This is a genomic window from Mesonia sp. K4-1, assembly GCF_008017825.1.
Taxonomy (GTDB): domain Bacteria; phylum Bacteroidota; class Bacteroidia; order Flavobacteriales; family Flavobacteriaceae; genus Mesonia.
The window spans coordinates 403,700-457,735 of record NZ_VRLS01000086.1; the positions used below are offsets into that span (position 1 = coordinate 403,700).

50 protein-coding genes and 1 pseudogene are annotated in these 54,036 nt (G+C 33.3%); 30 read left to right on the top strand and 21 right to left on the bottom strand.

All coding sequences use genetic code 11. The features are described 5' to 3' along the window. Nucleotides 1-139: 139 nt before the first annotated feature. Entirely contained in the window at nucleotides 140-1,150 is a 1,011-nt protein-coding gene (locus FT986_RS14120; RefSeq protein ID WP_147865604.1) for a 3-oxoacyl-ACP synthase III family protein, read from the top strand. A gap of 392 nt (nucleotides 1,151-1,542) precedes the next feature. Here the strand turns inward: FT986_RS14120 and FT986_RS14125 are convergent, their stop codons facing one another. Further along, nucleotides 1,543-1,980, bottom strand: coding sequence for a hypothetical protein (locus FT986_RS14125; RefSeq protein ID WP_147865605.1), 438 nt, complete (start codon nucleotides 1,978-1,980; stop codon nucleotides 1,543-1,545). Nucleotides 1,981-2,071: 91 nt separating this feature from the next. Between FT986_RS14125 and FT986_RS14130 the strand changes: the two genes are divergently transcribed. After that, the gene (locus tag FT986_RS14130; RefSeq protein ID WP_147865606.1) at nucleotides 2,072-2,437 is read left to right on the top strand and encodes a CoA-binding protein; all 366 of its coding nucleotides are present in this window, start codon (nucleotides 2,072-2,074) and stop codon (nucleotides 2,435-2,437) included. Here FT986_RS14130 and FT986_RS14135 read toward each other — a convergent pair. The 7 genes from FT986_RS14135 to FT986_RS14165 all read right to left on the bottom strand — a co-directional run bounded on the left by FT986_RS14135 (nucleotide 2,414) and on the right by FT986_RS14165 (nucleotide 13,893). Beyond that, the gene (locus FT986_RS14135) at nucleotides 2,414-3,871 is read right to left on the bottom strand and encodes a sodium:solute symporter (protein WP_147865607.1); all 1,458 of its coding nucleotides are present in this window, start codon (nucleotides 3,869-3,871) and stop codon (nucleotides 2,414-2,416) included. The genes FT986_RS14130 and FT986_RS14135 overlap by 24 nt on opposite strands. 100 nt (nucleotides 3,872-3,971) lie before the next feature. After that, nucleotides 3,972-4,166 carry a hypothetical protein gene (locus FT986_RS14140; protein WP_147865608.1) on the bottom strand — a complete coding sequence of 65 codons (195 nt, stop codon included), beginning with the start codon at nucleotides 4,164-4,166 and terminating at the stop codon, nucleotides 3,972-3,974. Nucleotides 4,167-4,177: 11 nt separating this feature from the next. After that, nucleotides 4,178-8,551: a GEVED domain-containing protein gene (locus FT986_RS14145; protein ID WP_147865609.1), complete on the bottom strand. Its 4,374-nt coding sequence runs from the start codon at nucleotides 8,549-8,551 to the stop codon at nucleotides 4,178-4,180. 444 nt (nucleotides 8,552-8,995) lie between these two features. After that, nucleotides 8,996-9,811 (bottom strand): M23 family metallopeptidase, encoded by an 816-nt coding sequence (locus FT986_RS14150; protein WP_147865610.1) that lies wholly within the window; start codon nucleotides 9,809-9,811, stop codon nucleotides 8,996-8,998. A gap of 556 nt (nucleotides 9,812-10,367) precedes the next feature. Beyond that, nucleotides 10,368-11,069, bottom strand: a complete 702-nt coding sequence (locus tag FT986_RS14155; protein ID WP_147865611.1) for a Crp/Fnr family transcriptional regulator — start codon at nucleotides 11,067-11,069, stop codon at nucleotides 10,368-10,370. Nucleotides 11,070-11,345: 276 nt separating this feature from the next. Next, nucleotides 11,346-12,848 carry an aldehyde dehydrogenase family protein gene (locus FT986_RS14160; RefSeq protein WP_147865612.1) on the bottom strand — a complete coding sequence of 501 codons (1,503 nt, stop codon included), beginning with the start codon at nucleotides 12,846-12,848 and terminating at the stop codon, nucleotides 11,346-11,348. A 211-nt stretch (nucleotides 12,849-13,059) separates the two neighbouring features. Next, on the bottom strand, nucleotides 13,060-13,893 hold the full coding sequence (locus FT986_RS14165; RefSeq protein WP_147865613.1) for an AraC family transcriptional regulator: 834 nt from the start codon (nucleotides 13,891-13,893) through the stop codon (nucleotides 13,060-13,062). A gap of 263 nt (nucleotides 13,894-14,156) precedes the next feature. Here FT986_RS14165 and FT986_RS14170 point away from each other — a divergent pair, with 263 nt between their 5' ends. The 10 genes from FT986_RS14170 (at nucleotide 14,157) to FT986_RS14210 (ending at nucleotide 23,401) form a co-directional block, all read left to right on the top strand. After that, the gene (locus tag FT986_RS14170) at nucleotides 14,157-16,583 is read left to right on the top strand and encodes a heavy metal translocating P-type ATPase metal-binding domain-containing protein (protein WP_147865614.1); all 2,427 of its coding nucleotides are present in this window, start codon (nucleotides 14,157-14,159) and stop codon (nucleotides 16,581-16,583) included. Between the two features lie 123 nt (nucleotides 16,584-16,706). Next, entirely contained in the window at nucleotides 16,707-16,913 is a 207-nt protein-coding gene (gene ccoS / locus FT986_RS14175) for a cbb3-type cytochrome oxidase assembly protein CcoS (protein WP_111541089.1), read from the top strand. Nucleotides 16,914-16,916: 3 nt separating this feature from the next. Continuing rightward, the gene (ccoN, locus tag FT986_RS14180; protein WP_147865615.1) at nucleotides 16,917-19,121 is read left to right on the top strand and encodes a cytochrome-c oxidase, cbb3-type subunit I; all 2,205 of its coding nucleotides are present in this window, start codon (nucleotides 16,917-16,919) and stop codon (nucleotides 19,119-19,121) included. Between the two features lie 2 nt (nucleotides 19,122-19,123). Beyond that, nucleotides 19,124-19,318 (top strand): CcoQ/FixQ family Cbb3-type cytochrome c oxidase assembly chaperone, encoded by a 195-nt coding sequence (locus FT986_RS14185; protein WP_147865616.1) that lies wholly within the window; start codon nucleotides 19,124-19,126, stop codon nucleotides 19,316-19,318. Continuing rightward, nucleotides 19,315-20,286 (top strand): cbb3-type cytochrome c oxidase N-terminal domain-containing protein, encoded by a 972-nt coding sequence (locus FT986_RS14190; RefSeq protein WP_147865617.1) that lies wholly within the window; start codon nucleotides 19,315-19,317, stop codon nucleotides 20,284-20,286. The genes FT986_RS14185 and FT986_RS14190 overlap by 4 nt, the downstream gene beginning before the upstream one ends. A 36-nt stretch (nucleotides 20,287-20,322) precedes the next feature. After that, on the top strand, nucleotides 20,323-20,625 hold the full coding sequence (locus FT986_RS14195; protein WP_255505984.1) for a hypothetical protein: 303 nt from the start codon (nucleotides 20,323-20,325) through the stop codon (nucleotides 20,623-20,625). Nucleotides 20,626-20,641: 16 nt separating this feature from the next. Further along, nucleotides 20,642-22,063, top strand: coding sequence for a cytochrome c oxidase accessory protein CcoG (gene ccoG / locus FT986_RS14200; RefSeq protein WP_147865618.1), 1,422 nt, complete (start codon nucleotides 20,642-20,644; stop codon nucleotides 22,061-22,063). 36 nt (nucleotides 22,064-22,099) lie between these two features. Further along, nucleotides 22,100-22,240, top strand: coding sequence for a hypothetical protein (locus FT986_RS16010; protein ID WP_187248642.1), 141 nt, complete (start codon nucleotides 22,100-22,102; stop codon nucleotides 22,238-22,240). 4 nt (nucleotides 22,241-22,244) lie between these two features. Beyond that, entirely contained in the window at nucleotides 22,245-22,691 is a 447-nt protein-coding gene (locus FT986_RS14205) for a FixH family protein (protein WP_147865619.1), read from the top strand. A gap of 2 nt (nucleotides 22,692-22,693) precedes the next feature. After that, the gene (locus tag FT986_RS14210; protein ID WP_147865620.1) at nucleotides 22,694-23,401 is read left to right on the top strand and encodes a sulfite exporter TauE/SafE family protein; all 708 of its coding nucleotides are present in this window, start codon (nucleotides 22,694-22,696) and stop codon (nucleotides 23,399-23,401) included. Between the two features lie 52 nt (nucleotides 23,402-23,453). Here FT986_RS14210 and uvrA read toward each other — a convergent pair whose 3' ends face one another. From uvrA to FT986_RS14230, 4 genes are all read right to left on the bottom strand, one after another. Beyond that, nucleotides 23,454-25,994, bottom strand: coding sequence for an excinuclease ABC subunit UvrA (uvrA, locus tag FT986_RS14215; RefSeq protein ID WP_147865656.1), 2,541 nt, complete (start codon nucleotides 25,992-25,994; stop codon nucleotides 23,454-23,456). Between the two features lie 135 nt (nucleotides 25,995-26,129). Beyond that, the gene (locus FT986_RS14220; protein WP_147865621.1) at nucleotides 26,130-26,795 is read right to left on the bottom strand and encodes a response regulator transcription factor; all 666 of its coding nucleotides are present in this window, start codon (nucleotides 26,793-26,795) and stop codon (nucleotides 26,130-26,132) included. 3 nt (nucleotides 26,796-26,798) lie between these two features. Next, on the bottom strand, nucleotides 26,799-28,469 hold the full coding sequence (locus FT986_RS14225) for a tetratricopeptide repeat protein (RefSeq protein ID WP_147865622.1): 1,671 nt from the start codon (nucleotides 28,467-28,469) through the stop codon (nucleotides 26,799-26,801). 181 nt (nucleotides 28,470-28,650) lie between these two features. Beyond that, entirely contained in the window at nucleotides 28,651-28,872 is a 222-nt protein-coding gene (locus FT986_RS14230; RefSeq protein ID WP_147865623.1) for a hypothetical protein, read from the bottom strand. A 326-nt stretch (nucleotides 28,873-29,198) separates the two neighbouring features. On the opposite strand from FT986_RS14230, the gene FT986_RS14235 reads away from it, so the two are divergent. Continuing rightward, nucleotides 29,199-30,059 (top strand): phosphatase PAP2 family protein, encoded by an 861-nt coding sequence (locus FT986_RS14235; protein ID WP_147865624.1) that lies wholly within the window; start codon nucleotides 29,199-29,201, stop codon nucleotides 30,057-30,059. Between the two features lie 31 nt (nucleotides 30,060-30,090). Here FT986_RS14235 and FT986_RS14240 read toward each other — a convergent pair whose 3' ends face one another. The 7 genes from FT986_RS14240 to FT986_RS16020 all read right to left on the bottom strand — a co-directional run bounded on the left by FT986_RS14240 (nucleotide 30,091) and on the right by FT986_RS16020 (nucleotide 35,749). Then, entirely contained in the window at nucleotides 30,091-30,639 is a 549-nt protein-coding gene (locus FT986_RS14240) for a hypothetical protein (protein WP_147865625.1), read from the bottom strand. Nucleotides 30,640-30,670: 31 nt separating this feature from the next. Then, nucleotides 30,671-31,150, bottom strand: a complete 480-nt coding sequence (locus FT986_RS14245; RefSeq protein ID WP_255505985.1) for a DUF421 domain-containing protein — start codon at nucleotides 31,148-31,150, stop codon at nucleotides 30,671-30,673. Nucleotides 31,151-31,270: 120 nt separating this feature from the next. Beyond that, on the bottom strand, nucleotides 31,271-31,705 hold the full coding sequence (locus tag FT986_RS14250) for a DUF2938 domain-containing protein (protein WP_147865627.1): 435 nt from the start codon (nucleotides 31,703-31,705) through the stop codon (nucleotides 31,271-31,273). A 22-nt stretch (nucleotides 31,706-31,727) separates the two neighbouring features. Beyond that, a complete protein-coding gene (locus tag FT986_RS14255; RefSeq protein WP_255505986.1) occupies nucleotides 31,728-32,804 on the bottom strand; it encodes an AI-2E family transporter in 1,077 nt (358 codons plus the stop codon). An 86-nt stretch (nucleotides 32,805-32,890) separates the two neighbouring features. Continuing rightward, nucleotides 32,891-35,035 carry a catalase gene (locus tag FT986_RS14260; protein ID WP_147865628.1) on the bottom strand — a complete coding sequence of 715 codons (2,145 nt, stop codon included), beginning with the start codon at nucleotides 35,033-35,035 and terminating at the stop codon, nucleotides 32,891-32,893. Between the two features lie 200 nt (nucleotides 35,036-35,235). Next, nucleotides 35,236-35,388, bottom strand: a complete 153-nt coding sequence (locus FT986_RS16015) for a hypothetical protein (protein WP_187248643.1) — start codon at nucleotides 35,386-35,388, stop codon at nucleotides 35,236-35,238. A 211-nt stretch (nucleotides 35,389-35,599) separates the two neighbouring features. Continuing rightward, nucleotides 35,600-35,749 carry a hypothetical protein gene (locus FT986_RS16020; RefSeq protein ID WP_187248644.1) on the bottom strand — a complete coding sequence of 50 codons (150 nt, stop codon included), beginning with the start codon at nucleotides 35,747-35,749 and terminating at the stop codon, nucleotides 35,600-35,602. Between the two features lie 223 nt (nucleotides 35,750-35,972). On the opposite strand from FT986_RS16020, the gene FT986_RS14265 reads away from it, so the two are divergent. The 3 genes from FT986_RS14265 to FT986_RS14275 all read left to right on the top strand — a co-directional run bounded on the left by FT986_RS14265 (nucleotide 35,973) and on the right by FT986_RS14275 (nucleotide 38,038). Further along, nucleotides 35,973-36,524, top strand: a complete 552-nt coding sequence (locus FT986_RS14265) for a DUF421 domain-containing protein (RefSeq protein WP_147865629.1) — start codon at nucleotides 35,973-35,975, stop codon at nucleotides 36,522-36,524. Nucleotides 36,525-36,526: 2 nt separating this feature from the next. Further along, entirely contained in the window at nucleotides 36,527-36,802 is a 276-nt protein-coding gene (locus FT986_RS14270) for a SemiSWEET transporter (RefSeq protein WP_255505987.1), read from the top strand. A 213-nt stretch (nucleotides 36,803-37,015) separates the two neighbouring features. Next, nucleotides 37,016-38,038, top strand: coding sequence for an AraC family transcriptional regulator (locus FT986_RS14275; protein WP_147865631.1), 1,023 nt, complete (start codon nucleotides 37,016-37,018; stop codon nucleotides 38,036-38,038). Here the strand turns inward: FT986_RS14275 and FT986_RS14280 are convergent. Beyond that, complete coding sequence (locus FT986_RS14280; RefSeq protein WP_147865632.1) at nucleotides 38,035-38,892, bottom strand: glycosyltransferase family 2 protein; 858 nt, start codon at nucleotides 38,890-38,892, stop codon at nucleotides 38,035-38,037. The genes FT986_RS14275 and FT986_RS14280 overlap by 4 nt on opposite strands. Before the next feature lie 319 nt (nucleotides 38,893-39,211). Here FT986_RS14280 and FT986_RS16025 point away from each other — a divergent pair, with 319 nt between their 5' ends. The 6 genes from FT986_RS16025 to FT986_RS14305 all read left to right on the top strand — a co-directional run bounded on the left by FT986_RS16025 (nucleotide 39,212) and on the right by FT986_RS14305 (nucleotide 42,739). Then, nucleotides 39,212-39,355 (top strand): hypothetical protein, encoded by a 144-nt coding sequence (locus FT986_RS16025; RefSeq protein ID WP_187248645.1) that lies wholly within the window; start codon nucleotides 39,212-39,214, stop codon nucleotides 39,353-39,355. A 4-nt stretch (nucleotides 39,356-39,359) separates the two neighbouring features. Beyond that, on the top strand, nucleotides 39,360-40,208 hold the full coding sequence (locus tag FT986_RS14285; RefSeq protein WP_147865658.1) for an SDR family oxidoreductase: 849 nt from the start codon (nucleotides 39,360-39,362) through the stop codon (nucleotides 40,206-40,208). 10 nt (nucleotides 40,209-40,218) lie between these two features. Beyond that, a complete protein-coding gene (locus tag FT986_RS14290; RefSeq protein WP_147865633.1) occupies nucleotides 40,219-40,683 on the top strand; it encodes an MgtC/SapB family protein in 465 nt (154 codons plus the stop codon). 211 nt (nucleotides 40,684-40,894) lie between these two features. Further along, nucleotides 40,895-41,545 carry a guanitoxin biosynthesis heme-dependent pre-guanitoxin N-hydroxylase GntA gene (gene gntA / locus FT986_RS14295; protein WP_147865634.1) on the top strand — a complete coding sequence of 217 codons (651 nt, stop codon included), beginning with the start codon at nucleotides 40,895-40,897 and terminating at the stop codon, nucleotides 41,543-41,545. An 11-nt stretch (nucleotides 41,546-41,556) separates the two neighbouring features. Continuing rightward, nucleotides 41,557-42,168: an FMN-binding negative transcriptional regulator gene (locus FT986_RS14300; RefSeq protein ID WP_147865635.1), complete on the top strand. Its 612-nt coding sequence runs from the start codon at nucleotides 41,557-41,559 to the stop codon at nucleotides 42,166-42,168. Then, nucleotides 42,158-42,739 carry a DUF1989 domain-containing protein gene (locus tag FT986_RS14305; protein ID WP_147865636.1) on the top strand — a complete coding sequence of 194 codons (582 nt, stop codon included), beginning with the start codon at nucleotides 42,158-42,160 and terminating at the stop codon, nucleotides 42,737-42,739. The genes FT986_RS14300 and FT986_RS14305 overlap by 11 nt, the downstream gene beginning before the upstream one ends. A gap of 21 nt (nucleotides 42,740-42,760) precedes the next feature. On the opposite strand, the gene cysQ is transcribed toward FT986_RS14305, so the two are convergent. Then, nucleotides 42,761-43,522: a 3'(2'),5'-bisphosphate nucleotidase CysQ gene (gene cysQ, locus FT986_RS14310; protein ID WP_222706207.1), complete on the bottom strand. Its 762-nt coding sequence runs from the start codon at nucleotides 43,520-43,522 to the stop codon at nucleotides 42,761-42,763. A 417-nt stretch (nucleotides 43,523-43,939) separates the two neighbouring features. Between cysQ and FT986_RS14315 the strand changes: the two genes are divergently transcribed. The 8 genes and pseudogenes from FT986_RS14315 to FT986_RS14345 all read left to right on the top strand — a co-directional run. Then, nucleotides 43,940-45,397, top strand: coding sequence for a Y4yA family PLP-dependent enzyme (locus FT986_RS14315; protein WP_147865637.1), 1,458 nt, complete (start codon nucleotides 43,940-43,942; stop codon nucleotides 45,395-45,397). A 1-nt stretch (nucleotide 45,398) separates the two neighbouring features. After that, nucleotides 45,399-46,409 carry an AraC family transcriptional regulator gene (locus tag FT986_RS14320; protein ID WP_147865638.1) on the top strand — a complete coding sequence of 337 codons (1,011 nt, stop codon included), beginning with the start codon at nucleotides 45,399-45,401 and terminating at the stop codon, nucleotides 46,407-46,409. A 52-nt stretch (nucleotides 46,410-46,461) separates the two neighbouring features. Continuing rightward, complete coding sequence (locus FT986_RS16030; protein WP_187248646.1) at nucleotides 46,462-46,620, top strand: hypothetical protein; 159 nt, start codon at nucleotides 46,462-46,464, stop codon at nucleotides 46,618-46,620. Between the two features lie 131 nt (nucleotides 46,621-46,751). Further along, on the top strand, nucleotides 46,752-47,189 hold the full coding sequence (locus FT986_RS14325; RefSeq protein WP_147865639.1) for a DUF2383 domain-containing protein: 438 nt from the start codon (nucleotides 46,752-46,754) through the stop codon (nucleotides 47,187-47,189). 472 nt (nucleotides 47,190-47,661) lie between these two features. Next, nucleotides 47,662-47,994, top strand: a complete 333-nt coding sequence (locus FT986_RS14330; RefSeq protein WP_255505988.1) for a hypothetical protein — start codon at nucleotides 47,662-47,664, stop codon at nucleotides 47,992-47,994. Between the two features lie 91 nt (nucleotides 47,995-48,085). After that, nucleotides 48,086-52,531, top strand: a complete 4,446-nt coding sequence (locus FT986_RS14335) for a CusA/CzcA family heavy metal efflux RND transporter (RefSeq protein ID WP_147865640.1) — start codon at nucleotides 48,086-48,088, stop codon at nucleotides 52,529-52,531. A gap of 6 nt (nucleotides 52,532-52,537) precedes the next feature. Then, on the top strand, nucleotides 52,538-53,764 hold the full coding sequence (locus FT986_RS14340; RefSeq protein WP_111541118.1) for an efflux RND transporter periplasmic adaptor subunit: 1,227 nt from the start codon (nucleotides 52,538-52,540) through the stop codon (nucleotides 53,762-53,764). Nucleotides 53,765-53,770: 6 nt separating this feature from the next. Continuing rightward, nucleotides 53,771-54,036, top strand: a pseudogene (locus tag FT986_RS14345) (hypothetical protein); the annotation flags it as partial.

Genomic DNA, 54,036 nt, shown 5'->3' on the forward strand with positions numbered 1-54,036 from the left:
TCTTTTAAAGGTTGAGAATATTGGTCTTATGCGTGCATACAATTAGTAAAGTCAATTTTTCTATACAATACTAATAATATGTATATTGCTTGCGCAGATAAAATTCTCAATACTATTTGCTCAACTTTAATAAAAAAATATGTTATATCAATCTAAAATAGCGGGACTGGGGAGTTATGTTCCAGAAAATGTAGTGACCAATGATGATTTATCTAAAGTGATGGACACTAACGATGAATGGATACAAGAGCGAACTGGTATAAAAGAAAGAAGACACATTAAAAAGGGTGATGGTAACTCTACGGCGACTATGGGTGTGAAAGCAGCCAAAATCGCTTTGGAAAGAGCCAATATAGATAAAAATGATATCGATTTAATTGTTTTTGCAACACTTAGTCCAGATTATTATTTCCCTGGTTGTGGAGTGCAAGTGCAAGAAATGTTAGGAATCCATACTTGCCCAGCCTTAGATGTAAGAAATCAATGTAGTGGTTTTATTTATGGATTATCGGTAGCCGATCAATTTATAAAAACGGGAATGTATAAAAATGTCCTCCTTATCGGAAGTGAAAATCATAGCGGAGGTTTAGATATGAGCACCCGCGGAAGATCTGTCTCTGTCATTTTTGGCGATGGAGCTGGAGCAGCAGTACTTACCAGAAGTAACCATAACGGACAAGGGATTCTTTCTACTCACTTACACTCCGAGGGAAAGCATGCCTTAGAACTTTCTTTAAAGGGGCCGAGTACTATGCATTGGGTTCCAGAAATTATTGAAGAAAACCCTCAAGAAGACATTCCGTATTACCCATATATGAACGGACAATTCGTATTTAAAAATGCGATTGCTCGTTTTTCGGAGGTAATTCATGAAGGTTTACAAGAAAACGGATTGGAAGTAAAAGATATAGATATGCTTATTCCGCACCAAGCGAATTTAAGAATAGCTCAATTTATTCAGAAGAAATTTCAATTAAAAGACGAACAGGTTTATAACAATATTCAAAAATACGGTAACACTACGGCAGCATCTATACCTATTGCTTTAACTGAAGCTTGGGAAAAAGGAAAAATTAAAGAGGGCGATCACGTGGTATTAGCAGCTTTTGGTAGTGGCTTTACGTGGGGTAGTGCAGTAATAAGTTGGTAAAAAAAGAAAACCCTTGGGGATCAGCCAAGGGTTTTTATAATGATTTCCGTTAGTTCAATTTTTTAAAGGCTAATTCAAATAAATTACCAACATCTTTCTATCTATAAGACGATTGTTGTTTAAAAAAGTTGCATCAAAATTTACTTTTAACATTTTGATAACGAGTACTTAAACTTAAATTAATCCCGCTATTCTCATAGCGGGACCAATTTTGATTAATCAATACTTCACTAACCATAACTACTGTACTGATTAACCGTTCAACTAAATAAAACAAATGTCTCTACCTTAATGACGACATAAGTTGAGATGCGTTGCACAGCTAAATATTTTTAACTTTTTATTAACGAAGTTGAAAGTGTAATAATTTTTAGTAGATTGAAATTGAGGTGTTAAGAGTTATCTTTAAGAAGGTTTATTTTCTCTTTTCTTTCTGCTACTAAAGAACTTCCCTTGTAAATTTTTACATGAAAACTATCAAATTCAGTTTTATTCAAGATTTCTGTATTTGAAATTTCTTTAGCTAATTGTAATTTATTTTCTATAAAGTCTTCTTCAATAAGTATGTCATCAGCATAATATAAGTCTAAATTTATATTCTGACTTGTCTGAAGTTCACTATCTATATAACCGCTTTTAAAAGACCAAGATAATTTTGTTTGTTGAGTGTCCTTAAACTGATCTTTAAAATCCTTTTCATTGGTTTTAAAAGAAATGTTTTTTGCAGTATGTTTATCACTCACGCAAGAGTTTAATAATAGTATAGCAAATAAATAGAATATTGATTTTTTTAAAATGTTAGAGTTCGTTAAATGGGATTGTAAATTCATGATTTTAAAGTAGATTTAGTGTTATAAAATTTATATGAAAGTATATTTTTCTTTCTGACGATTTAAAATTAAAACCGTTACACATTAATTTATGGAAAATAAGAAAACATTGGTGATAGGAGCTTCTTTAAAAGGAAATAGATACTCTAATATTGCTATAAATAGATTAAAATCCTATCATATAAATACAGTAGCAATAGGTCTGAGAAATGGCGAAGTAAATGGTGTTAAAATAGAGACAGAGCAGAAACTATTTAATGATGTACATACAGTTACTTTGTACCTTAATCCTAAACGACAAGAACCGTATTATGATTACATTGTTAAACTTCAACCTGAGCGTGTAATCTTTAATCCAGGGACAGAAAACCCTGAATTTTATAAACTACTAAGAGAAGCAAATATAGATGTTGAAATTGCTTGTACGTTGGTTTTACTTTCTACGAATCAATATTAAGCCAATAAAAGTTAATGCGCCATTCACAATAAGTAATTCATAATTAAAGTGGTAACCACCAATATATTCTGGAGGAATACTACCAATAATATAAGTTATAATTACAGAAATAATAGAAACTAACCAGACCCACCTATCTTTAATCTTTATTTTAGTGAAAATCCCGAAAGTAAACAAACCTAATAAAGGTCCGTAAGTGTAAGAAGCGGCTTTTAGAAGTAAATCGATTACACTGCTATCTAAAAGATATTTAAAAGCAACAATTACTAAAATTAAAAGAACACTAACTCCTAAGTGTACTTTCTTTCTTAAACCTTTTTGAGCAATGGCCTTTTTCTTTTTAATATCTAAAAAATCTACACAAAAACTGGTGGTAAGCGAAGTTAGAGCACTATCTGCGCTAGAATAAGCTGCTGCAATCAAGCCTAAAATAAAAATAATACCCAATCCTATTCCCATATTTCCGTTAAGGGCAATTTCAGGGAAAAGTAAATCTGTTTTTTCTTTTCCGTCAAGCATTGGGATAGCAATACCATTTTGTTCAGCATAAATGAAGAGTAAAGCTCCCAAAAAGAGGAACAGAATATTAACAGGTACAAAGACAAGACTGTAAGAAAGCATATTTTTTTGAGCGTCTCCTAAACTCTTACACGTTAGGTTTTTTTGCATCATATCTTGGTCTAAACCAGTCATACAAATGGTAATAAACATTCCGCCAAAGAAAGATTTCCAAAAGTAATTCTTGGCTAGAAAATCATTAGTAAAAAAAGTTTTGGTATAGGGTTGTAACGATTCCGCGGAAAAATAATCGGCAAAAGTCCAATTTAATTCGTTGCTAATGAAATAGATAGCTATAGCCACAGAACTTAACATAAATAAAGTTTGTAGAGTATCTGTCCACACAATAGTTTTAATCCCGCCTCGAGCGGTATAAATCCAAATTAAAGCGATAGAAATGACTACGGTAAGAATAAAAGGAACTCCCCAGCTTTCAAAAACAAAATACTGTAAAACCGTCGCTACTAAAAATAGTCTAAAAGCGGCTCCTAAAACTCTAGAGATAAAGAAGAAAAACGCTCCTGTCTTATAACTTACATTTCCAAAACGCTCCTTTAAATATTCATAAATAGAAGTAACATTAAGTCGATAATATAATGGTAGTAGGACAAAGGTAATGACCAAATATCCCACTAGGTATCCTAATACTACTTGCATATAGCTAAACTGTGAATCTTTTACCCAGCCTGGGACAGAGATAAAGGTAACACCCGAAAGCGATGCACCTACCATGCCAAATGCTACTACATACCATTGAGATTTTCCTTGGGCTTTAAAGAAAGCATCATTAGAATCATCTTTACCAGTGAAGTAGGAGATAAGCATTAATACGCCAAAATAAGCGGCTATAAGAATGAGGATAGTAATGGGTTGCATATATACAATAATTAAGAATATGCAAACTTAGGATTTATAATAGTTTTAAATAAATAAACCCACTTAATATTAAGTGGGTTTAGATTCATTTATAAATATATTAAAATTTGTCTATTTTTTTTATTCCATAGATAGCTCCTAAAATTAAGCCTAGACCTATAAAGCCACTAATTGGAGCTGCAGGAGCACTTTCATCATCTATGCTATCTAAAAATGACGGTAGAGATTGAGCATAAGTGCTAAAGCAAAAACTTAAAAATATAAGGAATAGAATAATATAAAGTCTATTTTTCATATTGGGAGGTTTTATTCTTTAATAATTTTTTTTGTGATTACATTATTCTCATTTTTTAAAGTAAGGATGTAAATCCCACTATTTAAATGTTGAATGTTATTTATCCTAAATTCGTTATTTTTAAACTCGACTTCTTTACTATAAACTTCTTTTCCTAAAATAGAAGTGATTTTTAAATATGCTTTTTTACCCTTTAAAAGTGTAGAGTTTATGAGTATTTCATTGTTAAAAGGGTTAGGGTATATAGTGAAAAAGCTTTCTTTTGTTTCTACATTGAGACTATTTTTTTTAAATACTATAGAAAAACGATTAGGATCTATACTCGCAGAAATACTTTGGTCTACTACAAATGAAACCATATTACTGCCATTGTTTAATTCTTCTTTTTGTTGTAAATAGTTATCTACTAGATAAGGGGTTACATCTTCAAAATTAGGCACAACGATTTTGAACTGATATTGGCCCGATCTGTAATTATTGTTGAAAAATTGAATTGATTCACCAACTATTGGTAGAGCTCTTTTCTCAATACTTAAGTATTGATTGTTATTAATGATAGCAATGTTTTCATCTAAATTACCTAATTTACCTGCATCTTCACCTGTGACGTTATTGGTAAATTGATTATTATAAAACACCATAAAACTATCCGTCAAATAGCTTTGTGTGCTATTAGACTGAGCAAAAAGCTGAACCGTTAATTGTAAATCATTTTGAGAAGAAGGTTTAAATACCTCCGTTAAACTTTGATTCACTTTATCTGCTTGAGAGAAAACAACTTCAGGATTATTCCCTGTGGTTCTTAGAAAAAATGCTTGGTTAGGTTGTACGTATTGATTTGCTTCAGATCCATCAGAATTTGTTCCTGAAGGTAAATCCACTGTAACATATGCGCCTCTACTATTTTTATTAGGATCCCATATGTAGTATTGGTTGGTGTTAATATTAGTGGAACTAGCTAAAACCTTATTTATATCAATTGTAGCTTGATAAGGATTTCCTATAAAGTTAAAATTATCGTTTGTGGGGTTGAGTTGAGCAGTAGGTACTACAAAATTAATAGCCGGACTTGTTATGGTTCCTTTCATTCTCAAACGAGTAGTGTCTGGCGATGTACTATTATCGGTTACATCAATACCTCGGCTTCCACGAACCATTAATCGATAAGCAGTCCCTGCACTTAACGTGTTAGAGTTAGAATTGCTTACTGGATTCCAATTTGAATTTACATTATCAAAAGTAAATAGGGAAGAAGCACCAGAAACTGTAGCATCAAAACCATTAGCTCCACTAGGTGAGCCTGTAATATGCGTTCCATATCCAGGATTAGGGTTAAAATTCGTTGATGTATCTCTGTTATTTACTCCTTCTTGCCAATTTTCTTTAATGCTTGTAGTCGTATTTACAGAACTACTGATAAAACGATAAGCTCTTTTTGGCGGAATAATACGCTCTATAGTAGCTTCACCATTAACAACTGCAGATGCACTTAACGGACCTAATGTCCCAATTTGTGTAGGTGATTTACTTGCAAAAACTAAATCTCCGTCAATTTCTACTTCATCACCATCAATTTTTAAATAATGTTGCATTGTAAATGTACTTCCTGCGGAAATATATAAGTTATGGGTAGAAACATCTGCAGAAGTTGTAAAATTATCGTAAAACAATACATCTTGATCATTTAAGTTATCTATTGCATTGTTGTTTACCCATGCTCCATTTGAAAATACTAAGTAATCTAATTCTCCAGGGTTAGCATTAGCATAAGAATCATTAATAAATTCTCCTGTAAAAATGTTTTGGTAATCTCTGTCCTTATCAGCGACATCAGTTTTTGTATCATCGATTAGCGTGCCATCTGCTGTATTCTCTGTTCCACCTTCATACAGTTGCCATCTTCTTCCTGCACCAAAATACATGGCAGAAGTCCCTTGCATAAAGTTAGTGTTTGCATTTAAAGCACCAAATTCCGCAACAAAAGAGGAAAGATCATTTCCTCTAGAAATTATTAAAAATCCGTTCGCTGGAACTGTAGTGGGTATATAATCTTTTAAGTCCCAAACTACTCCTGCTGTTAGCATTACAAGTTTGGTGGTAGTCAAGTCTATTGCATTAGATGAATTATTATAAATCTCGATATATTCATTACTTGATGAAGAAGCATCGGATACTTCTGTGATGAAAATAACTCCAGGAGTAGGAACAGAAGGAGCATCTGTAATATCAAAAGTGTTGCTGGTGATACTTGTAAATAATCCGTCGGAAGCAGTTAGAGTTACACCTGATGCTATTGCATTATGGTTAAGTGTAGAAAAAGTAGCCACACCGTTTATAGGAGCTTCAGTAACTGGAGATCCACTTAAACTTCCAGAAGAGTTAATCGTGATATCTAAGTTATAATCGTAATCAATATTTCCGTTGGTATCAACACCTGATACGCTCACAGCAGGACTCATATTTTGATTTACGATAGCTGTAGTAGGTTGCTGCGTAAATTGAAGTTGTGTCGCATCAATATCAATAGTAAAACTATTTCCGGTAACGGAACCTAAGGATAATGGATCTATAATATTAGAACCGTTTGTGTTAGCTTTAAAACCGTGCCCTGAAGAGGGGATCTCTAATTGAATAATACTGCCATCTACAATATTTGTTGTGTTTAGATAAATACCTAATAGAAATTCTAGAGAGGCACCATCAGCGATACTTATAGGTGTACTAAAATCTAATGTAATTAAATGATCACTAATCGTAACCGTTGGAGAATAAGTGTTTAAGTTTTCATCGATTAGGGTAATTCCTTGTAAAAGGTCTGTCCAATCGGCGGTATTATGAGGTCCTGGGACAAAACTCATTTGAGTTACATTAGTTGCTAAGCCATCACCACTCGCTTGATCTTCAATTATAAATCCAAAAATATCTTCAGCTGTACTGCTAGTGGTTGTATTTGCGGCGGTTACAATACTAGATGTTACTTGGGAGGAAGGTTCGTAAATTTCTGTGGTGATATCTAATGAACTATCAGAAACTGCAATGGTATAATCTTCAAACTCCCCATCATCTATATTAGAACATGGATTTGTAGGATAATTATCAAACCTACAACCAATTCTCATTCTTACATTTCCTGTAATTGCACTTGTTGGAATATTTATAGCTAACGGACTTAAATTGGTAGAGCCGTTAGAAACGTCATTGGCGTTTCCTAAGTCATATTCCTCTCCTGCATCTAAAAAATCTCCATTATTATTCCAATCTATCCAAGCTTTGGAGTAAACTGTATAGTTTCCCGCAGTATTTAGGTTTACTGTCAAATCTTCGCTAGTTCCTTTGATTACAGTAGCTGTTTGTGAAGTAAAATCATGATAACCACTAGGATCTGCTCCCGAACTATTGTTTAAATCACTAAAATCAACTAAAGTTATTGATGTGTTAAAAGTTGTATCACCATTTACTGTACAATAGGTTAGTGATGGTGCATATTGTTGGCTTCCGTCATTTTCATTTCCTGTAGTTATTATATAATCATTGCTTGCATTAGAACAGAAAGCAAATACTTGAGCATAATAATCATTACCCACCGTTAATCCTGTTATTGTAGTAGAGGTTGAATTACCGTTATACACTACTTTATTGCCTGACCCTTGATCTACAGCTAAACTAAAATCATTATTACCAGTATCAGAACTGTAATCTTGTCCATCTAAAGGTGTGAATGATGCGTTAGTTCCTTCATTTAATACTAAAATATAGCTGTCACCTCCCGTGGCAGCATTCCAATTTATATCTACGCTGGTTGAGGAGTTGGGGGTAAATGATATATTAGAAGCTTGAGCAGTAGGTGCCCCACTACAATTTACTGGTTGTGTTATTGCAACATCATCAACAATCAAGTGACCTGGTTGATCATCACTCAATATTCTTATATATAAAGAAGTTGAAGAATTGTTCAAAGTGTAACTGAATTGCTGGTATACTTGTCCAGAAAAGTTTTGAGGTGTAGTAATATCTGTAAAAGTAGTACCATCGGTAGATAGTTGAACTTGAAAAATCCCTCCACCATTGTTTAATTCGCGATACCAAAAAGATATTTCACCAATTCCTGTTGTTATTTCTGGAGTGGTAAGTGAAGATCCTGACTTATCATCATTAATTCTAGCTGCAAATCCTGAGTTGCCTCTAGAGTTTCCAGAACTTTCTTGAAATACATTAACTAATTGCCAATTTCCGCTAGATAAATTTACTGTTCCAGTGGTATAAGAATTTGAAAGACCTGAATTAAAGTTTTCATTAATCTGTCCCCAACTCGTAAATATTGAAAAAATATAAAAAGTTAGAAAAATGATTTTTTTTTGATTAAAGGGTAGTAGTTTGTTTTTCATAAGTATTAGTTTTTGAAGTGCTAAATTAGATTTTACCTATGAAGAGAAGTTTTTCTAAATTTTAGGTTTTTGTTACCATAACTTTGAGTAAGAATAGATTAGCGTTTTTAATCGGTAAATTAAGCATTAAATCGATTTTAATACTTATTAGAATTAAAGCATATTTAATTTGGGTAATGTTTTGTTAACGATAAAAGATGATGAGCAGAAATAGTTTTGAACATCGTTATTTATATGAGATAAGAAGAGACCTTTCCCCAGCATTTCATCAAAAATGTAATTAAAAAGGATGACCTTCTATAGGAGAATATCAATTTACTAATCACTAGGCAGTGAGGTTATCTTTTTTATTAAGTATAACGTGTTTAAAATTAGATATTTTGTGTGTAGGTTGATTTGTCTCAGAATTATATTACCATGTGGTTTTTAAAAGATGAATTTAATTTAGTAATCTCTAAGATAAGTAGAACCTTCTTTTAGGTAAACTGATTTTTTTCCGTCATCTATTCTAAACTTTACGGGAAGAGTTTTCCGATCTTTGATGTTTTGTGTGAAAATTTCTAAATGAAGATGTGGTCCTGTAGACCAACCTACATTTCCGCTATAAGCGATAAGCTCCCCTTTTTCAATTTTCTGCCCCACCTTAACTGCAGAACCTTTATATTTAATATGGGTGTATTCAGCAAAAGTACCATCCTCGTGATAAACAGTGACAAAATTGTTGTAGCGGTTACAATTAGATGTAAGACACGATCTATTATATTTATCTACTACTTTAATGATAATCCCTTTTCTTACTGCTAAAATTTTAGATCCTATAGGCATATCAAAATCTAATGCATTCTTATTCTGATGAGAAAATTTACCATTATAGCCTTGGTAAATTGAATACGATTTACTTGTCGGAAAAGGTAAATCGTATTCAAAAGATTTAGAGTTTTCTGATAGAAAATGATTGCCAATATTATAAGCTATATTATAATTGAAACCATAAGCCTCATTCTTTTCCTTGATGTTTAATTCTAAAACTTTAAACTTCTTCGCTTGAGCTGGAATAACAAAAATTCTTTGATTATCTTTTGAAGATTTTAAGTTTTTCAAACTAAAATTGAACTCTACAGAGACTGGACAATATTCGTTATTGTTTGCGTAAATAACATATCCGTTTTCAGTTTTTTCGTCATACACCTTAAGACCTTTTTGAGCAAAAGAAGTTAGGGTTATGAATAAGAAAACTAGAAATAAAAAGGAATTCTGCATGATGTAAAATTGATTTTATAAAATAAGATTTTAAATGAGTTTATGAACACTGACACTATGACACTTGCTTGTTTTTATGATTATCATGTTTTTGATAACCAAATATTTAATATAGATTACCTAAATAAAAAGTTTATTTTTTTAACTTAGTGTTTTTATAAACTAATTGACATTTAAAATACAATTATTTTAGTCGGAACTATTGATTTTAAAAATAAATTAAAGATTCTTTCTGAAAGTTGTATTCTGTCGACAGTTAAATAATATAACTTGTAAAATGGTATTTAAGTATATTTTTTTGTTATTAAAATCATGATTGTTTTAGGGAGAAATACATTTATTTAATACAGGTTTTTTTTAAAATATAGGAGTCGGTATAGTATGCCAAACGGTTTTAAAAAAAACAACAAGTTAGAGTGAAATTACGATGCGTTCCGATTCGAGAAGAGATAAAAAATCGTAATTAAAAAAAATCAATTTTTCAGAAATCAAACTAAAAATTATGATTGAAAAGAGTGAAAATTATTTATAAATAAAAAATCGAAAAGTTTAAATTTTATAAACCTTCAACGATTTGGAGAAGAGCTTTTTTATCGAGTATTTGGATTCGTTTTCCTGCTGTTACAACCAACCCTTCTTTTTTCAATTTAGTAAGCGTTCGAATTAATAATTCGGTTGCAGTTCCAACTACATCAGCAATATCAGCTCTAGAAAGTTGGAGGTATAAATACCCATCTTTATCTATTCCAAAATTTTCTTCTAAGTAAAGTAAAACTTCAGCAAGACGCTGTCTTACCGATTTCTGTGCCATATTAACAATAATGTCATCTGCAAACTTTAATTCTTGTGCCATATGCTTTAAAACGGCATTGGTGAAAACAGGATTGGTTTGTAATGGCTCTTCAATATGGGATTTAGGAATAAAACAGACTTCCATATCTTCAAGGGCTACGGCGCTTAGATTAGTGGCTTCTGAAGAAATAACTGAACGATGACCTAATACCTCTCCTTTCGTAGCAATTTTCACGATTTGATCACGTCCATTATCACTCATTTTAGAAAGTTTGGAGATACCATTTCTTACGCAAAACACGCCACCTAAGCGTTCTCCTTCTTTGAAAATGATCTCACCTTTTTTAATGGTTTTGGTTTTTTTGTTATCGGCCATTTGCTTTAATTCCTCTTTTTTTAAGGCTTTAAAGCTATTCATTTGTCTGATAATGCAATTCTCGCAACGCGAATGTTCGTGATCACTCATAGAATTGCAAAAATAGTTTAATTAAGCCTCATATTGAAAAATTGAAACCTTTATTTATTGATAATCATTTTTGATTCAGTGATTAATTAGCCTGAAAAACAAATAGTTTTTAGCAATTTATCTATCAAAATTAGAGAAATTGAGTCTTATGAGATGAGATTTACTGTATTTAGAGCTTCCTTTTTTTGTAAAGTTGGGTTTTTTACTTTCTATGAAAAACAATAAAACCCCAGAAAAATCTGGGGTTTTATATAAAAATCTATAGGTGTATATTAATTAAAAGAAGCCCATTGGTTTTTTATCGTAAGAGATTAACATGTTTTTTACAACACGATAATGATCTAAAGCCATTTTATGGTTTTCACGACCAAAACCAGATTCTTTAACTCCACCAAAAGGTGCATGAGCAGGATAGGTATTGTATTGGTTTACCCAGACTCTACCAGCTTGTATTGCTCGTGGTACTTGGTATAATTCGTGAGCGTCACGTGACCAAACCCCTGCGCCTAGACCGTAAGGTGTGTCGTTTGCAATAGCAATAGCTTCTTCCGTTGTTTTAAACGTTGTTAAAGCTACAACAGGTCCAAAAATTTCTTCTTGGAATACACGCATTTTATTGTTTCCTTTTAAAATAGTGGGTTGAACGTAGTAACCGTCGGCTAATTCACCTTCATAATTACCAGCATCACCTCCAGCTAACACCGCTGCACCTTCTTCAATACCAATTTTAATATAGTTTAATATTTTTTCGTATTGTGCTTTAGATACCTGAGAACCAATCATAGTTTCTGGATCCAATGGGTTTCCTGGTTTCACTAATTTTAAGCGTTCTTGCATTTTTTCTACAAAACGATCTGCAATATCTTCGTGTACTAAAATACGAGAAGGAGATGTACAAATTTCACCTTGATTTAAGGCAAACATTAATGCACCTTCTACAGCCTTGCTAAAAAATTCATCATCTTGATCTGCTACAGATGGGAAGAAAATATTAGGAGATTTTCCACCTAATTCCATAGTTACAGGAATAATATTTTCTGCTGCATTATGCAATACCGTACGTCCTGTTTCTGTAGAACCTGTAAATGATAATTTAGCAATACGTTTAGATGTTGCTAAGGCTGCACCAGCTTCTTTACCAAAACCAGTTACAATGTTTAGTACACCTGCAGGTAAAATATCACCAATTAGTTCCATTAAGGCCATAACACTCGTAGGTGTTTGTTCAGCGGGTTTTACCACTGCTGTACAACCTGCTGCTAAAGCTGGTGCAATTTTCCAGGCTAACATTAACATTGGAAAATTCCAAGGAATAATTTCACCAACAACACCAACTGGTTCGTGTAATACTATACTAACAGTATCTTTATCGTGTTCAGAAATACTACCTTCATCTGCACGAATAACTCCTGCAAAATAACGGAAGTGATCGATACAGTAAGGAATATCTGCCGCACGTGCTTCACGAATTGGCTTACCATTATCAATAGTTTCTAAGGTTGCTAAATACTCTAAGTTATCTTCCATAACCTGAGCAATTTTTAATAACGCATTGCTACGTTCTGTTGCAGATGAGTTGCTCCACGCTGGGAAAGCCTCGTGTGCTGCATCTAATGCAAGATCGATATCTTCTTGTGTAGATCTTGCTGCTTGGGTAAATACTTTTCCATCTACGGGAGATCTGTTTTCAAAATATTGACCTTTAATTGGGTCAACAAATTTTCCTCCAATAAAATTCCCGTATCTTTCTTTAAAATCGGGTTTTGTTACATTTGCCATATTACTGTGTTTTAATTTTTTTTAAATTCTGCTTGAAAAACCAAGCGTTTGTAATGATGGTACAAATGTATAATGGAAGAGGAGTTTCTTATTTATTGAAATGGTTCAAAAACTTATGAAAACAGTTCAAGTTGTGTTTTTTAATGTTAAGTAAATATTGATGTAAGTGTAAGTGTATGAAAATCAATTTATTGTAAATGTTTTGTGTTTTTTATATTTCCGTTGGACTAATTCCAAACTTGTTTTTGAAGGCTATGCTAAAATTAGATAGGTTATTATATCCTATATCTAAATAAATATCAGATGGTTTTAAATCGCCTCCTTGTAAAAGTTCTTTTGCCTTTTGCAGTCGTTTATCTTTTAACCATTTTCCTGGAGCTTCTTTATACTCGGCAGTAAAATGCCTTTTAAAAGTAGACAAACTCATATTACATAAAAAGGCAATTTCTTCTAATTTTAAATTAGAATGTATGTGATCTTCTACAATGTTTTTAAAAGGAGAAACTTCTTTAGATATTAATGCGTGTAAGTAATGCTCAAATTCATTACCATATTTATCTAGTAAATACAGTAATATTTCTTCAAATTTAAGCGATAGCATAGCATCACAATAGGCACTGTTTTCAAAGGTTTTAGACGATAATGAGCTTATAAAAGATGCAATATAATCGTCGTTTTCAATCACAAAATAAGGCACTTTTTCTTGATATGGCTTAACGTCTTTAGTGTATTTGCTTAAAAAATCGGTAAGTTTTTTTTCAGAAAAAAAGAAGAGTTTACAATAGTAAATCGCTTCGGTATCTAACAACTCTGTCCAAAGCCAGTTCCCTTTTTTTAATAGTAATGACTGTTCGCTATTAACTGCTTTAGAGGTGTTTGCAAAATGAACTTGCTTTTTTCCTACTTGGAGAAAGCTGAACATATTCATACTTAAATTTACCTTGCTTTTAACAACATCACTAGTCATTTTAAAGTCGTACACAAAAATGTCTTTGCTTTTTGATGGTGTATCAAAGTAAATTTCAGGAATATTCTCTATAGCCATTCAAGTTCTTTTTTAGTGTATGGAATAATCTATAAAACCAAGTCGGCAAGTTAACGCGTATTTTTCAGTAGTCAATGAAAGAGACTAAAAGATTCCAATGCTTTTTCGATTATATATATTCAAATATTGATGTAGAATTTTCCGTAGTGAGCTTATTTTAGTAATGGTATTATTCAAAAACCAAATCTAAAAAGTGAAACTGACAAAAGTCATCTTTTTAAGACTTCATTCTCTAGACCTTTGCTATAAGTTTAGAGGAAGTTATGGAAAACTGTTATCACTGTGGAGACCCTTGTGCCGATAAGATAATTGAGCATCAGAATAAATTTTTCTGCTGTAATGGTTGTAAAACTGTATTTGAAATTCTGCATGAAAATGACTTAACGTATTACTACGATTTGCAAGCAAATCCTGGTAAAACACCCCTAGAAATAGAGGGGAGGTTCGATTTTCTTGATAACCAAAACATTTTAGATCAATTATTAGAGTTTAACGAGCAAGATACTCAAATTGTCTCCTTTGTGGTTCCTCATATTCATTGTAGTTCGTGTATTTGGGTGTTAGAAAATTTAAATAAAATTCACCCAGCGATAAAAAATGCTCAAGTTAATTTTCCGCAGAAATTGGTTAGAATTACCTATAATAATTCAGAAATAACACTAAAAGAACTCGTCTTATTACTTTGTAAAATTGGTTATGAGCCAAGCATTTCACTTGAGGATTTTAATAAAAAAGAAAAGAAAATAGACCGTAGCCTTATCTATAAGTTGGGCGTGGCTGGTTTTGCCTTCGGAAATATCATGTTTTTATCTTTTCCGGAATATTTTGAAGTGAGTGAATTTTGGCTAGATCAATTTAAAATACTTTTTCGGTGGTTAATGTTTGCATTTTCTGTGCCTGTGGTTTTTTATTCAGGTAGAGATTATTTTATTTCAGCATATAAGGGGTTACGTTCTAAGATTTTAAATATAGACGTTCCCATTGCTATAGGTATTTCGGTACTGTTCTTACGGTCTACCCTAGAAATTGTAATGGATTGGGGGACTGGCTTTTTTGATAGTCTTGCGGGATTAGTTTTCTTCTTATTGTTAGGTAAATTTTTTCAACAAAAAACCTATGCGTTTCTTTCTTTTGAGAGAGATTATAAATCTTATTTTCCGATAGCTGTCACTCAATTAGTTGAAAACTATCAACACGATCAAAAAAAATCAGATAAAACTAATTTCAGTAAAACTGAAATTCAAACACCTGTATATGAACTTGAGCCGGGCAATCGCATTTTAATACGTAATAACGAACTTATCCCAACTGATGGAATTCTCATAAAGGGAGCTGCACTTATAGATTATAGTTTCGTCACGGGAGAGGCAGCACCTGTAGTTAAATATTCTGGAGATAAAATATATGCCGGCGGAAAGCAACAAGCAGGAATTATTGAAATTGAAGTGACCAAAAAAGTAGAGCAATCATACTTAACACAGTTATGGAATAATGAGGTGTTTAGTAAGAACAAAGCCCTCACTTTTGAAAATATTACCGATCAAATAAGCCGAAGATTTACACTCGTCATTTTAAGTATTGCGGTACTATCTACTATTTTTTGGCTTTTTAAGGATTTGAGTATTGCTTTTAATGTCTTTACAGCGGTTCTTATAGTTGCTTGTCCTTGTGCAATCGCACTTGCAGCACCTTTTACATTGGGTAATATGCTACGTATTTTTGGAAAACACAATTTGTACCTCAAAGAAAGTTTGGTTATCGAACAGATGGCAAAAGTTGATACAGTAGTTTTTGATAAAACAGGAACTCTTACTACGCATAGCAAAAACTTAATCAGTTATCAAGGTATATCGCTCACAGAGATTGAACAAAAAGTCCTAACCAGCACTTTACGAGCATCTAACCATCCATTAAGTCGAGCTTTGTATGAATTTCTTCAAGGAAATGAGATCTATATTTTAGATGATTTTGAAGAAAAGACTGGAAAAGGAATTTCGGGACTTTACGGAAACACAAGCGTTAAAGTTGGGAGTTATGCGTTTGTAGGAAACAAAAATCTAACTTCTGAAACCGAAACGACCCAAGTTCATATAAGTATAAATAAAGACTACAAAGGTTGTTACGTACTGCATAACAATTATCGGGAAGGAATGAAAAAACTCTTTGCAAAATTGAGTGAAACCGCAAATCTTGTGGTGCTTTCAGGCGATAATGATGGCGAGAGAGAATTTCTTAAAAGTCAATTACCACCATTCTCACAATTAAAATTTAACCAGAAACCAAACGATAAACTCCGTTACATTAAAAAATTACAAGAGCAAGGTAAAAAAGTAATGATGGTTGGTGATGGATTAAATGATGCTGGAGCACTGGCTCAAAGCGATGTTGGTATAGCAGTTTCCGAAGATATAAATGTTTTCTCCCCGGCATGTGATGGGATAATCGATGCTAAAAAATTACAAGGATTAACTCAGTTTATGTCGCTTTCGCGGAAATCTATACGGATTATTAAATACGCATTTGTTTTCTCTCTTTTTTATAATCTAATAGGATTAGGTTTTGCCATTACAGGTAATCTAGCTCCTGTAGTAGCAGCTATTTTAATGCCCCTTAGCTCGATAAGTATTGTAGTGTTTACCACTATAAGTACGTATTTACTAGAACGGAAAACAACCTTCAAAAACTCTTGATAATGAAAAGAAGTTAAGTCGTTTTTAATTAAAAAATGAATTCAAATAAATTTTCTTTAACTGACAAAAGTCATCTTTTAGGAAACATCATCACGGTAATTTTACACTATCAATAAAGTAAGCATGAGTATCATCTATGTATTAATTACCGTAAGCGTTATCGTAGCTATCATATTCTTTATCGCATTTATTTATTCCGTAAAGAAGGGGCAATACGATGATACTTATACGCCCTCCGTGAGAATGCTATTTGAAGATGAACTTGTTCATCCAAAAAACAATAAAAAGGAAACTAATAATAAAGATTTAATTAAAACCAGTAACCAATAAATTATGCAAACAGAACAATTTTACTACGATAATAAGATCGTAAAAAAGTTTGTGAATGCCACTATCTTCTGGGGTATTATCGGAATGTCAGTTGGACTTCTGCTCGCTTTTATGTTTTTATTTCCCAATGTAACCGATGGTATTTCTTGGTTAAGTTTTGGGCGTTTACGACCCTTACACACCAATGCGGTAATCTTCGCTTTTGTAGGGAACGCAATTTTTGCAGGGGTCTATTATTCTTCCCAGCGATTGCTTAAAGCAAGAATGTGGAAAGATTGGTTAAGTAATTTAAATTTTTGGGGTTGGCAAGCCATTATTGTAGGAGCTGCGATCACATTACCATTAGGTTACACCACTTCTAAAGAATATGCCGAACTAGAATGGCCATTTGATATTGCAATAGCATTAATTTGGGTTGCTTTTGGAGCTAACTTAATAGGAACTATCCTAAAAAGAAGGCAGCGTCATTTATATGTAGCCATTTGGTTTTACCTAGGAACTTTTGTAACCGTTGCAGTTTTACATATTGTAAATAGTATAGAACTTCCTATTTCGGCATTAAAGAGTTATTCTGTATATGCTGGGGTACAAGATGCTTTGGTACAATGGTGGTATGGACATAATGCAGTTGCATTTTTTCTAACCACTCCTTTCCTTGGATTGATGTATTATTTTGTTCCGAAAGCTGCCAATAGACCTGTTTATTCTTATAAGTTGTCTATTGTTCATTTTTGGTCCTTAATTTTTATCTATATATGGGCAGGACCACATCATTTACTGTATTCTTCATTACCCGATTGGGCGCAAAATCTAGGAGTAGCATTTTCTATTATGCTTTTAGCACCTTCTTGGGGAGGTATGATTAACGGACTTTTAACCTTGCGTGGTGCTTGGGATAAAGTGCGTACAGATCCTGTACTTAAATTTATGGTTGTGGCAATTACCTGTTACGGGATGGCTACGTTTGAAGGGCCTATGTTATCTCTAAAAAATGTAAATGCAATTGCTCACTTTAGTGACTGGGTTATTGCACACGTTCACGTAGGAGCATTAGGTTGGAATGGTTTCTTAACCTTCGGGATGATTTACTATTTGGTACCTAAACTTTTCAAAACCAAATTATGGTCAACTAAACTAGCCAATGCACATTTTTGGGTAGGAACTTTAGGAATCATTATGTATGCACTTCCTATGTACGTAGCTGGATTTGTACAAGCTTCTATGTGGAAGCAGTTTAACCCTGATGGAACTTTAACTTATGGAAACTTTTTAGAAACTTTAAATGAGATCATTCCTATGTATTGGATGCGTGCTATAGGAGGTACTTTATTTATCGTAGGTTCATTTATTATGTTGTACAACATTGTAATGACTGTTCGTCAAGGGAATGAAGTAGAAGATGAACTAGCTGAAGCTGCACCATTACAAAAAGTAACTAAAAAACGTACCTCAAAAGAAGGTTACCATACTTGGTTAGAAAGAAGACCTGTAAAATTAACCATTTTTGCTACAATCGCAATATTAATAGGAGGTATGGTTCAGATTATTCCTTCCTTAATGGTAGATGAATATGTACCTGTTATTTCTACGGTAAAACCTTATACGCCTTTAGAGTTAGAAGGTAGAGATATTTATATACGTGAAGGTTGTGTTTCTTGTCATTCTCAAATGATAAGACCTTTCCGAAGCGAAGTAGAGCGTTATGGGGAGTATTCAAAATCGGGAGAATATGTGTATGACCACCCATTTTTATGGGGTAGTAAAAGAACGGGTCCAGATTTAATGCGAGTAGGGCAAAAGTATAGCGATAACTGGCACTTAAATCACTTTTATGATCCGCAAAGTACAAGTTCTGGTTCTATTATGCCTTCATACAAATGGCTTATAAAAAGTAAGTTAGATAAATCTCAAACTGAAGATAAGATGGAAGCGATGGTTTCTCTTGGAGTGCCTTATACACCAGAAGAAATAGAGCGCGCTCAACAATGGATGGATGAGCAGGGAACACAAATAGAAAAAAACCTATATGCAGATCCAGATTTTGTTAAAACCTATGAAGCCGATAAAAAATATGCTCAAGAAAACGGAGAAACATTTATTGAAATGCGTAATCGGGAAGTGGTAGCACTTATTGCATACTTACAGAGGTTAGGTACAGATATAAAAATTAAAACTCAAGAAGAAATAACTGCTAACAAAAATCAATAGTTATGCTAAAATTTATAAAAGGTAACTTAGAAAACATAGATGGGGTAGCAATCTACCCTATCATATCTCTGCTCATTTTTTTCATCTTCTTTGTAGTGCTTTTTTGGTGGGTTTTTACCGCAAAAAAAGAACATATCACAGAAGTAAGCAACATTCCATTAGAATTAGATAAAAATCAAAAGGAATTAACCCTATGAAGACAACAGCAATTTTAAGAATAATAGGATTTTCAATTTTTGGTTATTTTTTCCTGAATTGGATTGGTACTACAGGAGAAACATCGGTTTTTGAAGAACAAGCGTGGTGGTGGGCTCTTTTAGGTTTTTTAATCATAGCCTATGCAGCAGCTGAAATTTGTGTAGGAGCCTTAGAAAGTGTTCTACGCCGAAGCTTGAAACCAGAAGCTCTAGTGGAATACGATGAGAAACGTGTGTTAGAGAAAAAGAATCAATTTAGATGGTTAAAAGAGACTTATAAAAATTTATTAGGAAGCCAACCCATAGAGCAGGAAGGAGAAATTATTCTTGACCATAATTATGATGGTATTCGTGAGTTGGATAATAAATTACCACCATGGTGGGTATATGGTTTTTACGCCTCTATCATTTTTGCGGTGGTATATATGGCGCGCTATCATATTTTTGATGGCATAAACCAAGATGAAGAATATCAAATAGCTGTAGCAGAAGCTAAATTAGAGATTGAAGAATACAAAAAAAATGCTAAAGATTTAGTCGACTTTAATACGGTTGAACTATTAACCGATGCTGGTGATATTAAAGCAGGTGAAACCATTTTTACAGGTAATTGTGTTGCTTGTCACAAAGTTGGTGGAGCAGGTGGTATAGGTCCAAATCTTACCGATGATCATTGGATCTTAGGAGGAGGAGTTAAAAATGTTTTTAAAACAATTTCAGAAGGAGGACGTGCAGGAAAAGGGATGGTTTCTTGGAAATCAGACTTAAAACCTTCAGAAATGGCACAAGTAGCTAGTTATGTAATTAGTTTACATGGTTCAAATCCTCCAGACGCTAAAGAAGCTGAAGGCGAAATATGGGTAGATGAAAATGCACCTGTAGAAGAAATTCAAGTTAAAATGATAGACAGCACCAACGTAGAAGTGATGATAGAAGATCAGCCTGTAACGGAAGATGTTATTCAATAATTTTAAAATTAATCCTGAACCCAAAACTGTTGAAAGATGATGACCGAGTTAGCTAAAAGCTTAAAGTTGAGCGATCAACCTGTGATCAAAAAAATACTTGACGAAAATGGCACAAAAGTTTTAGCCATAGGATTAAAGCGTGGTGTAGAATTAACAGAACATGTGGCTCCGTGTAAAGCAAAATTATTGGTCATAAAGGGTGAGATAGACTTTAATACAAATTCAGAAAGTCGTCGATATGCTTGCTATGAAAGTTATGATATTCCAATCAACCTTAAGCATAGTGTAGTGGCCTGGGATGACGCAATATTCTTATTGTTTTTAAATACTAAAAAATAAAGAATTACAAAAATTAATGGCAGAGCAGGGAAAAGATAATTTTAGAGATACCATTGGGACTCTCAATGAAGAGGGAAAACGAGCTTGGGTCTTTCCTAAAAAACCTGTAGGTAAGTGGTATGAATATAGAAAATATGTGAGCTATATTCTTTTACTCTTTTTATTTACTGCTCCTTTTATAAAAATAAACGGAAATCAATTTTTACTTTTTAATGTATTAGAACGACGTTTTAACGTTTTTGGATTTCCTTTTTGGCCGCAAGACTTCTATATTTTCGTTATGGTCATGTTGGTAGGAGTACTGTTTGTTATTCTTTTTACAGTAGCATTCGGTCGGCTATTTTGCGGTTGGATATGTCCCCAAACTATTTTTATGGAAATGGTCTTTCGTCGCATAGAGTATTGGATAGATGGAGATCGAGGCAAACAAATGCGATTGGCTAAAATGCCGTGGAACAAAGAAAAAATTTTAAAGCGTACTTTAAAATGGTCTGTATTTCTAATAATTTCATTTTTAATTGCCAATATCTTTTTAGCCTACCTTATCGGAAGCGATCGGTTAGTGCGTTATATTACTGATGGACCTTCCCAGCATGGGAGCACTTTAATCTCCCTTATTATTTTTACGGGTGTATTCTATTTTGTGTTTGCATGGTTTCGTGAGCAGGTATGTATAATTGTTTGTCCTTATGGTAGGTTGCAGGGGGTTTTACTCGATAAAAAATCTATTGTGGTAGCTTATGACCATAAACGCGGAGAAAAAGAAAAAGGCCGAGCAAAATTTAAAAAGAAAGAAAATCGAGCTGCAACAGGAAAAGGCGATTGTATTGATTGTTCTCAATGTGTACAAGTATGCCCTACAGGTATAGATATACGTAACGGTACACAGTTAGAGTGTGTAAACTGTACAGCTTGTATTGATGCTTGTAACAGTATGATGGAGGCGGTAGATTTACCCAAAGGTTTAATACGATATGCTAGCGAAGAAAATATCGAAGAGAAAACTAAATTTGAGTTTTCTCCACGTCTAAAAGGATACACTATCGTTCTTGGAATCTTAATCACTGTTTTAGTAGGAATGTTGTTTTTACGAAATGATGTTGAAGCAGATATTTTACGACTACCAGGCCAGTTATACGAACGCAAGGCAGATAATATTATAAGCAATGTTTACACTTACAAATTGGTAAACAAGACCAATAATGATATTGAAGATGTCAGTTTTAAACTATTATCTCATAAAGGAAAAATAACAGTGGTAAGTCACGATACTTTTTCTATTCCAGCTGGGGAGTTCGCAGAAGGTACGCTATTTATAGAGGTTAATGCAAGTGCGTTGAGTGGAGATAAAGATAAAGTAGTTATAGGTGTATTCAGTAAAGAAGAACAAATAGAAACTACCAGAACCGCATTTTTAGGTCCAAGAAGTTATAAATGATACTTATTAAAATAGTTCATATAAATTTGAGAACAAATGGAAAACCAAACTAAAAAAAAATGTTGCAATGGATGTCAAAAAGGACAATCTGGCAATAATCCTTCTTGCAAAGCCAAAAAAATGGTGGAAAAGCTAAAAGAAGAGAAAAAAAGAAGAATGATAAGCGCTAAAAGCTAAACATATGAAAATTAATTGGGGAATGGGATTAGTAATAGTAATGACTCTTTTTATAGGATTCATTTCATTTTTTGTATATCGTATGACGACAGATCATAATTTAGAACACGATTTAGTTACGGAAGGGTACTATCAAAAAGAAATGGAATTGCAAGGTAATATTTATGCAGAGCAAAATACAGCTAGAATGAAAAATCCGATAGAAGGATTTAAGAGTAATAGCGGATATTTACTTCAATTTCCGGAAGGTTTTGAGAAAGAAAAAATTATAGGAGAAGTATTTTTATACAGGCCGTCTAATAAATTATTAGATTTTGAACTTCCGCTAAAGCTTACTAATTCTGCTATGCTCATACCAGATTATCAGTTGTTAGAAGGACGTTGGAACATTACCATCAATTGGGAATATGAAGGAACAAAATACCGTTTCCAGAAACAGATAAGTTACTAATTATGCTCATTACAGCGCTTGTATTTGGTCTATTAGGAAGTTTTCATTGTGTAGGCATGTGTGGACCTATAGCTTTCTTACTTCCAGTAGATAGAAAAAACTCCGTAAAGCGAGTATTGCAAGTGTTGAGTTATCATGCCGGAAGATTATTTACTTACGGAATTATCGGACTGTTGTTTGGGTTTTTAGGAAGACGTTTACAATTATTTGGACTTCAACAGCATATTTCCATAGCCATTGGAATACTTATGATCTTAATCATTTTATTGCCTTCTAAAATTTTTAGTAAATACAACGGCTCGAAATTTATATATAAATGGGTGGGAAAAGTTAAATCTGCTTTAGGAAAAGAACTCAAGCGAAAATCAATGGATAGTTTTTTTACCATAGGATTTTTAAATGGCTTCTTACCCTGTGGTTTAGTTTATATGGCTGTCTTTGGTAGTCTTGCATCGGGTAGTTGGTGGGAGGGAAGTCTCTATATGGTTTTCTTCGGAATGGGAACCATCCCCTTAATGACTATTGCAACCTATATTGGAAATTTTCTTAATACAAACTTTAAGAAAAAAATAATGAAAGCTATTCCAGTTTTCGTAATTATTATGGGAGTACTATTTATATTGAGAGGTTTAGGATTAAATATACCTTATATCTCTCCTTCATCAACAGTATCTATTGAAGAAGTTTCGGCTAATCACTCTTGTCATTAATAAACCAGTAAACTCACGCTAGTAAATTTACTGATTGTAAAGTTCTATCATATTAAGGTCTGCCATATAACGTTTGATGCAAGTAAGGGGCAGTTTTACTTTGTTTGTTTTTTGCAACTGTCTCTGGTGTTCCAGCCACAACTACTTTTCCTCCTTCATCTCCTGCTCCCGGACCAATATCAATAACCCAGTCGCTTGCAGCAATGATTTGCATATCATGTTCTACCACAATAACAGTATTTCCTGCGTTTACTAATTTGGTTAACTGAAGTTGTAATTTTTCAACATCAGTGGGGTGTAATCCTGTTGTAGGTTCGTCTAAAATATATAAGGTGTTTCCACGGTTTGCACGTTGTAATTCTTTAGCTAACTTAATGCGTTGGGCTTCTCCGCCCGAAAGTTCTGTGGCAGATTGTCCTAGTCGTAAATAACCTAAGCCTACTTCTTGTAATACTTGAAGAGGGCGTTTAACACGATCTTCATCTTCAAAAAAGGATGAAGCTTGATCAACTGTCATATCTAGAATTTGAGCAATATTTTTTTTGCGATAAGTAACCTCTAAAGTTTCTTTATGATAGCGAGAACCTTCGCAAACAGGACAAGGAGCATATACACTTGGTAAAAAAAGTAACTCTACCATGACAAAGCCTTCTCCTTCACAATTAGGACAACGTCCTTTTCCTACATTAAAAGAAAATCGACCTGCAGTATATTTACGGGACTTTGCGAGTTCAGTAGAAGCAAATAATTTTCTTACGACATCAAATAAACCAGTGTAGGTAGCTAAATTAGATCTAGGTGTTCTACCTATAGGTTTTTGATTGACCACGATCATACGTTGAATCATTTCCGCGCCAGCGATAATTTCTCCCTGAAGAGTTTCTATAGGGTTTTGTTGTGAAGCTTCATCAAGTTCATCTTCAGATGAGGTTTTATTCCCCAGGTGTTGATTCATTAAATCGACTAAAACCTGACTTACCAAACTACTTTTTCCCGATCCTGAAATTCCTGTTACACTGGTTAATGTCCTTAGCGGAAAAGAAATCTCTAGGTCTTCTAAATTATTTCGAGTTACTCCGCTTAATTTTAACCAAGCTTCAGGTTCTCTAGTCTGTGTTTTTTGAAAAGAGTTCTTATTGAAAAGATGAATACCTGTTTTAGATCTTTCTATGTTTTTTAAGCCTTCGGGAAGACCACTATATAAAATTTCTCCGCCACCTTCACCAGCCTCTGGGCCAACATCAACGATCCAATCGGCCTGATGAATTACATCTATTTCATGCTCCACTACAAAGAGGGAATTTCCGCTTGCTTTTAATCTATCTAAAGTCTTCAGTAAAGCTTTGGTATCAGCTGGATGCAAACCTGCAGAAGGCTCATCTAAGACATATACCACTCCGAATAAATTACTACGTACCTGAGTAGCGAGTCTTAAACGTTGATGTTCGCCAGGAGATAGAGTAGGTGTACTGCGTTCTAAAGATAAATAACCTAATCCTAACTCTAATAAAACTGAAACTCGACCAATTAAATCCTCGGCAATACGCTGTGCAACGATTTCTTTTTCTTGATGTTTTTCACTTAACTTATTTAACTCTAAAGCAGATCCATCACTGTAAGGTGAAAAAATGGAGTATAATTTTTTTAAAGGTAATCTTGAAATTTCTGCTATGTCATATCCCGCAAATTTGACAGATAGTGATTCTTTACGCAAACGTTTACCGTGACAAGCAGGACATTCTTTACTAAGCATGTATTTTTTTACACGCTCTTTCATAAGTTTACTTTGAGTATTTGAAAACGTATGTAACACGTGTTTTTTTGCTCCTGTATAAGTCCCCATATAACTAGGTTCGCTCTTTTGTTCTAGAGCTATTTGAACTTCTTCTCGATTTAAATTGCGGTAAACAGGAACTTTAGGTTGTTCTTCCGTAAATAAAATCCAATCGCGATCTTTTTGTGAAAGGTCTTTCCAGGGTGTATCTATATCATAACCTAATGTTACTAATATATCTCTTAAATTTTTGCCTTGCCAAGCTGTTGGCCACGCAGCGATAGCTTTTTCTCTAATCGTTAAAGTATTATCAGGAACCATGCTTTCTTCGGTTACTTGGTAAACCTTACCAAGTCCGTGACATTCTGGACAAGCACCTTCTGGAGTGTTGGTAGAAAAAGAATCTGCATATAAAAGAGGTTGACCTTTAGGGTAGTCACCAGCTCGGGAATAAAGCATTCTAAGTAAATTAGATAAAGTAGTAACCGAGCCTACAGAGGATCTCGTAGTACCCGAACCCCTTTGTTGTTGTAATGCAACCGCTGGAGGTAGACCTTCAATTTCATCAACCTCAGGAATAGGCATTTGATTAAAAAGCCTTCGAGCATAAGGCGATACGGACTCTAAATATCTTCGTTGTGCTTCGGCATATAATGTACCAAATGCCAAAGATGATTTTCCAGATCCAGAAATTCCTGTAAATACCACCAAAGCATCTCTAGGTATTTCTAAGCTTACATTTTTGAGGTTATTTTGTCTGGCTCCCTTTATGGTTACAAAGCCTTTTTTATATTCTTTATGTTCTTTTGGTAGTTCCATGGCATCAGTTTGAACAAATAACATACCAACAAATTCTTAGGTAGTGATTTTAAAATAAAGAATTTTTATTTGACTGATAAAACCACTTTAGAACAGAATTATTTACCGGCTATAAAATGGTTAAATAACTCTCTTTTATATAAAACCTAAATCTTTTAACATGCTTACAAGGTGAGTTACATTATTAGCCTGAAACTGTATACGTAATTTATTAAGTCGCTTTTCTATAGTACTTAAACTATTAGGACTCATATTCTTTTCTTTTAATAAAGAAGAAATTTGCTCTTGTGATAATCCTTTTGATAAAGCACTAATAATTTCTAAATCAAGGTCATCTATTTCTAACTGATTCGGGTCTGAAATAGCATCTTTTACCTCTAGAGATAGAAAGGTCTCATCATTATAGACGTTAAGAATGGCTTGTTCTAGTTCTTGTAAGCCTTTTCTTCCTTTGCACACATACGCATCAATTTTTAGCTGAGAAAAAAGCGAATTTATTTTTTGTGCTCTATCCTCTATAGAATAAGCTATCACCTTTAATTGAGGATATTCTTTTTTTATTTTTGCAATAAGCTCTTCACCACCTTTTAATTCTTCGTTTCGGTAATCTTGTTTAAAGGAAAGATCGGTAATCAATAATTGAAAAGGTTCTCCGTCCATAAAAGATCGCTTAAGTTTAAGGTAAGCATCGTCACAATATTGAGAATCAACTCTATTTTTAATATTTAATTTATCTAATACACTTATAACACCATGATTGATGCTTTTTAAATCTTCGGCTACTAATACTTTTGTAAACATAAACTACAGTTTTAATACGGCTTTAAAACCCTGTTGAGGTTGTGTATCAAAAGTAATACTTCCTCCAATAGACTGCATACGGGATTCCGCATAATGCAAACCATTTTTGTCTTTTAAGAGAGTTCCTAAGCCATTATCCTTATAAGTAATAAATATTTTTGAGCTATTTTGTTCAAATTTAAAAACTACTAATTTAGCTTGACTGTGCTTTTTCATATTAATTAATAACTCCTGCAATACGCGGTAAATAGTGATTTTTTTCACTTTAGATAAACTTTTCCAATTGACTTTAGATAAAGGAGTATGAACAATAGAGGTTTCTTTGGTTTTAAAGTTTAAAAATAAGTTTTGAAGTATGACATCAAAAGGTTCTTCACGTAAGAGTACACTGTTTTCTCTAGAGATATCTCTTGTTTTATTATAAATTTGGTTTAAATCATCTAACCACGTATGAGTAGTTGGAGATACTGTTTGAGTTTGCACTTTTGTCATCAATTGATAAACGTCGTTGGCTACTTCATCATGAATTTTTTTAGCAATTCTCCCTTCACTTTTAATAACTTCATTTAATTTATCACGTCTATGCCGCATCTTTAGAATAAAAAAGGTAGCAATAGAAATTACCAATAAGAGAAGACCGCCACTTTGATAAAATATTTTCTTTTTTTGCTCCCGTTCTTTTAAAAGTTCATTTAAATCGGCGCGTTCTTTTTCTTTTGCTTTCTCGTATTTAAAGGATATATATTTATTAGCTGCAGTAATTTCCGCGAAAGCGATACTATCTTTTATATGTTTTAAAGCTCGATAATCTATATCATTTTTAAGATCCATTTTTAAAGTTAGAACTTCTTCAATTGCAGGTACATTTTGCGTTTCTTGAGCAAGTTGGCTAGCCTTCTCTATCCATATTTTAGCAGTTTCTAGATCATTGTTATGCTTAAAGTAAGTGCTTAGATGAAGGTAACTAGTGAGTAGTGCACCCGTAAAGCCTATTGAATCTCGTAATTCTAAAGCTTGGTTTAAATGTGTTAAGGCATCTGGATGGTCTTGTCGGGTTTGTAAAACTCCTAGATTATCTAAAGCTCTTGCTTGCTGAATAATGTCTTTAGATTGCAAGCTCAATTGGTAGGCTTTTTTTAAATAATTGGTAGCTTCAGGATAATTATTTTCTTTGGCATAAGTTACTCCCAAATTATTAATTAGGGTAATTTTATATTTATCAGAGTCGGTTAAAGTGAGCGCTTTTTGATAATAGGAGCGGGCTTTAGTGTAATTTTTATATTCTCTATAGGTTTTACCTAAATGATTATTTAAGCTAAGCTGAATTTGCTTAACTTGAGATGAGGTAGTTTTAACTTCTTCTAAGAGTTTTAAAGCCTCTATGGCAGATTGTTCGCTATCGACTAAAAAACCTAATTTTTTTTGAATTATAGCTTGATGGTTATAAGCTAAAGCTTCCTTTAGTTTCTTATTTTGAGAGTGTACTAATTGTTGGGACCTGTCAAAAAAATCATAAGCTTTTAAAAGAGACTCAGTATTTTGGCTAGTTAAATAAAGCTGTTGATAATAGGAAGAGCTATCTTTTAATTGCTCTTGTCCCTTAACGGAAATAGGAATAAGGTATGTTGCTAAATAAAAGCATAAAAAAAGGAATGAAATATAGCTTTTTTTCATTCCTCGAAAATACAAACTAAAATTTACAATTTGGCCGACTTAATTTATTCTATTTTAAATTGAAATAGCAGTACGTATAATTGAGTTTTTATTAGGTTTTACATTTAATATTCGTAAATGAATACAAAGTAGTTTATGATTTTTTTTGAGGTATAATACAAATGTAATTTGCGGTATAAGCTTAGTTTAAATTATTGTCCTTTTTTACTGAAAAGTGAATTCTTTTTAAATTGATCACCACATAGCCGCTATCTTTTAATCTATTGGGCTCATTTAAATCTATTTTTTTTGTACGGTGAGTTAACTCATTCGTGAAAGGTTGAGTAGCATAATTATTTATAATGTTGCTTACAAAAATTATACTGAGTATGGGAGTTAATAGAAAGAGGAGTAAGGGGTTCAAAGCTCTAATTTTTGAGGGGTTATTGACAATGCAAAAATTTTAAACTTTGCTAAGCTTTCCTTACGGATTACCGTAACGGAAAGAGATTGCAGTTGATTTTTTTTAAAAAAGCATTAATACCTTCACTAAAAATTCGTCTTCCTAAATTAGCGTAGAAGCAACTTTATCTGTTAAATAGAAATTTCAGTTTGTGAGATCTCGTTTTAAAGAAATATTTCTTTTCTTCATTTATAATATGTTATTCGTATTTTTGCCGGTAAATTATTTCATAAATAAGTATTTCATAACCCGTTGCTAATCTTTAATAGATCTTTAAAACACTCTATATGATGAAGTTTTTTCTTTTAATATTCAGTCTACTTTTTACCATACAAACAACAACAGCCCAAGAAGATAAATTAGAGTTAGCTAAAGAAGAAAAAGACATTACCACTTGGGGGTTAGCGAAGCATGACGCTAAGCTTATGTGGGGAGGGTTTAAGCATGTTTACACCCGACCTTTAGAATGGGATCAAGACGATTTTGCAGTTTTAGGAGGTGTAATTGTAGGTACAGCAGGATTAAATCTTTTAGATGAAAGAGCTAATAGATATTTTGATAATCAGTCTGACGATGTACCAGGTATAATTAAAGATTTTGGATGGTATTTTGGGAGTCCTCAAAATAATTACGGGGTAAATAGTGCTATTTATTTAGCAGGCTTATTTACAAAAAGTAAAAAGCTTCGAAAAACAGGAATATTAATGATTACCTCTGCGAGTGCTGCTGGCCTTATCCAAACTGTAAGTAAAACAGTAACGGGTAGAGCAAGGCCTAATGCCGGAGGAAGTTTAACTTTTAAGCCTTTTAGTAGTGAAGGAGGTTACCATTCTTTTCCTTCGGGGCATACTATTCTTTCGTTTACAACTTTTTATGCGCTATCCAAGCAGTTCGATAATATTTGGGTAAAAGGTGCTTTAATAGGTGCGGGTATGGTTTCACCTGTATCTCGTTTATGGTCAGAAGCACATTGGCTTACCGATGTAGCATTAAGTACTGCACTTACCGTTTTTGTAGTAGATGCTGTAGATAACTATTTAGATAAAGCAATGAATGACGATATCACCCAAACTGAAAAAAAACAATCTAGAGTCTCTTGGCAACTACGCTTTGGAGGAACTCAAATTGGGGTGGTAGGAACTTTTTAGTTCTGCTTACTTGCTTTAAACATGAGACATATTACTCATCTTCATCCTCTTTTTGTAATACTGGATGATCTTCCACTTTTAATCCTACAATAGAAATAAGTGTGGTGATGGTATAATATAGCATAATAATTACTGCTACAATGGCTCCACAAACAATGCTAGAAATAGAGGACCATACATAATAAAGGTAGCTGTAGTATTTCATATCAATGCTATCTGCCTCTATTAAAGGATTATTCATTAATAAAAAAGTGATTACACTTACGATAAAAACACTGGCATCTAATTTTGCAATTTTAAGTATTCTCTTGTAGTATGTTTCTTTTAGTGTAGATTTTGAACCTGAACTAATATTAGTTAAAGTAAGTAACAGAGTTAAAATTGTAGCCGATCCTAGTACAACTGTATTGAAAAAGGTATTAAGTCTTGGGAGGGAAGAGGTGATTAAATCTTTTGCTTCCAAACCAGAAATATGTCCCATTAAAAACATTCCTGTAGAAGTGATAATGGTAGCTAACAAACCGCCGATGAAAGCAACCCTATCAAATTTATCAATATTCATGGTGTTAAATAATTTCATACTTATAAATTATAATAATTAAAAAGTGATACTATTCCTCTACATCTTCTAATAGATAATCATTTAATCTTTTTGAATGATCTGCTGTATGAAGAACAGAAATATCTCCTGTAGTTTCAAAAACAACCGCTTTAATTTCAGTCAATTCAATTACCTTAGCTTCTCTTAATTTAGCACGTAGATCAGATTCAGTTAGGCGTGCTTTTCGTAAATTATCATGAAGGATGGTTTCTCCGTCCATTAATAAAAGCGGACGATTATCAACTAAAGATTGTACAATTTTAAACCTTCTTAACAATGCTACCGACATTTGTAAAAGGTATAACATAGCCAATCCGATAAGGCCTTTTGTTAAATTAACTGATGATGATAAAATTACAGTAGCAAATAAAGATCCGATTGCTACAGTCATGGCAAAATCAAAACTCGACATCTTTGAAAAACTTCGTTTTCCAGACCATTTTGTAAATAGAATAATCCCTATATACAATCCCACTGCACACAAAAACATGAACACTAAAGTTTCGGTTGAAATGTTAAATAATCTATAGACCATCTTAAATTCTTAAATGTTAGACATCGTTTATATGGTGTACTATTTTTATATTCGTAATAAGTCTTATTAGCTTTCCTAGGTTAAAAATTTTAAATATCCAATACTACTCACACCAAAAAGAATGTGTGCTATGAGCAACTGAAAGTAGAAATGAGAGAATTGAATAGATGGAGGTTTGGGATGGAAATAAAATCCTATTTTCCAACTTGAAATTCCAATGATACCAGCGATAAACCCTAAAATACTTCCATTTAACCAAGAAGGAGAAAAATCTGTAAATTCCCAAAATACAAAAAAGAGACACGTAAAAATAAATCCTATAATGTAATGAATGAACCAGCCTAACACATTGTTGTTTCCGATTGAAGATGAGACATTAGGAAGGCGGTTGATTAAAATATTAATTAACTGTGGTTCTTTGAATTTTTCATTTTTAAATTCAGAATAAAGATAGCTAAATAAGGTCATCATCGTGGTTGCTATCACACTGGTATATATAATTAAAAACATGCTCGATTGTTTTATAGTGTTTCTACTTTTCTATAGCTTCATTCTGAAATAATTCTCCGACAAGTTTTAGCGAGGGTATATGTAAAACAATGGTTGTAAAAATTGCCGTAAGCGGAACAGCTAATATCATCCCTGAAATACCCCAAACCGCACTTCCTATAATAACCATTAGAATCACCAAAAAAGGATGCAGGTTCACTCGTCCTCCAATAATATAGGGTTGTAAAACATAGCTTTCTAAAAATTGAGAAACTGTAAAGGTGATGAGAATTCCTATGAGTACTCCTATATCCCCTGAAACTAAATAACCGAATGCTAAAGCAAGACAAAAGCCAATTATATTTCCGATATAAGGAATTAGAGTAAGGAGAGAAGCTATAATACTAACTAAAATAAAATTCTCTACTCCCGATATTCCTAATCCTATACTGTAAGCTATAGCAAGTATGCCCATGAGAGATAATTTACCAATTAAATATTGAGAAATTACTTGTGTAAGCTCACTAGAAGTTTCTTCAATTTCATCTTTGTGTTTTTTAGGAAACAATCTTATTAAGAAAATTAAAAATCGTTTTCTATACCTAAGTAAAAAGAAAACATAGATAAATACCAAAAGATAATTAGCGATAAAAGCACTTGTACCACTTAAGAATTGCATAGCTTTATTACCTGGTTTATTAACTAAAGAACCAATACCACTTAATCCGTTATTACTAGTAATAGTTTCTATATCATTAGAATTTACAGGAGTATTTTCAATAGCAAAGCTTTTTAATTCTTCAATTTTAGGCTTCATATTTTCCTTAATCGTAGGCCATTCTTCTATAAAACTTTGAAATTGAAAAAATACAATGGCTAGAATACCTAAAGAAATTATAAATAAAATGATAGATGAAATTAAGGAGGCTAATGATTTTGAAAGTCTAGTTTTTTCTATCTTTTTACAAAGCGGATAAATCAACAAACTTAAAACTCCTGCAATTACTAGTGGAGCAAGAAAACCTTGAATTTGAATAAGACCCATGATTAAAAAATACAAACCTAAAATTAAAGCGGAGCCTATAATTATAGGATGATATGACATTTTTTTATTCTGCATTTTTTATAGGAATTAATGGTTTTATAATATAAACTAAAGGCCATGTATACCACATAGCCTTAGTTAAATAATTAATAAGTGTTTATTTAAGCAGGAATGTTTTTCGCTTTTTCTTCTCTATCCCAGTTACGGTGTTGTGCAATTCCTCCAATGAATTTATCTGCATCTTTATTGATAAATACGCTCGAGTCATCTTTAAAATCTTTACCGTAGGTTGCATTAAATAACTCTTCGCCTTCATTACTTACCGCAATAGGCTTGCAGTGTTTTAATGATTCGTTGATAAACTTTTTCGCTTTGGCTTCATCTAATAAAGATTTTACACTTTTTTCCCCTCCAGGAATATAAAGAGCATCAAATAATACACTTTCTGTAGTTAAGAGCGCTGCATCTACTTTATGCTTTTTATTCTTATCGCAAGTTACTTCTCCACCGTGAGGAGCAATTAAATTAACGACGGCACCTTTATTTTCTAAAGCATTCTTCATAGTATCTAATTCTTCTCCGCCAAACCCATCGCTTACTAGAACTGCAATCTTACGACTTACAATACTATCGTTTTTTAAGAAAGTCTGACTTAAAGCTGATGATTTATCTAAGTAGTTTTTCTTTTTTCCGGGTTGGTGTTTTTCAACATCGGCATCGGCTCCAATAGCTTGATTTACGGGTTCTTCAACACTATCTGGAATTTCAAGCCCTAAACCTTTGGCTACTTTTTGAGCGAGATCATTGTCTATTTGTGCAATTAAATAGAGCATTCTCTCTTTTATATGTTTATAGGTACATTTTCCTATTTCAAAGGTATAAGCATCTGCCACATGATTTTTTTCCCAGTCTTCTAGGCTGCGATAAAAGAGAGCAGGCTGACTAAAATGATCGCTAAAACTTTCGCTTCTACCACGTACTTTTTTAGCATCAACTCGTTCTTCATAAGAAGTAAATCCTCCTTCGGCCATTTTTGCAAGATGAGGACAACCTCCACCTATAGAATTAGGAAAATAAGCTGTTTTCCCTTTATTAATGGTCATTCTCATGTGCGCATCTCGTTGATTGTTGTGTACCTCATTCACCGGTCGGTTGATAGGAATTTCTGGAAAATTTGGACTTCCTAAACGTGATAGCTGAGTATCGGTGTAAGAGAAAAGTCTTCCTTGTAATAGAGGATCATTCGTAAAATCGAGTCCTGGCACTAAATGTCCTGGATGAAAAGCGACTTGCTCTGTTTCCGCAAAGAAATTATCTGGATTTCTATTTAAAGTCATTTTTCCGATGCGTTGAACAGGAACCATTTCTTCAGGTATTAATTTGGTTGGGTCTAAAAGGTCAAAATCAAACTTATGTTCATCTTCTTCAGCAACAATTTGAAACCCTAATTCCCATTCAGGATAATGACCAGCTTCAATAGCATCCCATAAATCTCGACGATGAAAATCTGAATCGGCTCCATGAATTTTAACAGCTTCGTCCCAGGTTACCGAATGAACTCCTAATAAAGGTTTCCAGTGGAACTTCACAAAATGCGATTTTCCTTCTGCATTAATAAGTCTGAAGGTGTGTATTCCAAATCCTTCCATCATTCTAAAACTTCTAGGTATAGCCCGATCGCTCATTACCCATATATGATTATGCAAGGTTTCTGTGGTGTGAGATACAAAATCGTAGAAAGTATCGTGTGCCGAAGCAGCTTGAGGAATATCACGATCTGGTTCAGGTTTTACGGAGTGAATTAGATCTGGAAACTTCATCGCATCCTGAATAAAGAATATAGGCATATTGTTTCCTACCAAATCAAAAATTCCTTCTTCGGTATAAAATTTTGTAGAGAAACCTCGTACATCTCGAGCTAAATCTGCCGATCCCTTATTTCCGGCAACGGTAGAGAAACGTACAAATACGGGTGTTTTTCTTGAAGTATCTGTAAATATTCCTGCTTTGGTATATTTTTCTTGACTTTCATACAGTTCAAAATAACCGTGAGCTCCACTTCCTCTAGCGTGCACGATACGCTCTGGAATACGTTCGTGATCAAAATGTGTAATTTTTTCTCTTAAAATAAAATCTTCTAAAAGAGTACCTCCGCGTTCTCCAGCTTTTAGAGAATTATTAGTGTCGTTAACTTTGACCCCTTGATTGGTAGTCATGGTCTTGTCTTTTCCTTGTTCTAAATTAGGTTCTAAGTCTTTGGATTTTGAAGTAGAATTTTCATATTGTTGATGGTTAGAATCATTCATGAGATGTGATTTACGGATTAAAAAAATTTAATTATAAATACTTCACAGAAACTGAAGAGAGAAACATATGCTCAGGTTAAGCATCCTTCTCGACGTTTATCTTATAGATGAAGCATCGATCTATTTGTAAGTTAAATAGGCAGAAGCTAAAGAAGATTGGGTAAATTCCTCGATTCAACCTATATATTGTATACTTTATCTTAGTCTGATTTTTTTGATTTATTATCAGAGTTATATTGTACACCTTTCTTAGTAGAGTTATCTTTCTCGCTATGCATGGTCTTGCCCGCATTTGGAGGATTCATCTCTGTGTTTTTTGAATTTTCTTTTTGGTTTTCATCTTTCTTGCTCATAATATTTTATTTTTAAGGTTAAAGTGAATACTTTCTTCTAAATTAATATAAATACTGTGATTCAGCTAACACAATTAACATCATTATTAACAGCATCATAGCTTTAACAATTTATTTAGTATTAAGAAAAAGTTCAATTTTTTTAAAAAAGATCGTTACTTATATCTTAAACATCCGTTCAATTTTTTTATTCATATTCTATAAATCAATTTTAAGTATCGTCTAATCCTGCCATTTTTCTTAATCTTTGAATGGCTATTTCTTTTTCACGTAATTCATTTTCTTTTTTTAAAATCTTGTAGGCTTGAACCCCCAAAATCCCAATGGGGATAAGCAATAGTAAATAAGCTTTTTTATTCATTTTTTTGTTTATGTTGTACTAAAATACAATAAGACTCTTTTTTTTCATAGACGAATACTTGTATTTTAACATAATTATAGCATCTAAATAATAGTGTTATAAAGCGTGTGGAATGAGCTATTAATACTTTTATTTAATGCCTATGTTGCGAAATTTTGAATACATTTAGTAGGTTAAAACACTTGAGCAGATTTATATTAATAACTTTATAAGCATAAAAACTATGGAAAATTGGGTATACGCAACGCTTCCTACATTGTTAAAGGTGATAATTAGTGTTTTTGTGATTTTTACAATAATAATTATTATAACTCGTATTTCTGGTTTAAGAACATTTGCTAAAATGTCTAGTTTTGATTTCGCATCTACCATTGCTATAGGTTCAATTTTAGCTTCGGTAGTGATGAATACAAATCAATCGTTATTAAAAGGAGGTTTAGCTTTGGCTGTAATTATTATCTTTCAAACTATTTTTGCCTATAGTGTAAGAAAATCTAAAAGTGTAAAAAAGGTATTTACCAATAAACCTTTAATTTTAATGATGAATGGGGAGATTTTATATGATAATTTGGAGAAATCTAATGTAGGAGAGGAAAACTTAATAGCTAAATTGAGAGAGGCGAACGTCATTCATTTTAATGAAGTGTTAGCAGTTATATTAGAATCTACAGGAGATATGTCGGTACTTCATTCCTCAGAAAAATCAGAGCTTCAAGACAAATTATTATTAGGAGTTTCAGGAATACCTTCTAACAGTAAATATTTACAAAGGTAATTATGCTAGTTGAAGTAATAGGTTTTCTCGCAGGTATTTTTACAACTCTAGCCGCTTTACCCCAGATTATACGCACGTTTAAAGAAAAGAAAGTTGAAAATATTTCTTCTTATATGTTTATAGCTTTATGTATAGGTGTAGGGTTATGGACTGTTTATGGAATCATGAAAGGAGATTGGCCCATTATTTTAACTAATGGAACTTCATTTATCCTTAACGGAATTATGTTGTTTTTCAAAAAAAAATATTCTGCTAAAAAGAAAGATGCTTATTCTTAATCTCACTTTCTTTTCAGGTATGTTTGAATAAATATTTTGGATACTTTGCTACTAGTAAGCATTCGCAGTTTGTAGCAATTGTGTTAATCTTTTTTTTCATCGTGTTAAGTACTTATTGTAATAGACGCTAATATTGATTTTTTGCTAAAATATAAATCAATTATCGTTTGCCACTGCAGCTCATTACATTATCTCTAAACACTTTATTCATTAATGAACTTTATTAAAACAAAGTCGGTGTCACTACCTCATATCATTTTTGATATTGCAAATGAACTAAAAGCTACTGTTAAAGAAAATTGCGGAGAATATAGTATAGAAATTCCGACAAGGAGTGGAGCAGGAGTCATTAAAATGAACACATTTAAAAATGGTTTAGCATTACTACAATGGGATTGTTATTTTCATAAAACTGTAGAATTTCAATTTTCTAACCAAACATGCCATTCCTTAAAGTTTCTATATTGTTTAGAGGGAGAAATAACTCAAAACTTTCAATCTGAAACGGAGCCTAGGACTATGGCTCAATACCAACATGTGATAGTTGCTCCAACACAAGAAACTAATTATACAATTCGATTCCATAAAAATAAAAGGATAAAACTATTTGGTATTGAGGTTGTTAGAGAAGAGTTTTTATGTAAAATAGATTACAAAATTCCTAATTTCAATTTACCGTTAGAGAACGTTTTACAAGATGTAAAAGCAAATAGTTTTTTCTATTACCAAGGATTAAAAAATCTGGAATTAGCCGATATGTATGGTGAAATAAACAATCCTAAAGCCCATCATTTTCTAGACAAAATTTTCTTGAAAGGTCAAGCTTATAGGCTATTGTCTCATCATATGTTAGCTTTTATACAAGAAACAGAATTAATTCATAAAGAAAATAATTTACGTAAAGCAGAGATTACCTTAATAAAAAATGCTGCAGCTTTAATATTGCTCGAATTATCTCAACCATTAACTATAGAAAATTTAGCTAAACGAGTCGGTCTTAATCCCAACAAGTTACAAATGGGTTTTAAGACCATTTTTCAGTTAACAGTTAATAAATATATTAGGAAGAAACGCTTAGAACGTGCCAAACTATTGCTAAAAACAACCGACTTAAGCATTTCTCAAATTTCGGAAGAAATAGGGATTAGTAGTGTAAGTTATTTTTCTAAAATATTTAGAGAAGAATATGGAGAAAAGCCATCCATATTTAAAGAAGCTCTTAAAATGAAGTGCTAGATAAAAGGCTCATTCTCTATTAAAGTTTTTTCTATTTCTTCAGGAGAAGGACATTTAAGTTGGCTAATATTTAAATGTTGCGTAGACCAATCTATATATCCTTTATCTTTAAACTCTTCTAAATAATTTACCATGGGCCATTGTCTCCACTTTGATTTAAAGTAATTAGAATTTTTTACAATACTTTCTAAATGGTTAAGTGGCGGACGATAGAATGAATGCTGTTGGTGGTATACTCTCAAAGTAGTAAGGTAAAATGGGCAAAGTCTATTTTTTGTAGCTAAAGCAAAATCAATATCTTCCATACCGTACCCTGTATAGTAGTTATCAAATCCTCCAATATTTTCATATAGATCTTTTTTTAAGAAAAAACCTAACGTAGAAAATTTTGTATAATCTTCACAAAGTTCTATAGCTTCAGGAAAGTCTTTATCGGGATGAGAAACTGAGTTTTCTTGTAGCTTATCTAAATCTGTAACAGCTTGTAGAAGATATTGTGAATGAGCCATAAACAGGCCCTCACGTTGCGAACAGATTCTTTTTATCTCTTTAAAATAATCTTTTTCAGGAATGCAATCTACATCTAAAAAAGCTAAAATATCTCCAGCAGCAAATTCCGCTCCTTTGTTTCTTGCGGTTGCAAATCCTACTTGATCTCTATTTTGATAATGAGCAATTATTTTAATATTGAGATCATATTTTTCTAGAGCTAATTCATGAATCCCCATTTCTACGATTATAACTTCTTTAGGATGCTCGGTATTTCTTTCAATTCCTTTAAGTGTTAAATCTAAATGATGAGGTCTATCATAATGAGGAATGATTAAGGAAATTTCATTTGGTTGAGGCCACATCGGTTTTACTTAATTATGGATGATTATTTAATAAGCATCCAATTTATTGAATTATACTGAAGATAAAATAGGCAAAAATGCCTTTTACTTTATTGTGTTAGAAATTATGGTATAACTGTTATTGTATGGAAATTTATAAGCTCTTTTACCCGAATTACCCTTTTGATAAGTAAATATAGTCACCAACTATTCTGAAGAATTTATATCATCTTCCTATTAATTGTAAATATTATTTAAGAGAAAGTTAAAAATTGTTTAATTGAAATTTTGTTTCCCCGTTTCATATTTATCTTTCTAGTATTAACTAAAATTTATAATTATGGTAGGCGGCGAACAACATGAAAAACACCCCGTTGCAGATAAAGCAACGAAGAAAAAATATAATGCTGATAAGAATGAGAAATCTTCAGCTTCCAGTAAAAGTTTTTGGACTAAACTAAAGAACTACTTTTTAAATAAATAAGATGATGAAAAAGCCTTCAGAATTTCCAGATCAAAATCAGTCTCAACCAGGAAAACAACATCAAATGAATCCCCTTCCAGAAATTATTAGAGAGGACTACAAAGGTTGTGGAAAATTAAAAGATAAAATAGCAATAATAACAGGAGGAGATAGTGGTATTGGTAGAAGTGTAGCCGTTCATTTAGCCCGAGAAGGAGCAAAAATTTGCATTGTATATTTAGAAGAAAATAAAGATGCACAAGCTACTAAAGATATGGTAGAGGAGGAGGGTGTGGAGTGTCTTCTTGTGCAAGGAGATGTAAGAGAGAAAAACTTTTGTCATGAAGTGGTTGAGAAATGCCTGAATCACTTTGGAAAAATTAATATTTTGATTAATAATGCTGCAGTTCAGTTTCCTAAAGATGATGTTTTAGATATCGATGATGCTCAATTAATGAAAACATTTGAAACCAATATATATCCTTACTTCTACTTTGTAAAAGCAGTTTTACCACACTTAAATGCTGAAGATTGTATTATCAATACAAGCTCTGTAACGGCATATAGAGGAAGTTCGCATTTACTAGACTATAGTAGTACTAAGGGAGCTATTGTAACCTTTACTCGATCTCTAGCTAAAATGCTGGCTCAAAGAAAAATAAGGGTTAATGGAGTGGCACCCGGACCTATTTGGACTCCCTTAATACCTGCTACCTTTGACGATGTCACAGAATTTGGACAAGATACGTTGCTAGAACGAGCGGGACAACCAAGTGAGGTAGCTCCAGCTTATGTCTTTTTAGCAAGTAAGGACAGTAGTTACATTACAGGACAGTTTATTCACGTAAATGGAGGAGAAATTATAGGAACTTAAAAAGCATAGGATGGAGGTAGATTTTACAGATTTTATACTTAAAAGTGGAGCAGCGATTTTCGCAGGTTTGTGTATGGGAATTGAGCGGCAAATAAAAGGCAAACCTGCAGGATTAAAAACAAATATTCTTGTAGCATTAGGAGCCAATGTTTTTGTAATTATTTCTCTTTTATATCAAAACCATCCCAATACAGATCTCACGCGTATTATAGGTCAGATTATTGTGGGAGTTGGTTTTTTAGGAGCTGGAGTAATATTAAAAGAACAAAAATCAGAAAAAATTTGGGGCTTAGCAACGGCAGCGACTATCTGGTGCAGTGCAGCAGCTGGCTGTCTTGCAGGATTAGGCTTATATAGTGTTTTAATAGGCTTTTCCGTTATGGTAGTTCTTATCAATTTAATTTTTGGGTATTTTGGTAGTAAATTAAATAATAAGTGGTCTAATTCTTCGCATAAAACCCTGAAAAATAAATAATCCTTCCTATCCTTTAATAGCAAAATATCTGCTTAATGACAATTTTACTGAATTATAAAACTTGATAAACAAAGTCGTAAAAATGAAGACTTGTTAAAGAATGATTAAAACCATTCTTAAAAAGTTAAAAATTTCTACAAATATTTTAAACTATTCTTAATCAGATTTAATATCAAAACGCTTCCCGTTATTTTTATTAAAAACTAATATTATGGAAGCTGGAAAAAATTATAAGTGGTTTAAAGATTGGATCATTAAAGAGGGACATCCTTGTGTTATGGCCCAAACCGTTTTTAAAATGGACAAAGTAGAATTTCACGAATACAACGGATTTGGAGAGAAAAAATCAGTAGATCAACTATTACTAGATTTAGAAAATTATATAAGTAATTACGATTTCGATTCTAATGAATTCTTTACATTTATAGCAACATTTCCTAATGAAACTAAAGAGTTGACTGAAAAAGAATTTGAAGAAAAATTATGGCGTCAATTGCAGTATCTCCACGAAGCAGACGATCGGGAATGGGATCCTCGCGTTCATTCAAATCCAGAGAATAGCAATTTTAGTTTCAGTCTTAAGGGGCGAGCATTTTATATCGTAGGTCTTCATCCTAACTCATCTCGGAAAGCTCGTCAAACTCAATTTCCTACTTTAGTGTTTAATCTACACTGGCAATTTGAAAAGTTAAGAGAAATGAAAACTTACCAGCGTGTAAAAAAACGCATAAGAAGGCGAGATCAAAAATTGCAAGGTTCTATTAATCCAGTATTAGAAGACTTTGGAGAAAAATCTGAAGCAAATCAATACAGCGGGAGATATGTAGAAGAGAATTGGAAATGTCCTTTTCACCATAAATAGAAAAATTAACCATGTATCAACCCAAACATTTTAGGAAAGACAATATTCAATTCGCTCAGAATTTAATAGAAGAAAAGCCTTTTGGAGAGTTTGTTGTGATGGGAGACCATCTTTTGGCGACCCATATTCCAATTTTAATAGATTCGTTTTCAACTAAATTTAGACTATATTCTCATATTGCTAATCATAATCCGCAGTATGAATATTTAAAAGACGGAATGGAAGCTCTATTAATTTTTAAAGGTCCAGACGCCTATATTTCTTCTTCTTGGTATGAAAAAAAAGATATCAGTACGTGGGATTATTCTGCCGTACATATTAACTGCTCGATTCAAATTCAAACTGAGAAAGAGTTGAGAGAATCTTTAAAAAATTTGGTACATCATTTTGAGAAAAAACAAGATTCTCCTTTGGAATATGATGAAATTCCAAAGGACATTATTGAAAGTCATATTTCTCAAATTACGGGTTTTTGGTGCGAACCTCAATCCGTAAAGGGTATAGGGAAATGGCATCAAAAGTCAGATAAAAAAGATATAGAAAACATCATAGGGAAGCTTCAAAAAGATGCTTGTCCACATACTTCATTAATTAAAAATTTAAAAGACGAACATGATTTGTGAAATAAAAAAACAAAGCGGTGCTGCATTTTTATTGAAAAAAGGAGAAAAACTAAAAGTGATCGATCCGCAAGGGGAACAAGTAAGCGATATGGTTTTATTTAATGCTCACGATACGCGCGAAAAAATATCCTCTGGTAAAACTTTAGATTTTCAGGAAAGTTTATTGATAACGAAAGGAGATTATTTGTGGTCTAACCGAAGCAATAAAATGATGAAAATTTTAGAAGACACCAATGGAAGAAATGATTTTTTGTTAGCACCTTGTAGTCCCGAAACTTTTCAAATTATGTATGATAACCCCAATTATCATCCAAGTTGTTTTGAAAATCTGTATGTAAATTTAGAAGAATTTAAAATTGAAAAAGACGATATCCCTACCGCCTTTAATATTTTTATGAATGTACAATGGAATAGTAAAGGAGAATTATCGGTAGAAGCACCACTAAGCAAAGCTGGCGACTATATTGTTTTTGAAGTCTTAACGGATTTAATCGTTGCTCTAACCGCATGTTCTGCAGAAGATAGCAATAATGGAAGTTTTAAACCTATTCATTACGAAATCTTAAGCTAATATTCTCTACAATTTATTTCACTATTTTAAAGTGGATACCATAAAACTAGGGTTTAAAAGGTCTTTTTTATTATATTTTAAAGGTTGTTGATCATCAATACTTACGATATCGAGTTGCATTCCTCTTAAAATAGCATGAGCTGCAGCAGTATCCCATTCCATTGTAGGAGAAAACCTAGGGTATAGATCTGCTTCACTATCGGCAATCAACATAAATTTAAGTGAACTACCCATGGTGATAACTTCAGCATTTTCATAGTTAGAGATATAAGCTTTAGTTTCGTCGCTATGATGAGATCTAGAAGTTACTATTCTCACAATATCGGTTTCATTCTTAATTAATTTCAATTGATGCTCTGGATCCATATTTTCATCCATAAAGGCTCCCATTTCTTTTCCTCCAAAATAGAGTTTATCTAATACTGGTGAGAAAATTACTCCTAGAATAGGTTCATTATGATGCATTAAAGCAATATTGACAGTAAATTCATCATTCTTTTTAAGAAATTCTTTTGTTCCATCTAAAGGATCTATGAGCCAGTAGTATTCCCAGTCTTTTCTTTCAGCATAAGAAATCTCTTTTCCGTCTTCCGATAAGATAGGAAAACCTGTATCAGCTAATTTATTTTCAATGGCACGATGCGCTTTTAAATCGGCTTGATTTAATTCAGCATCATTTTTTATAGTTTCAAATTCATCTGAATTATAAATTTCTAAGATTGCAATTCCAGCATCTCTTGCTGCATCGATCATTGTAGGTAAATACTTTTTAATTTCCATCATTATAATTCAGTTAATATTATTGGTTTAAAAATTTAATAACTTAAAAGGTTGATTTTTTAAGGTAATCTCAAAAGTACAGAAACTTTTTTAGGATCATAGCTCATGGTTTTATCGTGTTAGGATAAAGTTGTAAAATGTCACCTAATGATCTATAAGCTGTTAGGAGTACCCACCTATATTGTTTTATTTTTCAAGGGTAAAATAACTTTTATATACTTTAAAAGTAACAAAAATCAAATTCTTTATAACACAAAATAAATTTTTTAAGCCATTAAAAATCAAAATGTTAAAGCTTGTTTAATTTAGCATGTAAAAATAAGGGGAAGTGATATTTTAGCTTTAAATAACTCCTTTTAGAAATCATTAAACTCAATTTCTAAGTAATAGTTTTTTATCAACTTACGCTAACTTAAATGAATGAAAAATAATATTCCCCCCTTGCAACCCATTACCTCACCATGGATTCAACGAATTGCAGATAACTATGATTTACAAAAAGATTTAATTGATACTTATGAGTCACCTTTAAATATTCATCACTTAGAATCTTTTCAAAACAATCTTGCGGAATATCGTTACATTTTAAACCATTACAATTTTAAAAGTAAAATATACTATGCGAGAAAAGCTAATAAATGTAGTACGCTGGCTTCTGTAGCATTTGAAAATGGTTTTGGGGTAGATACAGCCAGTTACGAAGAACTTAAACAATGCTTAGATATAAACATTAGCTCACAAGATTTAGTACTTACGGCAGCCGTTAAAAATGAGAAGTTATTAAGACTTGCCATTACAAATCACGTTTTAATAATTATAGATAATAAAGATGAAGCAGATCTAATTTTAAAAATAGCTAAAGAAGAAAAGCTTCAAGCCATTGTAGGTTTTAGAATTAGTGGGTTTGAGTATAAAGATCATAAACTTAAAAGCAGATTTGGTTTTGATATAGATGAAGTAGGAGGTTTTATTATAGAATTTTTCAATTCAGAAGAGGTTTTGAAATATGTAAATTTTACAGGTTTTCACTTTCATTTAGACGGTTATGATGCTCATCAAAGAGGCGCAGCACTACATCAAACCTTAGATTTAATAGAAACCCTTATCACTTATGGTTTTAATCCTAATTTTATTGATATAGGAGGAGGGATTTTGATGAATTATCTAGAGCAAGAAAGTTCTTGGATTAAATTTCAAGAACAATTAAAGAAAGCTGTATTAGGTAAACGTGAGCCTATTACCTACCAAAACAATGGCTTAGGTTTTTATAATAGAAACGGGGAGATTGAGGGTAAGCTCAATACATACCCGTATTACAATACTACTTCTAAAGAAGAATTCTTGAAAAACGTATTAGAAATCGCCTATGTACATAGAAAACCGGTTTCCTATCGTTTACAAGAGCTAGATATAGAACTAAGATTAGAACCTGGTCGCAGTTTGTTGGATCAAGTCGGTGTGACTATTGCTCGAGTAGCGCACCGCAAGAAAGATGCAGATGGAAATTTTCTGGTGGGTTTAGAAATGAATATGACACAAATGGCAAGCTCTAGCGAAGATTTCCTTTTGGATCCCATAGTTTGTTACAAGAACAAAAAAACTGCAGAGGAGAGGGCTGATGTTTATTTTACAGGAGCCTATTGTTTAGAAAGTGATTTTATACTCAAGAGAAAAATTAGCTTACCAAAGCTTCCAGAAATAGGAGATTTTGTTATTTTTATAAATACAGCTGGTTATATGATGCATTTTTTTGAAACTGAAGCTCATCTTTTTAAGCTGTCACAAAACGTTTTTATAAATAATGTAGATGATAATGTAAGTTTATTAGATTTTTATAGGGACGAAAATAATTTAGAAACGAAACATATTTATTTATAAAATGAGAAGTATTCAGGTTAAATCATTACCCTTTAAAGATGTTATTCGAGAAATCTCAGAAGCATTTCATACAAATTTTAGTGAAACCTGTGAGGAGTATTTTTTGGAGATTCCAGATCAATTTGGGGAAGGAGTTATTAGGGGAATAAATTTTAGCAATGGGTTGGGAATCATTATTTATGATTGTTTTTTTAAGGAAGACACTCAAATTAGATTTACTAAAAATGATGTTCATCCTGTAAAATATCTTTATACTGCTAAAGGAGAATTGAATCATCGTTTTGCTGATGAAGAAGAGGAACATCAATTAAATAAATTTGAATGTGCTATCGTTTCTAGTAAGGGACATAAAGGACACCTTATAAATTTTAAAGCAAATAAAAAAACATATGTATTGAGCCTTGAAATTGATCGGAAACGTTTTTTTTCAACATTAGAATGTGAATTAGCAGAATTAAATGAAAAATTAAAATCACTTTTTTTAGATACGAATGCTTCCAACTCTTTTTACCACAAAGGTTATTACAGTATTGCTTTTGATGAACTCATGGCATCACTAAATGAGCATGAAGGAGAAATGATGGTGCGTAAACTTTTTTTAGAAGGAAAAGCTTTAGAAATTTTTATCAAGCAAATGATATTATTTGAAGACGACTTAAAATCTGAGCCTTCTAAATTACTTCTTAGAAAAAGTGAATTATCTACCATAAGAGTCTGTGCAAATTACATTAATGAAAATTTAGAAAAGAATATTGCTATTAAAGATCTAGCGCGTGATTTTGGTCTTAACCCCAATAAATTACAAGCAGGATTTAAATTTCTTTTCCGCTTAACGGTCAATGAATATATAATGCAACAGCGCATGTTGAAAGCTTCTACTTTACTAAAAACTACCGATCACAGTTTAAGTCAGATTGCCGAAGCGATTAGCATTTCTAGCAAAAGTTATTTTTCTAAAAGTTTTAAAAAACATTTTGGAGTACTTCCATCAGAATATTTGAATAAAAAATAATTGATAATTAACTTAAAACCATAAAACCATAAAACCATAAAACCATAAAACCATGAAAAAAGAAAAAGACTCTAAATACAGAGACGGAGAAGATGAAATTAAATCTATAGAAAACAATATTCAAAAAACCAATTATTTAGGAATTGTGTTAGGTATATTGATTGTACTTTTAATAATTGCTCTTGGTGCATACTTTCTAGGTTTCCTATAAACAGTAATATTTAATTTGCTTATTGCTAATTAATTAGCGGATTAAGTTAGTGCTTGGGAAATAATTTTATTAGTTTGGAATATGGCGTTATTCCATTAGGGAACGCTCCATTAACAACTAAAATAAAATATATGCGCGATTCAGAAATAGTAATTGAACTTAACAGACTCATTAAAATTAATAAAGAGGCTATACAATCACTTGTAACAGCTTTAAACAAAATACGGTCAGAGGATCTATTTAATCATTTTAATAGCCAGGCAGAAGAGCGTCAAGTTTTTGTCGATCAACTGTCGGTTAAGCTTCGGGCCTATTATCCTAATGAAAAAGTTAATGATGCTGAATGCACATCAATAAAACTATATCCTAATTTACATGAATTAAAGGGTAGTTTACCCGATGAAATTGTTTTAGCCAAGTTTACTCAAGCTGAAAAATATGCTATAGAAGAGTATGAGAAAATAGCAACCCATTTTTCTGAAGTAGGCCATAAAATTAAAGAGCTTATATGCCTACAAAAAGAAAAAATAGAACAATCCTTACAAGAGCTTAAAAGATTGAAATTGTAAAGTAGATTAATCAAAATAATAACCTATACTTTCAAACAACCTATTGGGATACCTAAGATTTTTTTTAAGTCTTAGCTAATATTAATCGTTATATTTTATTCACAAAAAAGGGTAATCAGATGATTACTCTTTTTTAAAAGTCGGGATGAGAGGATGATGAAACACCTCTGAAACTCCCTTATTTTAAAAGGTTTTCAAGTTTGTAGTAATTTTGAACTCACGATCAACTCGAAATATATTTTAGAACGTATTATATTAATTTGTAACTTAAGTAAAGTTCGTTTAACTAAAATAAAGAAAAAAAGTCATTTTAATTGAATGTTGATTAATTTGTTTTAAATCCTATTTTCATGTCAACGTATTTTGCACAACCATTGCATTTGATAATTTGTATATTTGTATAAATTATATGAAAATATTTGTTTCCATATCAATGTCTATTTTATTCTTTTTTCAAGGGATAAGTATAGATATGGACTTTTGTGGGCCAATTAAAGAAATTTCAAATATAATAACCCATTATGAAGACCATAAAGTTTATGGCGACTCTTTCTTTGAATATGTAGTTGAAGATTACATTGACAACGATGCTAAAAATGAAGAGCATCATCATAATCCAGATAATGAGAATACACCAGTCCATTCCCATAATCAGTGTTGCCACCCTTTGGTGTTAATTATTGCTAACAATAATTTGGCTTTAAACAATCGACTAAAGTTTGAAGAGAAAAAACAATATAATTTACATAAAGTAAACTTCACTTCCAGATACTTGGAATCACTTTTCCAACCACCTAAAGTATAATTCAGTTTTTATAGGATTCCTATATCTTTTTTTAATGTTTTCTCTTTAAGGAAAGCATTTGCATTTTTTTAACTGAATTAATACATTTTCTATGATTAACAAAATCATTGATTTTTCAATCAATAACAAATTCATTATTGGCCTATTTACCTTGACCCTTATAGGAGTTGGTATTTGGTCAATGGCAACCGTGAACCTTGGTTCTGTGCCAGATATTACCAATAACCAGGTTCAAGTAATTACGCAATCGCCCAATCTGGGAACAGAAGATATTGAACAGTTCGTAACCTATCCCGTCGAACTATCTATGGGTAATTTACCAGGCGTCACAGAAATAAGATCTATCTCACGCTTTGGACTTTCCGTAGTTACTATCGTTTTTGAAGACGATATGGGAACCTATCTTCCTCGACAGCTGGTACAGGAAAAACTCAACGACCTGGGTGAATCCATTCCTGAAAAATTTGGAAGCCCATCAATGGGTCCCATTTCTACTGGATTAGGTCAAATTTATGAATACACTATAAAGCCACAAGAAGGTTTTGAAACCAAGTATTCACCTATGGAACTGCGCACAGTACAAGACTGGGTCATCAAACGACAACTTACACTATTGGAAGGCGTAGTAGAGGTTAATTCTTTCGGTGGTAGTATCAAGCAATACGAAGTTGCTGTCAATCCAGAGAAGTTAAACAGTATGGGAATCAGTATCTCACAAGTATATGAGGCTCTCGCTCGGAATAATGTGAATACAGGTGGTGCTTATATCGAGAAAAATAAAATGTCAAATTTTATAAGAGGCGAAGGACTTATTCGCTCTTTGGAAGACATTGAAGATATTTCGATTACTAACGAGGGCAACATTCCCATAACTATTGGAGATGTGGCAACGCGTGTCCATTTTGGGAGTCAAGTACGTTATGGTGCATTTACACAAGACGGCAAAGAAGCTGTTGGCGGTATGATAATGATGCTCAAGGGTTCTAATCCTAATGCAGTTATTCAAAATGTAAAGGATCGTATGGCAGAAATTGAAAAGTCTTTGCCAGAAGGTCTAACTATCGCCCCAATAATTGATCGTAGTGAACTAATTGCCAGAACTACAGATACAGTGAAAACCAATTTGCTGGAAGGTGCCCTTATCGTAATTTTTGCCCTGGTTTTTTTGCTAGGGAGTTTAAGAGGTGGTATCATAACAGCCACGACCATACCGTTGTCCTTACTTTTTGCATTTATCTTAATGAAGCAATTTAATGTTTGGGCAAACTTAATGAGTTTGGGAGCTATTGATTTTGGGATCATCATAGATGGTGCCGTGATTATTATTGAAGGAACGGTGTATGAGATCCAAAAACGAATTAGGTCTGGCAAGTTAAAATTCAATCAAGGCGTGATGGATAAAGTAGCTTATGATGCAGGAAGCACGATGATGGGTTCTGCCTTTTTCGGACAAATCATTATTCTCATAGTTTTCACACCTATACTTTTTCTAACTGGTGTAGAAGGTAAAATGTTTAAGCCTATGGCATACACCTTTGGGTTTGCAATGATTGGTGCTATAATCCTGTGTCTTACGTATGTACCAATGATGTCTGCACTTTTAATGAAACCAGTTCAAAATACCAAAAACTGGTTTGGCAGGTTTGAACGATGGCTTGAAAAAATAAGTGATAAAATTATAGGTGCTATTCATAGTGCATATATGCCTTTATTAAAAGGCGCACTGCGGCTTAAGCTTATCGTGCTTTCATCTGCTGCTGTTCTGCTTATTATTGCTGGATTCATATTTTCTAATATGGGTGGAGAATTTGTGCCACAGCTCGACGAAGGAGATTTGGCAATGCAGGCGCTCATAAGACCAGGAAGTTCACTATCAGAATCCATTGAAGTTTCTAAAAAGATAGAAACGATTTTATTAGAAAGTTTCCCTGAAATTAAAACAGTTACAGCACGTATAGGTGTAGCCGATATCCCCACGGATCCTATGCCTATGGATATTGCAGATATGTACATCATTCTCAATAAAGATATGGACGAGTGGACAACAGCTTCTACTAAAGAAGGTTTGATAGATGCCATTAGAGACAAATTAGATGAAGAACTCGTAGGTGTAAATTTAGTTTTTACCCAACCGGTTGAGTTGCGATTTAACGAGTTGTTAGAAGGTGTTAGAGAAGATATTGCGGTAAAACTATATGGCGAAGATTTAGAGGTATTATCAGAAAAAGTTCAAGAAATGGCGGCTATTATACAGACTGTTCCTGGCGCTGGCGATGTGAGTGCAGAACGTACAGCTGGATTACCACAGATGACCGTAAAATATAGACGAGATAAAATGGCACAATATGGACTGGATATTCAAAAAGTAAATGATTACATAAGTACTGCATTTGCAGGAGGTACGGCTGGTGTCATCTTTGAAGGAGAGAAACGATTTGATCTCGTGGTACGATTTGATGAAAGCCATAGAAAAAGTATAGATGACCTACGCAATATGTACTTCGATCTTAATGATGGCAATCAGGTACCCATTATCGAAATAGCCGAAATTGAATATGTCCCTGGACCTATGCAAATCTCACGTGACAATACGTATAGAAGAACCTACGTAGGTGTAAATGCTCGAGGCAGGGATGTGGAATCTGTAGTAAAAGATATTCAGCAAAAATTAGATGAAGAATTGGACTTGCCATCAGGCTATTATATTACCTATGGTGGCGAGTTTGAAAACTTACAAAGTGCAAAGGATCGTTTGATAATCGTTGTGCCAATCGCCCTGTTTTTAATATTTATACTGCTGTACTTTGCCTTAAAATCCTTTTCACAATCGCTAATGATTTACATAGCGATTCCCTTGGCGGCCATTGGTGGTGTGTTTGCTCTATGGCTTCGAGATATGCCATTTAGTATTTCGGCAGGTGTAGGATTTATTGTGCTATTTGGTGTCGCGGTTCTTAACGGGCTGGTACTTATAAACCGATTTAATTCCTTAAAAGAAGAAGGTGTTATAAGCATAAAGGATCGAATATTTCAAGGGACTAAAGAACGTATTCGTCCCATTATGCTCACGGCCACCACAGATATTTTCGGCTTTTTACCTATGGCTTTTTCCACATCGGCTGGTGCAGAAGTTCAACAGCCGCTCGCTACGGTAGTTATCGGTGGAATGCTTACAGCCACGCTGCTCACGTTGGTCGTTCTTCCCGTGCTCTATACTTTTATAGAAAAGCGACGCGAGCGCAAAGACCAGAACAAGATTGGTTCATTTAATTCGAAAGCATTAACTACGATTTTGATTGTTGGTTTTATGTTAGGTGGCACCGCTTTCGCGCCTGCCCAGAGCGCAGTCGAAGGGAGAGCGCAACAATCACAAGCACTTGTGCAAGATCTCATTGCTAAGGACAGCATCACGCCCATAACATTATCACGAGCTGTAGAAATTGCTAAAGAAAATTATCCTGTACTTAAAGCGAACCAACTCGAAATCGAAAGACAGAATGCACTCACGGGCAATGCATATGACTTCGGTAGTACGCAGGTCTTTACAGGTGGCGAAGAAGTGGCCGATGGTCTGGGCATTTATACCTTGATAGGTGTCGGGCAACAGAATATTGATCTACTGGGAATAGGTGCTAAAAAACGTTTGCAACAACAACGTATTGAGTTGGCAAAAACGGCATTTGACCTTTCAGAAATCCAGATAGAACGGGAAGTTAAAAAAGCCTGGTCAGAAGCTTTTCAGGCAAAGAAGAAGTTTGTTTTGTACCGAGAACTGGACAGCATTTACGGTCAGTTTGCACAATCTGTTGAGCTCAATTATGAAGTGGAAGCCATTTCAAGACTGGAATACGCCGCTGCGCGCAATCAAGCTTTGCAGGTCAACAATAAATTTCAACAGGCAGAAACAGATTATTTCATTGCCTTGCAACAACTCAATCTTTGGTTGACACCAGATACGATGTACACCGTTGCTGATGAATTGGAAGCTACTGAAATTTCAATTTTAAAGACTGATAATACATTAAATAATCATCCCGAGTTATCGCTTTCGCGAAAGCGTATAGACGAAGCACAAGCAAGCTATGACGCAGCAAGGGCAAGTTTACTGCCCCAGTTTAATCTGCAAGGTGGCCTGCAACGTGTCAATGGCGAAAGTGGTTTTTATACCTATCAAGCTGGGATTTCCATACCACTGTTTTCTGGACCTGTCCGTAGTCGTGCAAAAGCGGCAAAACTCGATGCACAGATTGCAGAAACCAATGCCGTTTTCAAACAACGCGAGCTAAAATCGCAATTCGTACAGGCACAGCAAAATTATGCACGATGGCGGGATACCTGGTTTTTCTATAAAACCGAAGCTTTGCCACTTGCCATAGACCAGCGCAAAGGTGCATTGCTGGCATACAAAGAAGGAGCGCTGGATTATGCAGCATTCACGCAAATAATACGTGATGCCATACAGACCGAAATGGACGCGCTGGACGCACTTGATAAATATTTAGAAGCCCTATTTGATTTACAATATTTCCAAAACTAAAAAAAGATGAAAAAATTAAAATATATACCGATTACCGCAATGCTTTTTGCATTGACATTATTCAGCTGTGGCGACTCAAAAACTGAAGATGGCCACGATGAAGCCACCCATTCTGAAACGGAAGAAAACAATTCTGAAGGTGAGACCGGTCAAGGAAACCTTAACGAAGGTGAAGCTGAGGAAGTAATGCTCACGGCACAGCAGTTTGAAGCCTTACAAATGGAAATTGATACGCTCGCGCAACGCAATATGAGTGGTTATGTAGAAGCAAACGGTACGCTGGAAGTACCACCCCAAAACGAAGCAAATATTACCGCGCTTGCAGGAGCAAATGTGGCATCCATAGAGGTTATAGAAGGAGACGAAGTCAAAAAGAATCAAGCGGTGGCTTATTTATCACATCCCAGCATCATCCAGATTCAATCAGATTATTTAAACGCTTACAGCAATAGTAAATTTCTGAAACAGGAATATGAACGTCAAAAAAGACTTTATGAAGCTGGTGTAGCATCTGGAATGAATTTCCAAAAAGCAACGGCAGACTATCAGTCATCTACCGCAATGGTAAATGGTCTTGAAGCGCAATTGCGACAGTACAACATCAATGCAAATGGTGTGCGCAATGGTACTATCTATCAGCGTGTTGCATTACGCAGTCCCATTTCAGGTGTTGTAGAAAAGGTTTTCATAAAAACTGGTCAATATGTAGAACCACAAACCAACTTAATGGAAATAGTAGATACAGACCACGTGCACGCAGATTTAATGGTGTTTGAAAAAGATGTGGACAAAGTGAGGAAAGGCCAAAAAGTACGTTTCAGTATTCAATCACGACCAGGAAAAGAGCAGGAAGCTTTTATTTATTCGGTCAGCCAGACTTTTGAGCAAGATCCCAAAGCGGTTCACGTACACGCTGAAATAGAGAATAAAGAAGGTGGTCTTATCCCTGGTATGTATATAAAAGGTAAAATTGAAGTTGATAACCAACAGACTACCGCACTACCTGAAAGTGCCATAGTTACAGAAGCCGGTAAGGACTATGTATTTACAGCACAAAGTGAAGGCGACGCGTGGAGTTTTATACCAGTTGAAGTCACTATGGGCGAGAAAGATGGCGACTGGATTGCCATACGTTTCTTTGAAACCCCAAATCCAAAAACACGCTTTGCGTATAATAATGCCTATTACCTTATGGCAGAAATGAAAAAGGGAGAAACTGAGCACGAACATTAAGATGTAATGAAGGAAAGAAGAAAGAAAAATTTAATAGAAGCAAGAACCCTACAGATTTGGAACGTCATTTATGATGTTATAGAAGTTGTAGTCTCGCTCATTGCAGGAATAACGGCAAACAGTTCGGCTCTTATAGGTTGGGGATTAGACAGCACCATTGAAGTTGTCAGTGCAGGAACATTAGGCTGGCGGTTGCACGGCGAGATTAAAGGTATCGATGAAGAAAAAGTAAAACGAAGACAAAAAATCACGTTAAACGTAATTGCAGTTTC

Bases quoted from the DNA above. Each gene is read 5' to 3' on its own strand.
- FT986_RS14120 (WP_147865604.1), top strand. From the start codon at position 140: ATGTTATATCAATCTAAAATAGCGGGACTGGGGAGTTATGTTCCAGAA.
- FT986_RS14125 (WP_147865605.1), bottom strand. From the start codon at position 1,980: ATGAATTTACAATCCCATTTAACGAACTCTAACATTTTAAAAAAATCA.
- FT986_RS14130 (WP_147865606.1), top strand. From the start codon at position 2,072: ATGGAAAATAAGAAAACATTGGTGATAGGAGCTTCTTTAAAAGGAAAT.
- FT986_RS14135 (WP_147865607.1), bottom strand. From the start codon at position 3,871: ATGCAACCCATTACTATCCTCATTCTTATAGCCGCTTATTTTGGCGTA.
- FT986_RS14140 (WP_147865608.1), bottom strand. From the start codon at position 4,166: ATGAAAAATAGACTTTATATTATTCTATTCCTTATATTTTTAAGTTTT.
- FT986_RS14145 (WP_147865609.1), bottom strand. From the start codon at position 8,551: ATGAAAAACAAACTACTACCCTTTAATCAAAAAAAAATCATTTTTCTA.
- FT986_RS14150 (WP_147865610.1), bottom strand. From the start codon at position 9,811: ATGCAGAATTCCTTTTTATTTCTAGTTTTCTTATTCATAACCCTAACT.
- FT986_RS14155 (WP_147865611.1), bottom strand. From the start codon at position 11,069: ATGAGTGATCACGAACATTCGCGTTGCGAGAATTGCATTATCAGACAA.
- FT986_RS14160 (WP_147865612.1), bottom strand. From the start codon at position 12,848: ATGGCAAATGTAACAAAACCCGATTTTAAAGAAAGATACGGGAATTTT.
- FT986_RS14165 (WP_147865613.1), bottom strand. From the start codon at position 13,893: ATGGCTATAGAGAATATTCCTGAAATTTACTTTGATACACCATCAAAA.
- FT986_RS14170 (WP_147865614.1), top strand. From the start codon at position 14,157: ATGGAAAACTGTTATCACTGTGGAGACCCTTGTGCCGATAAGATAATT.
- ccoS (WP_111541089.1), top strand. From the start codon at position 16,707: ATGAGTATCATCTATGTATTAATTACCGTAAGCGTTATCGTAGCTATC.
- ccoN (WP_147865615.1), top strand. From the start codon at position 16,917: ATGCAAACAGAACAATTTTACTACGATAATAAGATCGTAAAAAAGTTT.
- FT986_RS14185 (WP_147865616.1), top strand. From the start codon at position 19,124: ATGCTAAAATTTATAAAAGGTAACTTAGAAAACATAGATGGGGTAGCA.
- FT986_RS14190 (WP_147865617.1), top strand. From the start codon at position 19,315: ATGAAGACAACAGCAATTTTAAGAATAATAGGATTTTCAATTTTTGGT.
- FT986_RS14195 (WP_255505984.1), top strand. From the start codon at position 20,323: ATGATGACCGAGTTAGCTAAAAGCTTAAAGTTGAGCGATCAACCTGTG.
- ccoG (WP_147865618.1), top strand. From the start codon at position 20,642: ATGGCAGAGCAGGGAAAAGATAATTTTAGAGATACCATTGGGACTCTC.
- FT986_RS16010 (WP_187248642.1), top strand. From the start codon at position 22,100: ATGGAAAACCAAACTAAAAAAAAATGTTGCAATGGATGTCAAAAAGGA.
- FT986_RS14205 (WP_147865619.1), top strand. From the start codon at position 22,245: ATGAAAATTAATTGGGGAATGGGATTAGTAATAGTAATGACTCTTTTT.
- FT986_RS14210 (WP_147865620.1), top strand. From the start codon at position 22,694: ATGCTCATTACAGCGCTTGTATTTGGTCTATTAGGAAGTTTTCATTGT.
- uvrA (WP_147865656.1), bottom strand. From the start codon at position 25,994: ATGGAACTACCAAAAGAACATAAAGAATATAAAAAAGGCTTTGTAACC.
- FT986_RS14220 (WP_147865621.1), bottom strand. From the start codon at position 26,795: ATGTTTACAAAAGTATTAGTAGCCGAAGATTTAAAAAGCATCAATCAT.
- FT986_RS14225 (WP_147865622.1), bottom strand. From the start codon at position 28,469: ATGAAAAAAAGCTATATTTCATTCCTTTTTTTATGCTTTTATTTAGCA.
- FT986_RS14235 (WP_147865624.1), top strand. From the start codon at position 29,199: ATGATGAAGTTTTTTCTTTTAATATTCAGTCTACTTTTTACCATACAA.
- FT986_RS14240 (WP_147865625.1), bottom strand. From the start codon at position 30,639: ATGAAATTATTTAACACCATGAATATTGATAAATTTGATAGGGTTGCT.
- FT986_RS14245 (WP_255505985.1), bottom strand. From the start codon at position 31,150: ATGTTTTTGTGTGCAGTGGGATTGTATATAGGGATTATTCTATTTACA.
- FT986_RS14250 (WP_147865627.1), bottom strand. From the start codon at position 31,705: ATGTTTTTAATTATATATACCAGTGTGATAGCAACCACGATGATGACC.
- FT986_RS14255 (WP_255505986.1), bottom strand. From the start codon at position 32,804: ATGCAGAATAAAAAAATGTCATATCATCCTATAATTATAGGCTCCGCT.
- FT986_RS14260 (WP_147865628.1), bottom strand. From the start codon at position 35,035: ATGAATGATTCTAACCATCAACAATATGAAAATTCTACTTCAAAATCC.
- FT986_RS16015 (WP_187248643.1), bottom strand. From the start codon at position 35,388: ATGAGCAAGAAAGATGAAAACCAAAAAGAAAATTCAAAAAACACAGAG.
- FT986_RS16020 (WP_187248644.1), bottom strand. From the start codon at position 35,749: ATGAATAAAAAAGCTTATTTACTATTGCTTATCCCCATTGGGATTTTG.
- FT986_RS14265 (WP_147865629.1), top strand. From the start codon at position 35,973: ATGGAAAATTGGGTATACGCAACGCTTCCTACATTGTTAAAGGTGATA.
- FT986_RS14270 (WP_255505987.1), top strand. From the start codon at position 36,527: ATGCTAGTTGAAGTAATAGGTTTTCTCGCAGGTATTTTTACAACTCTA.
- FT986_RS14275 (WP_147865631.1), top strand. From the start codon at position 37,016: ATGAACTTTATTAAAACAAAGTCGGTGTCACTACCTCATATCATTTTT.
- FT986_RS14280 (WP_147865632.1), bottom strand. From the start codon at position 38,892: ATGTGGCCTCAACCAAATGAAATTTCCTTAATCATTCCTCATTATGAT.
- FT986_RS16025 (WP_187248645.1), top strand. From the start codon at position 39,212: ATGGTAGGCGGCGAACAACATGAAAAACACCCCGTTGCAGATAAAGCA.
- FT986_RS14285 (WP_147865658.1), top strand. From the start codon at position 39,360: ATGAAAAAGCCTTCAGAATTTCCAGATCAAAATCAGTCTCAACCAGGA.
- FT986_RS14290 (WP_147865633.1), top strand. From the start codon at position 40,219: ATGGAGGTAGATTTTACAGATTTTATACTTAAAAGTGGAGCAGCGATT.
- gntA (WP_147865634.1), top strand. From the start codon at position 40,895: ATGGAAGCTGGAAAAAATTATAAGTGGTTTAAAGATTGGATCATTAAA.
- FT986_RS14300 (WP_147865635.1), top strand. From the start codon at position 41,557: ATGTATCAACCCAAACATTTTAGGAAAGACAATATTCAATTCGCTCAG.
- FT986_RS14305 (WP_147865636.1), top strand. From the start codon at position 42,158: ATGATTTGTGAAATAAAAAAACAAAGCGGTGCTGCATTTTTATTGAAA.
- cysQ (WP_222706207.1), bottom strand. From the start codon at position 43,522: ATGATGGAAATTAAAAAGTATTTACCTACAATGATCGATGCAGCAAGA.
- FT986_RS14315 (WP_147865637.1), top strand. From the start codon at position 43,940: ATGAAAAATAATATTCCCCCCTTGCAACCCATTACCTCACCATGGATT.
- FT986_RS14320 (WP_147865638.1), top strand. From the start codon at position 45,399: ATGAGAAGTATTCAGGTTAAATCATTACCCTTTAAAGATGTTATTCGA.
- FT986_RS16030 (WP_187248646.1), top strand. From the start codon at position 46,462: ATGAAAAAAGAAAAAGACTCTAAATACAGAGACGGAGAAGATGAAATT.
- FT986_RS14325 (WP_147865639.1), top strand. From the start codon at position 46,752: ATGCGCGATTCAGAAATAGTAATTGAACTTAACAGACTCATTAAAATT.
- FT986_RS14330 (WP_255505988.1), top strand. From the start codon at position 47,662: ATGGACTTTTGTGGGCCAATTAAAGAAATTTCAAATATAATAACCCAT.
- FT986_RS14335 (WP_147865640.1), top strand. From the start codon at position 48,086: ATGATTAACAAAATCATTGATTTTTCAATCAATAACAAATTCATTATT.
- FT986_RS14340 (WP_111541118.1), top strand. From the start codon at position 52,538: ATGAAAAAATTAAAATATATACCGATTACCGCAATGCTTTTTGCATTG.